Annotated in this window: 60 protein-coding genes and 1 pseudogene (2 of these 61 running past the window's edge); 43 read left to right on the top strand and 18 right to left on the bottom strand. The window is 41.7% G+C overall.

Translation table 11 applies throughout. The features are described from left to right. Positions 1-251: the 5' portion of a carboxymuconolactone decarboxylase family protein gene (locus AAGA51_RS19740; protein WP_042485784.1), read on the bottom strand. Its footprint begins 211 nt before the window's first position; the window shows 251 of its 462 coding nt (coding positions 1-251); its start codon is at positions 249-251; its stop codon lies beyond the left edge, outside the window. Between the two features lie 266 nt (positions 252-517). Between AAGA51_RS19740 and AAGA51_RS19735 the strand changes: the two genes are divergently transcribed. Continuing rightward, entirely contained in the window at positions 518-931 is a 414-nt protein-coding gene (locus AAGA51_RS19735) for a VF530 family DNA-binding protein (protein WP_042485787.1), read from the top strand. A gap of 149 nt (positions 932-1,080) precedes the next feature. Here the strand turns inward: AAGA51_RS19735 and AAGA51_RS19730 are convergent, their stop codons facing one another. After that, positions 1,081-2,331 carry a DEAD/DEAH box helicase gene (locus AAGA51_RS19730; protein ID WP_042485790.1) on the bottom strand — a complete coding sequence of 417 codons (1,251 nt, stop codon included), beginning with the start codon at positions 2,329-2,331 and terminating at the stop codon, positions 1,081-1,083. A gap of 662 nt (positions 2,332-2,993) precedes the next feature. Here AAGA51_RS19730 and AAGA51_RS19725 point away from each other — a divergent pair. The 6 genes from AAGA51_RS19725 to AAGA51_RS19700 all read left to right on the top strand — a co-directional run bounded on the left by AAGA51_RS19725 (position 2,994) and on the right by AAGA51_RS19700 (position 8,726). After that, positions 2,994-3,611 carry a LysE family translocator gene (locus AAGA51_RS19725; protein ID WP_042485793.1) on the top strand — a complete coding sequence of 206 codons (618 nt, stop codon included), beginning with the start codon at positions 2,994-2,996 and terminating at the stop codon, positions 3,609-3,611. Positions 3,612-4,075: 464 nt separating this feature from the next. Beyond that, a complete protein-coding gene (locus AAGA51_RS19720) occupies positions 4,076-6,100 on the top strand; it encodes a PHP domain-containing protein (protein WP_042485796.1) in 2,025 nt (674 codons plus the stop codon). Then, positions 6,081-6,380, top strand: coding sequence for a hypothetical protein (locus AAGA51_RS19715; RefSeq protein ID WP_042485800.1), 300 nt, complete (start codon positions 6,081-6,083; stop codon positions 6,378-6,380). The genes AAGA51_RS19720 and AAGA51_RS19715 overlap by 20 nt, the downstream gene beginning before the upstream one ends. A 531-nt stretch (positions 6,381-6,911) precedes the next feature. Then, positions 6,912-7,901, top strand: a complete 990-nt coding sequence (locus AAGA51_RS19710; protein WP_042485802.1) for a 2-hydroxyacid dehydrogenase — start codon at positions 6,912-6,914, stop codon at positions 7,899-7,901. A 241-nt stretch (positions 7,902-8,142) separates the two neighbouring features. Next, a complete protein-coding gene (locus AAGA51_RS19705; RefSeq protein ID WP_042485976.1) occupies positions 8,143-8,418 on the top strand; it encodes a putative quinol monooxygenase in 276 nt (91 codons plus the stop codon). Between the two features lie 89 nt (positions 8,419-8,507). Beyond that, positions 8,508-8,726 carry a VF530 family DNA-binding protein gene (locus tag AAGA51_RS19700; protein WP_042485806.1) on the top strand — a complete coding sequence of 73 codons (219 nt, stop codon included), beginning with the start codon at positions 8,508-8,510 and terminating at the stop codon, positions 8,724-8,726. Between the two features lie 39 nt (positions 8,727-8,765). On the opposite strand, the gene AAGA51_RS19695 is transcribed toward AAGA51_RS19700, so the two are convergent. Beyond that, positions 8,766-8,963 carry a hypothetical protein gene (locus tag AAGA51_RS19695; protein WP_342291577.1) on the bottom strand — a complete coding sequence of 66 codons (198 nt, stop codon included), beginning with the start codon at positions 8,961-8,963 and terminating at the stop codon, positions 8,766-8,768. Positions 8,964-9,119: 156 nt separating this feature from the next. Between AAGA51_RS19695 and AAGA51_RS19690 the strand changes: the two genes are divergently transcribed. From AAGA51_RS19690 to AAGA51_RS19655, 8 genes are all read left to right on the top strand, one after another. Then, positions 9,120-9,614: a GNAT family N-acetyltransferase gene (locus AAGA51_RS19690; protein ID WP_042485812.1), complete on the top strand. Its 495-nt coding sequence runs from the start codon at positions 9,120-9,122 to the stop codon at positions 9,612-9,614. Between the two features lie 130 nt (positions 9,615-9,744). Next, positions 9,745-9,993, top strand: coding sequence for a DUF3297 family protein (locus tag AAGA51_RS19685; protein WP_042485816.1), 249 nt, complete (start codon positions 9,745-9,747; stop codon positions 9,991-9,993). Between the two features lie 395 nt (positions 9,994-10,388). Further along, a complete protein-coding gene (locus AAGA51_RS19680) occupies positions 10,389-10,754 on the top strand; it encodes a VOC family protein (protein WP_042485818.1) in 366 nt (121 codons plus the stop codon). Positions 10,755-10,994: 240 nt separating this feature from the next. After that, positions 10,995-11,465, top strand: a complete 471-nt coding sequence (locus tag AAGA51_RS19675; RefSeq protein WP_042485821.1) for a GNAT family N-acetyltransferase — start codon at positions 10,995-10,997, stop codon at positions 11,463-11,465. A gap of 47 nt (positions 11,466-11,512) precedes the next feature. Further along, positions 11,513-12,307 (top strand): PhzF family phenazine biosynthesis protein, encoded by a 795-nt coding sequence (locus AAGA51_RS19670; RefSeq protein WP_042485823.1) that lies wholly within the window; start codon positions 11,513-11,515, stop codon positions 12,305-12,307. 38 nt (positions 12,308-12,345) lie between these two features. Continuing rightward, a complete protein-coding gene (locus tag AAGA51_RS19665) occupies positions 12,346-12,549 on the top strand; it encodes a DUF1289 domain-containing protein (RefSeq protein ID WP_042485825.1) in 204 nt (67 codons plus the stop codon). A gap of 23 nt (positions 12,550-12,572) precedes the next feature. After that, positions 12,573-13,064 carry a GNAT family N-acetyltransferase gene (locus AAGA51_RS19660; RefSeq protein ID WP_042485826.1) on the top strand — a complete coding sequence of 164 codons (492 nt, stop codon included), beginning with the start codon at positions 12,573-12,575 and terminating at the stop codon, positions 13,062-13,064. Between the two features lie 15 nt (positions 13,065-13,079). Beyond that, positions 13,080-13,514: a GNAT family N-acetyltransferase gene (locus AAGA51_RS19655; protein WP_042485828.1), complete on the top strand. Its 435-nt coding sequence runs from the start codon at positions 13,080-13,082 to the stop codon at positions 13,512-13,514. 82 nt (positions 13,515-13,596) lie between these two features. Here AAGA51_RS19655 and AAGA51_RS19650 read toward each other — a convergent pair whose 3' ends face one another. After that, complete coding sequence (locus tag AAGA51_RS19650) at positions 13,597-14,118, bottom strand: DUF2058 domain-containing protein (RefSeq protein ID WP_042485978.1); 522 nt, start codon at positions 14,116-14,118, stop codon at positions 13,597-13,599. Positions 14,119-14,348: 230 nt separating this feature from the next. Between AAGA51_RS19650 and AAGA51_RS19645 the strand changes: the two genes are divergently transcribed. Then, positions 14,349-14,849 (top strand): GNAT family N-acetyltransferase, encoded by a 501-nt coding sequence (locus tag AAGA51_RS19645; RefSeq protein ID WP_042485830.1) that lies wholly within the window; start codon positions 14,349-14,351, stop codon positions 14,847-14,849. Between the two features lie 38 nt (positions 14,850-14,887). On the opposite strand, the gene AAGA51_RS19640 is transcribed toward AAGA51_RS19645, so the two are convergent. Together AAGA51_RS19640 and AAGA51_RS19635 are read right to left on the bottom strand one after the other, a co-directional pair. Beyond that, positions 14,888-15,589 (bottom strand): tRNA (adenine(22)-N(1))-methyltransferase, encoded by a 702-nt coding sequence (locus AAGA51_RS19640; RefSeq protein WP_042485832.1) that lies wholly within the window; start codon positions 15,587-15,589, stop codon positions 14,888-14,890. A 154-nt stretch (positions 15,590-15,743) separates the two neighbouring features. After that, positions 15,744-16,418, bottom strand: a complete 675-nt coding sequence (locus AAGA51_RS19635) for an SDR family oxidoreductase (protein ID WP_042485834.1) — start codon at positions 16,416-16,418, stop codon at positions 15,744-15,746. Between the two features lie 306 nt (positions 16,419-16,724). Between AAGA51_RS19635 and AAGA51_RS19630 the strand changes: the two genes are divergently transcribed. From AAGA51_RS19630 to AAGA51_RS19620, 3 genes are all read left to right on the top strand, one after another. Next, positions 16,725-17,192 carry an HAD family hydrolase gene (locus AAGA51_RS19630; protein ID WP_042485837.1) on the top strand — a complete coding sequence of 156 codons (468 nt, stop codon included), beginning with the start codon at positions 16,725-16,727 and terminating at the stop codon, positions 17,190-17,192. Between the two features lie 25 nt (positions 17,193-17,217). Next, positions 17,218-17,913: an aspartate/glutamate racemase family protein gene (locus AAGA51_RS19625; protein ID WP_042485840.1), complete on the top strand. Its 696-nt coding sequence runs from the start codon at positions 17,218-17,220 to the stop codon at positions 17,911-17,913. Positions 17,914-17,992: 79 nt separating this feature from the next. Further along, positions 17,993-19,036: an AbrB family transcriptional regulator gene (locus tag AAGA51_RS19620; protein WP_042485843.1), complete on the top strand. Its 1,044-nt coding sequence runs from the start codon at positions 17,993-17,995 to the stop codon at positions 19,034-19,036. Between the two features lie 86 nt (positions 19,037-19,122). Here AAGA51_RS19620 and AAGA51_RS19615 read toward each other — a convergent pair whose 3' ends face one another. Continuing rightward, positions 19,123-19,560 carry a DUF3069 domain-containing protein gene (locus AAGA51_RS19615; protein ID WP_042485846.1) on the bottom strand — a complete coding sequence of 146 codons (438 nt, stop codon included), beginning with the start codon at positions 19,558-19,560 and terminating at the stop codon, positions 19,123-19,125. Positions 19,561-19,700: 140 nt separating this feature from the next. On the opposite strand from AAGA51_RS19615, the gene AAGA51_RS19610 reads away from it, so the two are divergent. After that, entirely contained in the window at positions 19,701-20,663 is a 963-nt protein-coding gene (locus AAGA51_RS19610; RefSeq protein WP_042485849.1) for a GGDEF domain-containing response regulator, read from the top strand. 3 nt (positions 20,664-20,666) lie between these two features. On the opposite strand, the gene AAGA51_RS19605 is transcribed toward AAGA51_RS19610, so the two are convergent. Further along, positions 20,667-21,437 (bottom strand): LysR family transcriptional regulator, encoded by a 771-nt coding sequence (locus AAGA51_RS19605; RefSeq protein ID WP_052404595.1) that lies wholly within the window; start codon positions 21,435-21,437, stop codon positions 20,667-20,669. On the opposite strand from AAGA51_RS19605, the gene AAGA51_RS19600 reads away from it, so the two are divergent. From AAGA51_RS19600 to AAGA51_RS19555, 10 genes and pseudogenes are all read left to right on the top strand, one after another. Further along, positions 21,427-22,896 (top strand): arylsulfatase, encoded by a 1,470-nt coding sequence (locus AAGA51_RS19600; protein ID WP_255209382.1) that lies wholly within the window; start codon positions 21,427-21,429, stop codon positions 22,894-22,896. The two genes, AAGA51_RS19605 and AAGA51_RS19600, sit on opposite strands and share 11 nt — an antisense overlap. Before the next feature lie 66 nt (positions 22,897-22,962). Further along, positions 22,963-24,260, top strand: a pseudogene (locus tag AAGA51_RS19595) (anaerobic sulfatase maturase). Positions 24,261-24,326: 66 nt separating this feature from the next. Continuing rightward, positions 24,327-25,310 (top strand): AAA family ATPase, encoded by a 984-nt coding sequence (locus AAGA51_RS19590; RefSeq protein ID WP_042485983.1) that lies wholly within the window; start codon positions 24,327-24,329, stop codon positions 25,308-25,310. Positions 25,311-25,315: 5 nt separating this feature from the next. Then, positions 25,316-26,266 (top strand): DUF58 domain-containing protein, encoded by a 951-nt coding sequence (locus AAGA51_RS19585; RefSeq protein WP_042485855.1) that lies wholly within the window; start codon positions 25,316-25,318, stop codon positions 26,264-26,266. Then, positions 26,263-26,790, top strand: coding sequence for a DUF4381 domain-containing protein (locus AAGA51_RS19580; RefSeq protein WP_042485858.1), 528 nt, complete (start codon positions 26,263-26,265; stop codon positions 26,788-26,790). Before AAGA51_RS19585 ends, AAGA51_RS19580 begins: the two co-directional genes overlap by 4 nt. Then, positions 26,783-27,778 (top strand): VWA domain-containing protein, encoded by a 996-nt coding sequence (locus AAGA51_RS19575; RefSeq protein ID WP_042485860.1) that lies wholly within the window; start codon positions 26,783-26,785, stop codon positions 27,776-27,778. The genes AAGA51_RS19580 and AAGA51_RS19575 overlap by 8 nt, the downstream gene beginning before the upstream one ends. After that, positions 27,771-29,480: a VWA domain-containing protein gene (locus AAGA51_RS19570; RefSeq protein WP_042485864.1), complete on the top strand. Its 1,710-nt coding sequence runs from the start codon at positions 27,771-27,773 to the stop codon at positions 29,478-29,480. The genes AAGA51_RS19575 and AAGA51_RS19570 overlap by 8 nt, the downstream gene beginning before the upstream one ends. Further along, on the top strand, positions 29,473-30,729 hold the full coding sequence (locus AAGA51_RS19565) for a BatD family protein (protein ID WP_042485867.1): 1,257 nt from the start codon (positions 29,473-29,475) through the stop codon (positions 30,727-30,729). The genes AAGA51_RS19570 and AAGA51_RS19565 overlap by 8 nt, the downstream gene beginning before the upstream one ends. Before the next feature lie 255 nt (positions 30,730-30,984). Continuing rightward, the gene (locus AAGA51_RS19560; RefSeq protein WP_042485870.1) at positions 30,985-33,489 is read left to right on the top strand and encodes a bifunctional diguanylate cyclase/phosphodiesterase; all 2,505 of its coding nucleotides are present in this window, start codon (positions 30,985-30,987) and stop codon (positions 33,487-33,489) included. Between the two features lie 103 nt (positions 33,490-33,592). After that, positions 33,593-34,594 (top strand): HAD family hydrolase, encoded by a 1,002-nt coding sequence (locus tag AAGA51_RS19555; RefSeq protein ID WP_174435418.1) that lies wholly within the window; start codon positions 33,593-33,595, stop codon positions 34,592-34,594. A gap of 62 nt (positions 34,595-34,656) precedes the next feature. On the opposite strand, the gene AAGA51_RS19550 is transcribed toward AAGA51_RS19555, so the two are convergent. The 3 genes from AAGA51_RS19550 to AAGA51_RS19540 are packed head-to-tail and all read right to left on the bottom strand — an operon-like array spanning position 34,657 to position 37,690. Then, positions 34,657-35,412: a DeoR/GlpR family DNA-binding transcription regulator gene (locus AAGA51_RS19550; protein WP_042485873.1), complete on the bottom strand. Its 756-nt coding sequence runs from the start codon at positions 35,410-35,412 to the stop codon at positions 34,657-34,659. Then, positions 35,409-36,395: a 4-hydroxythreonine-4-phosphate dehydrogenase PdxA gene (gene pdxA, locus AAGA51_RS19545; RefSeq protein WP_042485876.1), complete on the bottom strand. Its 987-nt coding sequence runs from the start codon at positions 36,393-36,395 to the stop codon at positions 35,409-35,411. Before pdxA ends, AAGA51_RS19550 begins: the two co-directional genes overlap by 4 nt. Next, positions 36,392-37,690, bottom strand: coding sequence for a four-carbon acid sugar kinase family protein (locus AAGA51_RS19540; protein WP_042485879.1), 1,299 nt, complete (start codon positions 37,688-37,690; stop codon positions 36,392-36,394). Before AAGA51_RS19540 ends, pdxA begins: the two co-directional genes overlap by 4 nt. A gap of 200 nt (positions 37,691-37,890) precedes the next feature. On the opposite strand from AAGA51_RS19540, the gene AAGA51_RS19535 reads away from it, so the two are divergent. From AAGA51_RS19535 to AAGA51_RS19515, 5 genes are all read left to right on the top strand, one after another. Further along, positions 37,891-39,027 (top strand): iron-containing alcohol dehydrogenase, encoded by a 1,137-nt coding sequence (locus AAGA51_RS19535; RefSeq protein ID WP_042485882.1) that lies wholly within the window; start codon positions 37,891-37,893, stop codon positions 39,025-39,027. A 9-nt stretch (positions 39,028-39,036) separates the two neighbouring features. Then, on the top strand, positions 39,037-39,912 hold the full coding sequence (locus AAGA51_RS19530) for a dihydrodipicolinate synthase family protein (RefSeq protein WP_042485884.1): 876 nt from the start codon (positions 39,037-39,039) through the stop codon (positions 39,910-39,912). 38 nt (positions 39,913-39,950) lie between these two features. After that, the gene (locus tag AAGA51_RS19525; RefSeq protein ID WP_052404596.1) at positions 39,951-40,952 is read left to right on the top strand and encodes a TAXI family TRAP transporter solute-binding subunit; all 1,002 of its coding nucleotides are present in this window, start codon (positions 39,951-39,953) and stop codon (positions 40,950-40,952) included. A 62-nt stretch (positions 40,953-41,014) separates the two neighbouring features. Then, positions 41,015-42,892 carry a TRAP transporter permease gene (locus AAGA51_RS19520; protein WP_042485888.1) on the top strand — a complete coding sequence of 626 codons (1,878 nt, stop codon included), beginning with the start codon at positions 41,015-41,017 and terminating at the stop codon, positions 42,890-42,892. Positions 42,893-42,914: 22 nt separating this feature from the next. Further along, complete coding sequence (locus AAGA51_RS19515; RefSeq protein ID WP_052404597.1) at positions 42,915-43,385, top strand: YhcH/YjgK/YiaL family protein; 471 nt, start codon at positions 42,915-42,917, stop codon at positions 43,383-43,385. A 74-nt stretch (positions 43,386-43,459) separates the two neighbouring features. Here the strand turns inward: AAGA51_RS19515 and AAGA51_RS19510 are convergent, their stop codons facing one another. Continuing rightward, positions 43,460-44,080, bottom strand: coding sequence for a response regulator transcription factor (locus AAGA51_RS19510; protein ID WP_042485891.1), 621 nt, complete (start codon positions 44,078-44,080; stop codon positions 43,460-43,462). Between the two features lie 487 nt (positions 44,081-44,567). On the opposite strand from AAGA51_RS19510, the gene AAGA51_RS19505 reads away from it, so the two are divergent. The 4 genes from AAGA51_RS19505 to AAGA51_RS19490 are packed head-to-tail and all read left to right on the top strand — an operon-like array spanning position 44,568 to position 46,782. Beyond that, entirely contained in the window at positions 44,568-45,176 is a 609-nt protein-coding gene (locus tag AAGA51_RS19505) for a hypothetical protein (RefSeq protein ID WP_052404598.1), read from the top strand. 25 nt (positions 45,177-45,201) lie between these two features. Further along, positions 45,202-45,528: a hypothetical protein gene (locus AAGA51_RS19500; RefSeq protein WP_042485895.1), complete on the top strand. Its 327-nt coding sequence runs from the start codon at positions 45,202-45,204 to the stop codon at positions 45,526-45,528. Position 45,529: 1 nt separating this feature from the next. Beyond that, complete coding sequence (locus AAGA51_RS19495) at positions 45,530-46,207, top strand: C39 family peptidase (protein WP_042485899.1); 678 nt, start codon at positions 45,530-45,532, stop codon at positions 46,205-46,207. A 17-nt stretch (positions 46,208-46,224) separates the two neighbouring features. Beyond that, on the top strand, positions 46,225-46,782 hold the full coding sequence (locus AAGA51_RS19490; protein WP_052404599.1) for a hypothetical protein: 558 nt from the start codon (positions 46,225-46,227) through the stop codon (positions 46,780-46,782). A 37-nt stretch (positions 46,783-46,819) separates the two neighbouring features. On the opposite strand, the gene AAGA51_RS19485 is transcribed toward AAGA51_RS19490, so the two are convergent. After that, positions 46,820-47,815 carry a transporter gene (locus AAGA51_RS19485; RefSeq protein WP_042485903.1) on the bottom strand — a complete coding sequence of 332 codons (996 nt, stop codon included), beginning with the start codon at positions 47,813-47,815 and terminating at the stop codon, positions 46,820-46,822. Positions 47,816-48,388: 573 nt separating this feature from the next. On the opposite strand from AAGA51_RS19485, the gene AAGA51_RS19480 reads away from it, so the two are divergent. The 4 genes from AAGA51_RS19480 to AAGA51_RS19465 all read left to right on the top strand — a co-directional run bounded on the left by AAGA51_RS19480 (position 48,389) and on the right by AAGA51_RS19465 (position 52,301). After that, the gene (locus AAGA51_RS19480) at positions 48,389-49,762 is read left to right on the top strand and encodes an L-cystine transporter (protein ID WP_042485906.1); all 1,374 of its coding nucleotides are present in this window, start codon (positions 48,389-48,391) and stop codon (positions 49,760-49,762) included. Between the two features lie 235 nt (positions 49,763-49,997). Beyond that, the gene (locus AAGA51_RS19475) at positions 49,998-50,360 is read left to right on the top strand and encodes a hypothetical protein (RefSeq protein WP_042485911.1); all 363 of its coding nucleotides are present in this window, start codon (positions 49,998-50,000) and stop codon (positions 50,358-50,360) included. A 135-nt stretch (positions 50,361-50,495) separates the two neighbouring features. Then, a complete protein-coding gene (locus AAGA51_RS19470; RefSeq protein ID WP_042485999.1) occupies positions 50,496-50,948 on the top strand; it encodes a DUF2127 domain-containing protein in 453 nt (150 codons plus the stop codon). A gap of 384 nt (positions 50,949-51,332) precedes the next feature. Continuing rightward, positions 51,333-52,301, top strand: coding sequence for a calcium/sodium antiporter (locus tag AAGA51_RS19465; protein ID WP_042485914.1), 969 nt, complete (start codon positions 51,333-51,335; stop codon positions 52,299-52,301). 316 nt (positions 52,302-52,617) lie between these two features. Here AAGA51_RS19465 and AAGA51_RS19460 read toward each other — a convergent pair whose 3' ends face one another. The 5 genes from AAGA51_RS19460 to AAGA51_RS19440 all read right to left on the bottom strand — a co-directional run. Then, the gene (locus AAGA51_RS19460) at positions 52,618-53,337 is read right to left on the bottom strand and encodes a helix-turn-helix domain-containing protein (RefSeq protein ID WP_042485916.1); all 720 of its coding nucleotides are present in this window, start codon (positions 53,335-53,337) and stop codon (positions 52,618-52,620) included. Between the two features lie 118 nt (positions 53,338-53,455). Beyond that, the gene (locus AAGA51_RS19455) at positions 53,456-53,932 is read right to left on the bottom strand and encodes a hypothetical protein (protein ID WP_174435419.1); all 477 of its coding nucleotides are present in this window, start codon (positions 53,930-53,932) and stop codon (positions 53,456-53,458) included. A 144-nt stretch (positions 53,933-54,076) separates the two neighbouring features. After that, entirely contained in the window at positions 54,077-55,438 is a 1,362-nt protein-coding gene (locus AAGA51_RS19450; RefSeq protein ID WP_052404600.1) for an MFS transporter, read from the bottom strand. Positions 55,439-55,447: 9 nt separating this feature from the next. Beyond that, positions 55,448-56,365 carry a hypothetical protein gene (locus AAGA51_RS19445; RefSeq protein ID WP_042485922.1) on the bottom strand — a complete coding sequence of 306 codons (918 nt, stop codon included), beginning with the start codon at positions 56,363-56,365 and terminating at the stop codon, positions 55,448-55,450. A 39-nt stretch (positions 56,366-56,404) separates the two neighbouring features. After that, a protein-coding gene (locus AAGA51_RS19440) for a TauD/TfdA family dioxygenase (protein WP_042485924.1) crosses the window boundary here: on the bottom strand, positions 56,405-56,729 show its 3' portion. 578 nt of this gene lie beyond the right edge of the window; the window shows 325 of its 903 coding nt (coding positions 579-903); its start codon lies beyond the right edge, outside the window; it ends in the stop codon at positions 56,405-56,407.

Genomic DNA, 56,729 nt, shown 5'->3' with positions numbered 1-56,729 from the left:
GGCATGTCTTTCCATGCACTGAGTCCCCATATACGTTCAGGCTTTTCACCCAGTTTAAGAGCGTCTTTACTATGCATATCGATACAAAATGCACACTGATTGATTTGCGAAACACGCAGTTTAACCAGTTCCCATATCGTCATGTTCATGGTGTCTGACTGGTGAAATTGCTCATGGAAGTAAGCTTCCTGAGCATACAAAATGTTGATTGCCTTTGGTGCTATGTCAATGTAGTTGAGCCGTTTTTGCATGGTCTTTCTCCCTTGTTTTTCTCAGGATAAAAAACGCGTTTAGCAAAAGATTGAAGATTTTCGACATATGCTTGAGCAAGCTAGATGCGCGGCTGAGATGTGTTCTCAGCCAACCGACGTAGTAGGAGCAAATGAATAAGCTGGAGCAGTTGACCTAGCTCGCTTGCGGGCCAGCCTTTTTATTCAAGCTATCGCGGCCTAACTATAGATATCTCTGTACTCTATACTTTGTTAAACTCCGCCCTTTGATGAGCAAGGTCCCTAAAATGATGACTGACGAAGAGAGAATCGAACTGCAACAAAACAACCCTTTGCACGGGTTAAAGCTAGAGACTATGTTGCAAGAGTTGGTGGATTTTTATGGCTGGGACATTCTAGATACAGCCATGCGTTTTAATTGCTTTAATACCAAACCTTCGATTGCAAGTAGTGTGAAGTATTTAAAGAAAACCGACTGGGCGAGAGAAAAGTTAGAAAACTTTTACCTTTATCGCTTTAAACGCATGCCACGCGCGAGTGAAGAAGAATACAATTTGCCACCAAGAGCTCGTACTTTCCCTCATGGTCTTGAACCTAAAGAGCCGATGCCGCTAACTGTTGACTCTATTCTCAACTCACAAGCGAAAGCAGCATCTGAATTTAAAAAACGCTCACCTCGCGGACGTCCGACACGTCGCTAGTACACTACCTTGGAAAGCAATAGAGCCCTACTGATGCAACCAGCAAGGCTCTATTGTTCTTTAAATGGGTCAACGGCAGCGAGAAACCAATTTGGTTTATCTGCGCCCAAGAAACTTTCGCAATGAAACTAACTTGTGGTTTAAGTCTTCTACTGATTGCGCGTTTTCTTGTTTTTACCCGTACCTGCTGGCTTTGCCCGTGGCTTCATTGGTAAAAAGTATGCTTCACTTTGATCGTCATTCACTTCAAAGCCCTCGACCTGTTCGCGTTCAAGCTGGAACTTATTTTTCTTTTCTATCACTTTAAAATGGTGGTAGTCATCATAATCGATAAGAGATAGGCCCAGACCCACTTCGCCCGCTCGGCCACTACGCCCGATTCGATGCATATAGTCAGCAGGACTACGCGGAAGATCGAAGTTAATCACCACTGGCAGTTTTTCAATATCAAGACCGCGAGCAGCGATATCAGTAGCAATTAGTACTTGAATCTCACCAGACTTGAAACCCTCAAGGACACGAGTACGCGCACCTTGTCCTTTATCACCATGGAAAACTTCCGCAGTGATGCCTCGTTTTGACAGTTTTTGCGCTAAGTGGTTACAGGCATTCTTAGCATTAACAAAGATTAAAGTTTGTCGCCATTGATGCTGTTTGATTAGATGGGCGAGTACCGCAGTTTTCTCACCTTTATTCACACTAAACACGCGTTGTACCAACGTGCTAGCTTCGGCACTCTGCAGCTGAACTTCAACAGGATCGTTAAGTAAGTGCTGAGCCAAAGCTGTGACTTTGTCAGGGAAAGTGGCAGAAAATAGCAGTGTCTGTTTCTTCTTTGGTAGTAAGGCAAGAATCTTATTGAGTTCTTCTGTAAATCCCAAGCTCAACATACGGTCGGCTTCATCGAGCACGAGCGTTTTTACTTGGTCTAACTTAATCGCGTTACTCGATACCAGATCAAGTAGTCGTCCTGGCGTTGCAACAACGATGTCACTACCACCACGCAGTGCTAGCATTTGAGGGTTCACTGATACGCCACCAAATACGGCAACCGTTTTGATTTTATCTCTAAGATGATATGAGTAGGATTTGACACTGTATGCTACCTGCGATGCCAGTTCACGAGTAGGAACCAAAATTAAATGAGAAACGAAGTTGCCACGACGATCATTTGATTCACCTTGCTGAAGAATTTTCTGCAGAATTGGCAGCGAGAAAGCGGCAGTTTTACCTGAGCCTGTATTGGCCCCACCTATCATATCCCGCCCGGCAAGAACATGAGGGATTGCATGAGATTGAATAGGTGTGGGTTGGTTATATTCTAATGCTTCTAGTCTCTCGACTAAGGTAGGAATCAGGCCAAGATCGGCGAATGTCGCTTGCTGTGTTTTGTCTGTCATTACGAAGAGTGGCTCAGTACTGGGTAAAGGCCGTGTATTTTATGCTATTTAACACGAGGGTGTTAGCGATAATAAACCAACTAGATTATTGACTGTCGCAACAGAACGCTGGTAATCCCTACCAGAAATAACCTAGCTATCGCTAGTGGCAGATCGCGTAATACCTCTGCGCGGAATCTCCCATTAACACGCGTTGTACAACAAACTACGTTTGACCATGTAGTTAAAATAGACGGAGACTGTTTAGGGATGTTTGGAACATTCCACTACTTAAGAAAGTAATCAAAGGGCTATTTAAAAATGGTTAACCCGCAAGAAAAAACTATCTCAATAGACTTTGCTTATATAGGTGGAAAAACGGGTGGTATGTGCAAATTGATGGTATCGCGTATATAGGGAATTGAACTTGAGAGTGTCTATCTTCGTTTCAGCCAGTTCGGGCTGAAGCATTTCTGCCTCATTCCGCGTTAACGAAGATATCTCCTTAATCTGGGCGTAAGGCTATTTTGAGTAAATTTAGCTAATCCATGGTAAAGGCTGCTACTTACTAACACTCTGACTAAAAATTGAAGTGACTAAATAAACGAGGCATGATGGTTACAATCTAACCGGTTCGTTTTGTAACGTTCCAGAAAAATGCTTAGATTTATGGAGATTAAATAATGGACTATTTGTTATTTGTACTGATATGCATTGTAGCCACATTTACGCCCGGCCCAGCAGTTTTTCTAGCTGTAAAGAATACCGCTATCTACGGATTAAAAAAGGCACTTTCGGGTATGTTTGGCAACGTGTTGGCTATGTTGAGTATGGCTGCATTATCGGCTGCGGGATTGAGTACGGTGATTCTCACTTCCGAATATCTGTATTTGGCTATAAAAATACTAGGTGGTTCGTATCTTATTTATCTTGGAATTCAGTATTGGATTTCTGATAAAAGTAAAGTTATTACCGATGGAATTTATACTACTAATAAAAGCAACCTTCGCTTATTTTTAGAGTCCTACCTTGTAGGAGTAACAAATCCCAAAGCAATCGCATTTTACACAGCTTTATTTCCTCAGTTTTTAGACGTAGAACAACCAATTATGCAGCAATTTTTTGCGCTTTCGCTGACGTTTGCTTGTTTTTCTTTCTCAGCTCTTTTTTCTTATGCTCTTGTTACCTCTAAATTTTCAAGTTTGTTCTCCAGAAGTCATTTGAGCAGATTAATTAACAGGGCTGCGGGTACAATATTTATTGGCTTTGGTATCTCATTGCTATCGAGCAACAAAGCATAGCTAGGCATTTAAATCACGTTTTTCTCGTTTGAGAAAGTCCAGTATTACCGCTAAGCGTTTTTTAACTCATAGATGTTTAACGCTGAGCCAGTTGATCAGGCTAGCTCATATTTGCCCCTTTGTACGCTAGACCTTTTACTCATTCACATGCTGTGAATGTGTGTTTGCTTTACCAAAACTTATCCATTCTTATAGCGCTGTTCACTGCTAACCCTACGGGGGTAAATCTCACCATGGTTATAGGGTTTGATACAAAGCAAGCCACAGCTAATGCAATAAAGTTATTATGCAATTAGTTTAATTACTGATAATGTGGATAGTGGTTCAATGTTAGCCAATGTACAGAGCGTTATGTCGTTTTTTGAGCATGGAAGGGCCGTTCAGCATACTCAATTTCATAACTAAATCAACATAGATAGCTATCAGTGTTGGGGTTATCTTTTCATTAATATGCGGAGTTAAACTTGAAAAAAATTGATCTCCACTTGCACACAGTTTCAACAATTAGCGATGCTGATTTTACATTTTCATTATCTAAGTTGTGTGAGTATATTTCGACGGCAAAACTGGACGCAATAGCTATCACAAATCATGATATGTTCGATTTAGAACAATTTTATCAAATTGATAGTGCTGTCGATTGCGTAGTGTTTCCAGGAATAGAAATTAATCTCGACAATGGTCACGTTCTTCTTATCTCAGAAAATCAAGACCTAGAAGACTTTCAGCTCAAGACTATGGAGGTTACTAAAAGAATCAGAAACATTGGTGATTCTATATCTACAAGTGACCTGCATGAAATCTTTGGCGATCTTAATAAATATTTGATTATTCCTCACTACGATAAAAAGCCATCTCTATCAAAGCGTAGCCTTAGTGAGCTAAGCGATTACATTTCAGTTGGAGAGGTTGATAGCCCTAAAAAGTTTATTCGTCTTTGTAAAGACGACTCTGAATTAACACCTGTTTTATTCAGTGACGTAAGGATCAAAGAAGGGTTGCGTACATTTCCTCCACGTCAAACTTATATCGATTGTGGGGAGGTTACCTTAAAGTCAATTAAATCGAGTTTGAGGGACAGAACAAAAGTTGCACTGTCAGAAGCTGATGGTAACCGACTTTTTCAAGTCTTTGACGATGGTCTGCATTTGTCTACTGGTCTTAATATCATTCTTGGAATGCGTTCTTCGGGTAAGACTGTTACGCTTAACCGAATTCACCAAGAGTGTGAGAATGTAAAATATATACCTCAATTCTCTCTCGTTCAGCGGGATGATGCTAGTTATGATAGAGAGTTTAATCAGGGACTTGCTAGAGAAAAAAGTAATTTTTCGGACAAGTATCTGAGCGCCTTTAAGGGCGTGCTGGATGATGTAATCGACATCGACATCGAGCAAAACAGACGTAAGGTATCTGACTACCTCGACAGCTTGATGAAACTAGCTGACGATGCAGGAAAACGTGATGCATTTTCAAAATCCTCTCTGTTTAATGAAAGCCTTTTTGATATCACTGATGATAAAGGTCTCAGTGATCTTATCAACTCTACTCGACTGCTCATTGATAATACAGAGTACAGAGCTGTCATTGATAAACATGTTAACTTAAATGGGCTAAAAGCACTTATTTGTGAGCTTATAAAAATATTCCGAAGCAAGAGTCTTGATAGGAAAAAGAAAGGCGCAGTCAACGATATAGTGAGAGATGTAAAGAATAAACTTCAACTTCGCTCATCATCAACACAAATTAAAGATGTTGATTTATACAAAGTAATTTCGGAACACCAAAAGGTTAAAAGATTTAATGAGATCACAAAGCTCTTGCAAGAAGATAAAGTAATTCAAAAAGAGTATGTGCAAAATTTTACAGTTATTTGTAAGCAACGTCCTTTTAATGGTGCTGGTGAAGTAAAAAACGTTAGTGGAGTGAAAACCGCTTTTAAAGATGCGTTTGACCAATATCTATCACCATATAACTATTTAGTTGAGTTGAGAAATAACGAGGCTTTGACTCCATCTGAATTATATAAATATTTTACGTGTATAGAGTATGAAATCCTAAACAAAGATGGCTTTGCGGTTTCTGGAGGTGAAAGATCTGAATTTAGATTACTTCAAGAAATTAAAGATGCACAGAATTTCGACTATTTGCTGATAGATGAACCCGAATCATCTTTTGATAACCTATTCTTAAAAGGTGAGGTAAATCAGATTCTTAAAGATCTTTCTAAGACAATGCCTGTTGTTGTCGTAACCCACAACAATACTGTAGGAGCCTCTATAAAACCTGATTATATAGTTTATACATCTAAGGAAATTGAAGATGGAAAAATCATATACCGCAGGTATTCTGGGCATCCATCAAATGTCCACCTAAGTTCTGTTGATGGGAAATCAATAGACAATTTTGACATAACAATGAATTCTCTAGAAGCTGGCGAGAATTCTTATAATGAACGAAGAGGCGGATATGCAAGCATTAAAAATTGATAATAACCAAGGTTACTTCTTAAAAGATGACGATACTTATGAAGTTATTGATAAGCTTGATAAGACAGCCTTGCTTCATTTGGTAAACCTATCTTTGGAAGATAATTTTTCAATTGAAGATTACGATGAGGCCAAAATTAGAAATCAGGCTCATGCGATTATTTATAAAAGTGTAAGCGAAAAGTTGTTAGATTTATTTGAAAAACGTCAACAGTTTAAAGATGAATCCGAAGGCCTCTATAGGGAGGAATATGAAAAATATAGTGTTGAGAGCCTATAATAATCTTCTAAGTTTTACTTAATCAGACAGAGCTTTTAGCTAGCGCAAGTTTACTGCTTGCGTTGGCTCTCATACCTATTTTTCATACCCATGGTTATTCATGGTTTGCTAAATAAGTAATGTCACTGACACGGAAATGTCCAAAAATGTGACAAAACAAAAAGGTTGGTTGTGTGTGATCACCGAGCGATTCTGTCGGCCAAAAGGTAGTCTGTAACATTCAGCAGCAGAAAAGTTCTAATTTTTAATGTCACAGTTTTAAACTTTACTATCAGAGTTCCGGTCTTAGTTGCCCAACGACAAAAATTCCCTATGGTAAATCGAGTTATCTCGACAAGGTATTGTGGCAAAACCTATGATGGGCAATCATGTTTGACGATTTTAAGGGACAGAGAAGAGTAAAAGTGGTTTCGTATAATGGCTTAGCTATGATATTGATGCGTATAGACTAGGCTTAGCTGAAACGCTAAATCAGAAACTTTAACCTCATTCACCATTATGGCTTATGAGAATGAGCTGGAAGGAAACCTTATGATTAATATTGCTTTTTTTAGTACGAAGTCTTACGACCAAGTGAGTTTTGAGCAAGTAAAAAACCGTGAAGATATATCCTATCATTTTCATGATTTTTTACTCACCAGCAAAACCGCACAAATTGCACAGGGTTGCGAGGTGGTGTGTGCTTTCGTTAATGACGATTTGTCCCGCGAGGTTATCGAGCAATTGGCGAGTTATGGCGTGAAAATGATTGCCATGCGCTGTGCGGGTTTTAACAACGTCGATTTAGAAGCTGCTAAAGAGTTCAATATTGCAGTTGCACGCGTACCAGCCTATTCACCAGAGGCGATCGCTGAGCATGCTGTTGGGCTAATGATGACCTTAAACCGACGTTTTCATAAGGCCTATCAACGTACAAGAGAAGCAAATTTTTCGCTAGAAGGTCTCGTTGGTTTTAATTTTCATGGTAGGACAGCGGGCATTATTGGTACTGGAAAAATTGGCTTAGCCACGATAAGAATCTTAAAAGGCCTTGGAATGAATGTGTTGTGCTACGACCCTTTCCCAAGCGACGTTGCTCGAGAACTTGGTGCCAGTTATTGCAGCTTGAATGATTTAATTGAACAGTCTGATGTCATTTCACTTCACTGCCCAATGACACCAGATAATTACCACCTTCTAGATAAAGCAGCCTTTGATAATATGAAGCATGGCGTGATGATCATCAATACTAGTCGTGGAGAGTTATTAGATTCCTCTGCGGCAATTGAATCGCTTAAAGAAGGACACATCGGGGCACTTGGTCTTGATGTCTATGAAGCTGAAAAAGATCTATTCTTCCAAGATAAATCGAATGATGTCATCGTGGATGATGTATTCCGCAGGCTGTCAGCCTGCCACAACGTTATTTTCACCGGGCATCAAGCTTTTCTAACCTCCGATGCACTAGATAATATTGCTGTAACCACATTAAATAATATTGACGCATTCATCCATTCAAAACCGAGCTCAAATTTTTTGTAGACAGGTTTTTTATTTTACGGGTCACTTTAATTGTTTAAATACACTGAATAAATCATTTCACCTAGATACCGGTTTAATGGGCTCGGCGCTGTTTTTAGATGATTAAGGCTCTATATAGCACGTAACTCAAATGGTCCATTACTGTGCAACTCGACCATCGGATAAAAGTGGTGGTCGGTCCGTTTTGGAATATCTGAAGTTATCCGAAGGCTTGATTATGCGAGATACTCCCAACACTTTTTTGTCTAAAGTCGTTTTAAAAGGTTTTATACTTGTTCCTGAAGCGGATTTGGATGCCGTTAAACAAGAATTGATCAATCACAAAAGGCTAACGTTGCAAGAACAAGGGTGTTTAGTCTTTGAAGTGGTTGAAAATGCCTTTAACCCTTTAAGGTTTGATGTTTATGAAGAGTTTTTAGACAAAGCTTCGTTTGAACAACATCAGCAGCGTGTTAAAGCGTCTTATTGGGGGGAAGTCACGCGAAATGTCGAGCGTTACTATGAGATTGTTGAATAATTTCCCGGGGAATTCTGAGATAGATAAGGTCTTGTTTGACCTTTCTGTTAAACTGCCCCTCCAATTTTTCTGTTACTGAGAAGCACCAAATGAGCCAACCGCAAGCTAACAATCCATTACACGGTCTAACCCTAGAGAAAATTCTCACTCAGTTGGTCGAACACTATGGCTGGGAAGGTTTAGATGCTGAAATTCATTTGAATTGTTTTTATAACGATCCTTCAATCAAATCATCGCTGAAGTTTTTACGCCGCACTCAATGGGCGAGAGACAAGGTAGAAGCTCTTTATATTCGAACCTTCAGTTAAGACATCTGCTAATGGACTTAATGTGATTGGGTAATGTACCTATATGACTTCGTCAATGGGTTTTGATGCAGGTAAGCGCGGGTCTTGATTCCTTCTACGTTCATAATTCACGGCATGCTTCTTACCTTGACGTCGTTCAATGACGATCCTGCGCTCAGCTTGATATACACCATCAACCAAGACGGTTTCCGTGATGTAAGGCACCTTCAGTTTTTCCACCATAAAATCAGTCCTCATTACTTATGAGATCACAAGCATAGTTGAGGTTAAGGTCTTTGTTGAACCAACAGCCGAAAATACTATGTCAAATAAGTAAGATTTGTTTTAAATTGAGCAAATATTGTTTATCAGTTGAAGCGCAGATCAACAACAAGATGACGTCATGGAGGACGTATGCTCATTCGTAAAGTATCGAGTTCAGATATTGATTCAATGGCTCGGATCTATAATCACTATATTGCTACCACCACCATATCTTTCGAAGAATTGCCTGTAAGCACAGAAGAAATGACCAACCGCGTTGAAAACGTGTTGAGTCTGGGGCTGCCTTGGATCGTCCTAGAGCAAGACGGTGAGGTGAGAGGTTATGCTTACGCTAACCAGTGGAAAGCCCGCAGCGCATACCGCTATACCGTTGAACCTTCTATATACGTTGCCCATGAAATGAAAGGCAAAGGTATCGGTCGTTTACTTTATGGCGAGCTATTGGAGATATTGAAAAGTGCGGGTTTCAAAAATGCTGTTGGTTCTATCGCTCTTCCTAACCCTTCAAGCGTGGCTTTGCATGAGCGCATGGGGTTTAAGAAAGTTGGTGAGTTTAACAATATAGGATTTAAATTTGATCAACAGATCTCAGTAGGTTACTGGCAGCTAGAATTTAACAGCTAGAGCGACAATCACGTTAGTGAAGATAAGATTGCTGATCCTATTAACCACAGTATTATGCTAGGTGTTATTTGTTGAGCCTGTGGCTCGCTTTGTTTAAAATGGCCTACTTTTTTTATATCAGGTCATAAAAATGAGCGAAAACAACTCTAAACCAGCTTTACCAGATCATCTATCAGGCAATCCACGCAGCCCACATTTCGTTGCTGAGTGTTTTGAACACCATATTGGTATTCGTCTTAACGGTAAAGAGCGTACTGATGTTGAAGAATACTGCATCAGTGAAGGTTGGGTAAAAATTCCTTCACCAAAAGCGAAAGATCGTTGGGGTAACCCAATGCTAATCACTCTAAAAGGTGAAGTAGAAGCTTTCTACAAGTAAGCCGCTCTTCTCTTTGGCGAATATTCACTATTCGCCACTTGAATTCGATACATGGGGTGCAAGCTCTATGTATCTTTCTTCTCAGTTTTCATTTCCTATATAACCTCCTAGTACGAAACCCGCCTCTGTTGTGAATAGCTATCGTGACATTGTCACTTGCTGTTTGTGTTACCTTCGAATGATCGACGTGTTTGTTTTTTCAACTGACTAAAGCAATCCCAACAATTATTTATATCACTGATATTAAACTGTAATTTCTCAAGAGTTTCGCTTGCTGAAACTTCCCGAAATCCAATAGAGTGCTAGGCTTAAATAAAGTGTGGAATCAAGTTGTTGCCAACTGTTGTTTGAGAATATGTTTTGATAACAATCACTTATTGAAGGAAGGGAAAACAATGAAACAACATGAAAAAATCAATTACGTTGAATATGCCGCGAAAGATTTAGTTGCCACTAAGACTTTTTTCTCTATGGTTTTCGGCTGGGAGTTTATTGATTACGGACCAGACTACGCTGCGTTTTCCGACCAAGGGATTGATGGTGGCTTTTACAAAGCAGACGCTTGCAGCCTAAGCGCCAACGGCGGTGCACTACTGATCTTCTACAGTGCTAACATCGAGGAGACATTAGAAAAAGTGCTGCTCAATGGGGGAGAGATCGTGCGTCCTATCTTTGAGTTTCCTGGAGGTTGCCGTTTTCACTTTACAGAACCTAGTGGCAATGAGTTTGCTGTTTGGTCCGAAGGTTTAGGCGAACAATAACGGCTAAACGCTGGTAGTGAAGTCATGCACAAATGATTGGTTTTACAAAATCAGGTCCAAGCAACTGGGCAGAAAACTATCTCTTCGACTTTTAATGAATGACGGTAAATCAACAGGTTAATTTATTTTCTTGTTGAATCTTTGTTGCATAACTATTACGTTCAGTAAACGATGATGTTCTCCCTATAAAGAGAGAACATCTGTCTCGCTTACAAAAAGTAAAAAGGGTCAGGGATAGTTGTGGTAACGATTGAAAAATACAGCCCAATTAGGGAAGAAGAAGCCAGCCTATTGAGTGTTCTAAGCGACCAAGCTCAGTTTACGGTCAGTAATGTTCCCAAAGTGGTTGAACAGTTAAAAGAGACCGAACATCCCCACCTTATTATTTTTGAAGATAAAGCAGTCGGCTTCTTTTTGATCGATCTGGATTACTCTGAGAAATATCAGTTTGGACAGCATAGGGCGATAGGCGTAAGAGCTTTGTTGGTCGACCAAAAATATCAAGGCAAAGGTATTGCGACCCAAGCCATTAAAGCGTTACCAAGCTATGTGACGAAGCACTATCCCGATTATGAAGTCATGCAGTTAACGGTAAATTGTCGCAACAAGGCCGCTTATGCGTGTTATTTAAAATGTGGTTTTGTGGATAGCGGTGAGTTGTATATGGGGGGACCTGTCGGCCCACAACACATCATGCAGTTCAGTTTATAGATAAAAGCGTTAAGTATCGTGTTTAATAAATCGTTGGAGCCAATCAGATGGAATTAAAAGTCTTTGTGGTGGATGCATTCACTGATAAGAAGTTTCAGGGAAATTCAGCCGCAGTCGTGCCCGTAGCTGAATGGCTTTCTAGCGAACTTATGCAAAATATCGCGGCGGAGAACAATCTATCAGAGACGGCATTTATCAAAGCTCTGGCACCCAATAGATACCAAATACGTTGGTTTTCGCCACTGACGGAAATTGATTTCTGTGGGCACGCAACGCTAGCCGCATCTTATGTTCTTTTCCAATTTTTAGGCTGTGAAGGACAGATTGAGTTTGTTACCTCACAAGTTGGTGAACTTCAGGTTAACCAACGGGATGACGGACGAATTGAAATGAGCTTTCCGAATCAGCTCCCACAAATCATTGAAGATATCCCAGCTGCATTGCTGGAGGGTTTATCGATTAAGCCAGTAAAAGTGCTCAGAAACAGGCAAGCGTATTTCGCTGTTTTGCCGAGCGAGCAAGATGTGCGAAATGTCGAATATTACAGCGAACAACTTAAGTTATTAGCACCCTATGATGCCGTGGTGACGGCTCAATCGGAAGGCGAGTTCGATTTCATTTCACGATATTTTTGGCCAGCAAACGGCGGAGATGAAGACCCTGTTACCGGTTCGATTCACTCAGGGCTTGCTCCTTACTGGGCTGAGCAACTCGGAAAGCGTGAACTTGTCGCCTATCAGGCATCAAAACGTGGTGGAGTGCTTTATTGCCAAGTGACTGATGAGCGAGTGCTCGTGTCCGGATTTGGTGTGCTTTACTCTCGTGGAACTATTTACATTTAGCTCTCAGAGAAATACGTGGCAGAGCTAGGAAGAGAAAGATGAATTCGAAAGCAGACAAAGTGGCGGGGAGTTCCCCAGCATCACCTTGTATTCGTCAATGTTGTTTGGATGAACAAGATATTTGTGTTGGGTGTTTTCGAACGATAGAAGAAATCATTCATTGGAGTGCGTCTTCTGACGCAGAAAAAACTCAGATTATAGAGCGATGTAAACAGAGAAAAGTGCAACGCAAACGTTGTTAATTAAAGAGAGTGTTGGAGTATTTATGACCGTTGAAATTCGAAGGGCTGAGCCATCAGATGCAAGAGCCATCAAACAAATTTATGAATGTAAAAATGCCTATTCGAGTACACTCCAACTCCCTCATCCATCGCTGACTTTGTGGGAAAAGCGTACGACGGATGTGCCAGATAACGTGTTTGTCTATGTTGCGTTAGTGGATGGAGAAATTGTTGGCAACTTGGGTTTTGAAGTTTGCACCAGCCCACGCAGGCGTCATGTGGCTTCTCTGGGTATGGGAGTGAAAGACGATGTTCAAGGCCGTGGCGTTGGTAGCGCGTTGCTTGCCACTGTGATTGATCTGGCGGACAACTGGCTGAATCTAAAACGGATTGAGCTGACGGTATACAGTGACAATGATCGGGCGATTAACTTATATAAAAAGTTTGGGTTTGCTGTTGAAGGTGAATCGAAGGCGTACGCATTTCGTAATGGTGAATACGTCTCTGCCTACCATATGGCGCGGGTATTGGATTGATTGTGAGGATGTATGATGATCACCATACGAGAAATGGATATTTCTGATTATCAAGCCGTAATTGAGTTATGGGGACAAACCGATAATTTGTCACTCAGAGACGCCGATTCTGAGCAAAACATCGCGGCGTATTTAGAGCGAAATCCTGCACTCAGCTTTGTCGCTCTTGATGGCGATACCATTGTTGGTGCGGTGCTTGTGGGCACAGATGGACGCCGCGGATATTTACAACACCTAGCGGTTGATGATCGCTATCGTGGGCAGAGAATAGGGCAGAGGTTGGTTGATCAATCCATTCGCGCATTGGCGGAGCTCGGTATTTCGAAAACCCATTTATTTGTTTTGAATGATAACCATAGTGCCAAAGGGTTCTACGACAAACTGGGTTGGCATCCGCGCAATGAGATAACTATGTATTCGTTTAATAGTTCAGACAACTTAAACGTCTAGCCAATATCTGCTCAAACTGAAATAGAAACGGCGCTAGTAGCGCCGTTTTTTAATGCTTTCGAACTTAATACAATTGTCGTGATTACCACATCAAGTCATCAGGTACGACGAAATCTGCGTACGGATCATCTTCTGCTGGAATATCCGCTTCAAGTGCTTTTTGTTCGATGACAGTGTTGTCATCACGCATGGCGATTTTATTTGCCACGCCACTTGGAATCACTGCGTAAGTCTCTTCATAACGAGCAATCGCGACAATACCTTTGATCAGTTGATCGCGGATCAGTGATGTTACATACAGAGACTTCACAAGCGTTCCGTCAGTGAAGTTGTACTTGATATCGCCATCAGCAATATCAATTTTGTTCATTTCTACTAACTGCTTAATTTGAGCGCTGATTTCTTTGCTTAGACGCTGCTCTTTTTGTTGCAGACTCAGTTCTTTATCACGTTCTAATTGAGCGCGTTTGTTCTCTTCAACCGCCGCTTTAACTTCACGCGCCTGTACACGAGATTTCTTCGAACCTTTTTTTGCTTTTTTTAATTTTTTCTCATTAACCAAGCCTGCTTTTAGCATCTGTTCTTGGAGAGTTAGCTTTGCCATCGATATGTCCAGTTCCTCAAATTTGTGCCATTTTAGCGGCTCAGGCCAAGCAAATAAAGCATCGACTGACATTGTTATCTTTTAGCGTCAACTGAGTGAATGGCGTCACCTCCCAATACCGCATCTTATTGTTCGAGATGTGATATTTATGCATTGCGAGTCCATGCACTGGACGTTATATTCAAATTTTGGCTCGTACCATTTAATAAATTTCCACGTGGATCTGAGATATGGAATTAGAGTTATTAGAAGAAAAACATTTCCAATCACTTTTTGAGTTTGAGAAGAACAACCGTGACTGGTTTGAGCAATTTGTGCCTCCAAGGCCACCAAGTTATGAGAGTTTTGCTAGCTTTCGCGATATCACGAACAGTTTGATTGAACAGCATGAGGAAGGCACCGGATACTTCTACGTGGTTGTTGAAGACGGCGAGGTGATTGCCCGCGCAAATATCATTGATGTAACGGATGACGAATGCGAAATCGGTTATCGGGTTTGCCAAAAGTGGAGCGGTAAAGGTGTTGCCAGCTTTGCTGTGAAACAACTGATTGAAATTGCTCGTGATGAGTTGGATCTTAGATTGCTAACGGCAAAAGCCGCTACCAATAACCCCGCCTCTATGCGTGTGCTTGAAAAAGCGGAATTTGTTCGCGTAGGACAAGAGAAGAATGCGTTTGTGCTTAATGGCAAAACGTTGACTCTTGCCTGCTATGAGAAAACCCTAAATTAATCAACTTAATTCGTCTCAACATGGTGGCTGTTTAGGAGTTATTCAGCCACTTGACCATGAGAGTATTCCAACTTCACTTCTGAATAAGCATCGATGATGTGCTGCACATCTGCAGAGTTACCACTTTGGATGCGTCGATAATGGTTTAATGTAGCCCTCAGGTATTTGTCTGCTGAAGCGGCTTGCTGTTCACTGTTGCAATGCCAAATACGGCTGCCCGTTATCGCGACGGGTATTCTTTCTTCCGCATTGGTTGAAACGTATATGATTTCGTAGAAACGGCTATTCTCTTCAAGCAGTGCTTCATCTATCAGTCCGAAATCGAGCTCAATCAGTTTTTGCCGTAAGGCGAATTGGTGATGGACTGGGCACAGTAAGAAGTCGATTGTTAGATTTGAATACTGACGGCGTATTTCACTGATGAAGTGCATCATTAAATCACCACCCACACCGGCAATAATTATAAGATGTTTACCTGAGTATTGTTCTAGAGGCAATTTGGCAACATCTAAGCAGTGGGTATGCCATTTAGACGATGAATGAGCATAAAAGCGCTGTAGTTTACTTTCTACCTCTGCCATTAGGCTTGGAACAATATCAACAAAATGGATATTGGCTGCTGCTTGTCTGTTTAGTAAGGAAGCGCCAAGAAAACCGTGGTCACAACAGCAGTCCCAAATATGGTCATAAGATGCTGTGATCATCTGGTCAATTTGTTTGAGTCGTTTGCTGAGTTTCAACTAATGTACCTAAAACCTATTTCAACGGGCGCATTCTAGAGGTTTTTTACACGTTAGAAAACAGATAACAAGGTGGCGAGTTCAGAGGCGATATGTGGTGAGAGGATGAAGATCATTCGGGGCATCTGTTTGCCCCGAATTCTGTCTTTGAAGGTTATTCGAGTTCGACTGGTGGACGGAAGACCATCTCATGCATCACCACATCTTCTGGAAGTTCTAAGATCTGGTTGATGGTGTAGGCAGCACTCTTCGCACTCATATATTGAGGGCGTTCTACTTCGCGGAAGTTAGTGTCCGTACCGCCCGGAAATAACGTCGTTACTTTAATGCCATGTGGCTGCGCTTCTTTCATGAGTATTGAGCTGAAACCCGCAAAGCCTTGTTTCATCGCTGTGTAGACGCTCATGGTTTCGTTGGCGCGTTTTGCCACTGTGCTGACGACATTAATAATGAACCCCTTCTTCAACGGTTTCATTACGGTCAACGCTTCTCGGCTCAACAGAGCAGGAGCACGCAGATTCACAGCATACTGGTGATCAAATTCTTCCAGAGTGAACTCTTCAATGGCACATTTTCTCGAGTTCATGCCAGCGTTGTTGATTAACACATCCAGTTTGCCTAGCTGATGATAGGCTTTGTTAAACATCTCGACCGTTTGAGTGGCACAACTTAAATCTGCCTCAATGGTGAAGCATTGAGTCGCCGCTTGTAACTCGGCAAGTTTGTCGGTGTTTCTGCCAGTCGCAACAATGTTATGGCCTTTCGAAGCCAGTAATTTTGTGAGTTCATAGCCGATGCCGCTAGTCGCTCCGGTGATTAGGATATTCATAGCTATTCGCTTTTATAGACAAGGTGAGTGATGTATAGATAGTGTCAGTATCCGGCTTCTTCGTAAAGGAGATACGTACCGTAACAAAGTGATTATGGTGTGAAATTAAGGGTACTGCGCGGAAATGTATATGGTTGAAGTCCTGTTTAGTAAGGAATACGATGGTTGAGTTCTCAACTCAATGATTTGATGAATGATTAACTCTACGGGCTATCTTGTCTCTTCACTTCTCGCTACTTGATTGAAGGCAAATCCATACTTGAGTAATCAGTACAGGTTTGTTTAGCAACAACATAAGGAAATGAAATGTCTTCGATTTATCTTTTCGATTGGGGCGATACGCTGATGGTCGATTTTGTCGACGTACCAGGCAAGATGTGTGATTGGCCGATCGTTAAAGCGGTTGATGGCGCATTAGAAACACTGGAGATACTTTCTCGCAAACATGAAATCTACGTTGCAACAAACGCAGCGGATTCTCGTGAACAGGATATAAAAGCCGCTTTCCAACGGGTAGGGTTAGCACCATTCATCAAAGGTTATTTTTGCTTTGAAAATATAGGGTTAAACAAACAAGACCCTAACTTCTATATAAACATTGCCAACAAGCTAGGTGTACCTCCAGAGAGCATCACTATGGTTGGTGATAACGAAGTCAATGATGTTGCAACAGCAGTTAAAGCGGGCTTGAATGCAGTTTGGCTCAGTCATTCGGGCGCTAAGCATTCATCCTATAGAACGATTACCTCGTTAACCGAGTTAACTCGTATTTAAGCCGTAACAATAAAAGGAGCACATAGTGAAAACCATTGGAATGTTGGGTGGAATGTCGTGGGAATCTACGGTGAGTTACTACAAAGCGATTAATGAAGGTGTCAAGCAGGCGTTGGGTGGTTTGCACTCTGCGAAGATAGCGCTTTACAGTGTGAATTTCGATGAAATTGAGCAATTACAACGAGTTGGCGATTGGGATCAAGCGGGTGTTATTTTAGGTGACGCGGCTAAATCCATACAGGCGGGTGGAGCAGATTTTTTGCTGATCTGCACCAATACTATGCACAAGGTTCTCCCGCAAATTGAAGAGCAAATCGATATTCCTGTTCTTCATATTGCTGACGCAACGGCAAACAAGCTCATTGAAGATGGCATTTCAAAAGTAGGATTGCTTGGTACGGCTTTCACTATGGAACAGGATTTCTACAAACGTAGGATCAGCGAAAAATTTGGTATTGAGGTGATCGTACCTGAGCATGAAGAGCGTGAAGTCGTACACCGAGTGATTTATGATGAGTTGTGTCAGGGACAGATCCTTTCCGAATCCAGAGAACACTACATTACCATTATTGATAATTTACGCCGAGCAGGTGCCGAAGCGGTGATTCTGGGCTGTACGGAAATCGCCCTGTTGGTTGAACAACAACACACACAAGTAAAGCTTTACGACACGACAAAAATACACGCTGAAGAAGCCGTAAAGCTAGCGCTTTCCAACTAAAGAATCCCCCATCTAAGAAGCCGCCAGTACAATGTGCATCTTGGAGTGGCTTGCTAAAAGAGGATGTAAATACAAAGCTATGTTTGAAGGTTCTTCTAGGTATAGTCTGCCTATCATGGTCATCATTGCATTGATGTCGGCGTCGATTGGGCTGGTGTCTTCTATACCTCTCGCTGAGCTTTTTATCTCAGCAGCGGCAATTATTGTTTTAAGAAAGCGCTTTAATGTGCAAATCGTCATTCCCAATTCGCTTCTGATGTTTATCCAAGTGATATTAGGTATCAGTGTTGGCGCAACGATCTCATTAGGCGAACTTTCCCATACCTTGAATCCTGCGGTGATTCTTGGTTTAGTGATTTGCCTAATATTGCAAACAAGCTGTAGCTATTGGTGGCTTCACCACAAAGAAAAATGGAATCCGTTTGAATCCTTACTTGGCGCTGTCCCCGGTGCCATGGCTGCCATCTTGGTCATTAGTGAATCGGGAAATAAACCGTCGCCAAGAGTGGTGTATTCTCACTCGGTTCGTTTGATCATACTGATTGTTTTAGCGGGCTTTATTTCAAACACTACAGCTGACGTAGCGATTGAGCATACGATGATTGGTTGGCAACAGTGGGCGTTACTTATGGGCGTCATTGCCGTGAGTATGATTTGCGGTAAGCTCTCGCTACGATTCGGTATACCAGCACCGTATATGATTGCATCGCTAGTGATTGCTGCTTTTTGTAACAGCTATATCACGACGATAGATTTATCTGTGCCGTCGTTCATTGTCATTTTTGCCACTGGTCTGCTCGGCTCATTGATTGGCGCTCGTTTAGCTGAAACCACTTTGCGTGAGGCGATGTCCTATTCAAAGGCGGGTGTATTTGTCACTGCCATTGGTCTGCTTGTTGCAGCAGTGACGTCTTATGTTGCATCTCATTTATTAGGCTTAAGCTGGGTCGTTGTGCTGTTGGCCTGGGTGCCGGGAAGTGTGGAAGCAATGACGGCCGTTGCTCTGCTGCTTGGATTGGAACCTGCGTTCGTCATGGTAAATCATGCGATTCGACTGTTACTGCTTTACACCTTGCCTGTTGTGTTGAAAAACCGATTGGAGCAGTTGAGAGAACAGCAGTAGTGTTTTGAACATTATTGTGGGACTTAAAAGCTCAGTTGTAAAAAAGCCCGCTATTGCTAGCGGGCTTTTGCCTGTATGACGCTAAATTATTTAGCGAATACGTCTTTAAAATCACGCTTCAGGATTGGGTCACGACGAGCTTTCTTAAGCTGTTTCGCCATATCTTTCACACAATCGTAAAGAACTTTGTCAAGCAACTGAGCGCGGTACTGTTCTTTGTCTTCTTCTGTCATATCTTTTGGTAGTTGAATGCTTGGAAACTCTTCCATCACATTGATACCTGCAAACGCTTGGCTAACAGAAATAAGTGCATGAAACTGCTCAAAATTATCCAAAATGTTTTGCGCACTCGCTGGAAGTTCATCCCAAGCTTCACGAACCGCTTCTTCAGAAACTTCGTGGATAGATGTCACCATTTGGTACATCTCTTCTGGTACTTGGTCGAATTCGATTACTTGGCGTAACTCTGGAGAGATGGCTTCTAAGTCCACTGTCGTTACTTCGTTTTGAGTTGTCTCAGACATGAAAAAATTCTCGGTAAGAAAAACTGTAATGCTAGAAATTTTGGGTGAAATGTCAACATAAGCTTTTCATTATTAAGCGGTGAAAGGCAGTGAAAGTTATGCTATACGTAACTATATGATTGTAATAAAACGAGATTAGCATGGTAGCTTCCGGTTCCTCGATGCGAATTTTGTTAGTTGATGATGTGCAACTAGACAGAATGCAGCTTGCGATTCGCTTAAAACAACTTGGTCATAATGTCGAAGCTGTTTCCAGTGGACGCGAAGCTTTATTGCTTTACCCGCAGTTTGATCCCGAGCTTGTGCTGTTAGATATATCAATGCCTGACATGGATGGTTTTCAACTGTCACAGGCAATACGCTCAAGTTATCCTAATGACTGGATTCCAATTATTTTTCTCAGTGGGCATGATGAACCCGCTATCATCGCGCAAGCGATAGAGGCTGGTGGCGATGATTACCTGACTAAGCCCGTTGATAAGCTGGTTCTTAACTCAAAACTTCTTGCTATGCAGCGCATTGCCAATATGAGAAGGGAACTGAAACGCACCAGTGCGAAGTTAGAAGAGCTCAACAGAGTGTTGCAGCATCAAGCCAATGAAGATGGTTTGACTCAGGTGTTTAACCGTCGTTTTATGGATGAGAAGCTCAAAGAGATGATCTCTTGGCATGGTCGCCATGGTGGGGCTTTTACGGTCATCCTGTTTGATGTCGACCAATTTAAGCCGTATAACGACAACTATGGTCATATAGAAGGCGATCGTTGCTTGTACACTATAGCGCAAGTTGCCAATAGACTGTTTTGTCGCAGCGGTGAATATGTTGGTCGTTATGGTGGTGAAGAGTTTGTGGTCATGCTTTCTCATAACGAAGAGTGTGAGACTGCTGCGGAACGAATTCAAATGGCAATTCATGAACTGTGTTACCCACACGCCTTTAGCACTATTTCCAATTTTGTCACGGTTTCCCAAGGGGTAGCTTCCGTTACTCCAACGGGAAGAGAAACGTTATCAAATATCTATGAAGTGGTAGATAAAGCCTTGTATCAAGCAAAAATACAAGGCCGAGATCGTTATGTGATCAAGCAAATTGACTACAACTGAGAGCTAGGACTTATAGTTTGCTAGTTTTTGTTTGATATTTTCTCGCAAAGCTTTGTGGGCTGGGTTCTTCAGCTCTCTTTTGTGATAGACCAAGTGATAAGGCGCTAGGTCTGTTTTTATTGGGCACTCTAAAACTTGCAGATCCAATTTGTCCGCCCACTTTTGTGCAAAAGACTGATTCACAAATGCCAGTGCGTCGCTTTGTGAAGCATGAAGGATAAGCCCTGCGATAGACCCACTAATGATATTGGTTTTTCTTTCTTCAATGGGCTCTTGAGTAATTTGTTCAAATCCGCGCAGATTTTCCCACATAGCGGAATTAAGCACGTGAAGTTCCTGATAGTACTCCTGCTTGGTTATAGAACCTCTGATTCGTGGATGATTTTTTCGGCAAACCACCACGAGAGGTTCCCGATGTACTTCTTCTATCACGAATGAACTGTCTTTCATCAAAATCGTCTCGATGATTAGATCGGCTTTTTGCTGACGCATGTGTTCGAACAAGACATTTTTATCTTGTGGAGATTCAGTAAAAGTAATGTTATCCATTGGCCAAAGGCAGTGAAGTATCGCTTCATTACAGTAGACACTAAAGTGTTCTCGCATGTGCATCGCATTTTCGATAATGTCTAAAGCCTGACGGAAAAACGGTATCAGTTGATAACCTTTTGTCGTTAATTCTATTCCCCGTCCATTTTTAACGAACAAAGTTTGTCCGTATTCTTTTTCTAATCGCTTTATTGCAGAACTGACAGCAGGTTGGGTGAGGTTCATTTGTTCAGCTGCTTCCGCAACCGCCTACGCGGCAGAAAAGCCAAACATTTTAGTTATCTTTGGTGACGATGTTGGTTACTGGAACTTAAGTACTTACAACCAAGGTATGTTGGGCTACACAACTCCGAACATCGACAGCATTGCAAAAGATGGTGCGAAGTTCACTAACTTCTATGCTCAGCAAAGTTCTACTGCTGGCCGTAGTGCTTTCATTACAGGTCAAATGCCAAAACGTACAGGCTTAAGTAAAGTAGGTTTGCCTGGGGCAAAAGAAGGTATTTCTGAGAAAGATCCAACGATTGCTACTATCTTGAGAGACATGGGTTATGCAACCGGTCAATTCGGTAAAAACCACCTAGGTGACCGAGATGAACACTTGCCAACTAACCACGGCTTTGATGAGTTCTTTGGTAACCTTTACCACTTGAACGCTGAAGAAGAACCAGAAAATGTGGACTACCCACAAGATCCTGAGTTTAAGAAGAAGTTCGGTCCTCGTGGTGTGATTCACTCATACGCTGACGGTAAAATTGAAGATACTGGTGCTTTGACCCGTAAGCGTATGGAAAACGTGGATGGTGAGTTCCTTGAAGCTGCTGAAGGCTTTATGGAGAAACAGGTAAAAGCGAAGAAACCGTTCTTTACATGGTTTAACACCACTCGTATGCACAACTTTACTCACCTTCCAGATGAGTACAAAGGTGCTACTGGCCATGGCTTCTATGCTGATGGTGTGAAACAGCATGATGACCAAATTGGTCAAATTCTGCAGAAAGTTAAAGATCTAGGCATCGAAGACAACACTATCATCGTGTATACCACTGATAACGGCCCTATGATCAACCTATGGCCAGAAGCAGGTATGAGCCCATTCCGTAGTGAGAAAAATACGGGTTGGGAAGGCGGCTTCCATGTTCCAATGATGATTAAATGGCCTGGCCACATTGAAGCAGGTCAGACTCTAAATGGTATTACTTCCCTAGAAGATTTCTTCCCTACATTAGTTGCTGCGGCTGGTAACGACAAAGTGAAAGACGAGCTTCTAAAAGGTAAGAAAGCGGACGGCAAGTCATACAAGGTTCACCTAGATGGCTATAACCAACTGTCTTACTGGACTGGTAAATCTGAAGAGTCAGCACGTAATGAGTTCTTCTACTGGAGTGATGACGGTGACTTATTTGCTTTGCGTCAAGGCAAGATGAAGTTCCACTTCAATATCCAAGAGAACGAAACTGGTCTGGCAATCTGGCAGAAACCGCTGACTAAACTGCGTGTTCCAATGATGTATGATTTAAGTATCGACCCATTTGAACGTGGTGATACAGGTATTGGTTACGGCCAATGGCAGTACGAGCGTTCATACTTTATGGCTCCTGCTGTGGCTAAAGTGGCAGAGATGATGGAAACGTTTAAAGAGTTCCCACCACGTATGGAAGCGGGTTCTTTCGTTCCAAAATAAGCCAATTGGTTGTAATTTAATGGTGGCGCTCTACGGAGCGCCCTATTTTGAAATAAGGACGTATAAATGACAAAAACCTCAATGCGCGCTTCAACAATGCTGGATGTGGTGGCGTTAAAGTCAGCGTATAAAGATTTAAGTGACAAACCTCAATACCAACGTCGTTTTCACGTGATGGCAAAACCGGGTGGCGCGAAATGTAACATTGACTGCCAATATTGCTTTTACTTGCATAAAGAAGATCTGCTTCATCAGCCAAAACAACCCAAAATGGATGATGAAACCTTAGAAGCCTTTGTGAAGAGCTATATTGAGAGTCAAGATGGCGAAGAAGTTGTCTTTTCTTGGCAGGGTGGGGAGCCGACTTTACTTGGTCTGGACTATTTCCGCCAAATCGTATCTTTGCAAAAGAAATATCAACCGAAAGGTGTTCGTATTGAGAACGACCTGCAAACCAACGGCATTTTGCTGAATGATGAATGGTGTGAGTTTCTTGCGCAGAACAACTTCCTTGTCGGTCTTTCAATCGATGGTCCGGAAGATATCCACAATAAATATCGCGTCACACGCAGCGGTAAACCAACCTTCCATTTGGTGATGAACGCCGTTGAGAAAATGAAACAGCATGGTGTACGTTTCAATGCGTTGGTTACCGTGAACAATCACAACGTCAAATATCCGCTTGAAGTGTATCGCTTTTTAACTCAAGAACTCGGAGTTACCTACATTCAGTACAATCCCGTTGTTGAACCAAGCGATTTCAAAACCACGGCGCCACAATTCTGGAATGAGAGCATGATTCCAGCGGTAGGCAGTGAACTTGCTAAACCGGGACACTCTATGTCGGTGGTAACGGACTGGTCTGTAGATGCTGACGACTGGGGGCAGTTCCTGATTGCGACGTTTGAAGACTGGGTGAACAACGATCTTGGTCGAGTGTTGGTTAACCTGTTTGAAACGGCTGTTGCTCAAGTGATGGGTAAACCTTCCCAGTTATGTATTACGCAGAATTCTGTGGTAAGGGGCTGGCTATTGAACACAATGGTGATGTGTTTAGCTGTGACCACTATGTTTACCCAGAATACAAACTCGCCAATGTTAAGGAACGCCCGTTGAATGAGATGGCTTTCTCTGTTCGACAACAAGCCTTTGGCACCGCAAAACGTGACTCTTTGCCTAAATATTGTAAAGAGTGTCCATACCTGAAATTGTGTTGGGGTGAATGTCCGAAAAACCGTCTGCTAAAAACGCCTGACGGCGAAGAGGGACTAAACTATCTTTGCCCGGGCATTAAGGCATTCTTTGACTACTCGTTACCGATCTTAACGGGCATTTCTGTCTTACTTGGGCAAAATAACAAATAGATTGAACAACATATTGGCTTGGACAAAACGACTTAGTAGGAAACAACAATGGCAGCAACTGACGATATGACTAATCAAGCCCACTCTGATGTGGTGACATTATTAAACTATTTAGATTCACAAGTTGTTGGTCAGAAATCGGTCGTCAAAGGAATTCTGCTTGGTCTATTGAGTAGCGGGCACGTTCTGCTGGAAGGTTTACCGGGAACCGCGAAAACTCGTTCCGTTAAAGCGCTGGCGAATGCCCTGTCTATTTCATTTGGTCGAATCCAGTTCACACCCGATTTGCTGCCTTCTGACGTAACAGGCACTGAGGTGCTGCAGGAATCAGAAGGTAAATCGTCACTGCATTTCCAACCGGGGCCAGTGTTTAACCAGATTGTTCTGGCGGATGAAATTAACCGTGCTCCAGCTAAAGTTCAGGCAGCACTGCTTGAAGCAATGGCAGAAGGCACCATTACGGTTGCAGGTGAGACCCACTCCTTACCCGAGTTGTTTATGGTTCTGGCTACGCAAAACCCAATAGAGCAAGAAGGTACTTATCCTCTGCCTGAAGCTCAGATGGACCGTTTCCTGCTCAAAGTGTGTGTCGATTACCCAACCCATAGTGCTGAACGCGATATTATCCGATTAGTACGTCAAGAAGAGACGGGGGAGTGGTTTTCTTCAGGCATTGAACGAGTCTCTATTGATCCTGCTTGTATTACTCAGGCTCGAAAAGAAATTACAAAAATTGAGCTGTCCGAGCTGGTGGAAACCTATATCGTCAATTTGGTGATGGCGACACGTGAGCCGGAGCAGTATCCAGAGTCGAAGTTGTCTAACTGGCTTGCCATTGGTGCAAGCCCGCGTGCTTCGATTGCTTTAGACAAGTGTTCACGAGCACTCGCTTGGTTAGAAGGTCGTGACCATGTGATTGTTGACGACGTACGAGCCGTGGCACCGATGGTAATGGGACACAGATTGAGCTTGTCTTATGAAGCACTCGCCGATGGTATCAGTCAGCAAGATTTGGTCATGGAACTACTGGACGTCGTCAATATTGGGTAATTGATATGGATGATAAGCAAGATCGCTTAGACCCACGGATTTACGTTGACATCAAACAGCTCAATCGTACGCAAAGCCACGTATCCAGCATTAATTTATTAGGTGCTCGTTACTCTCGCGCACAAATGTCAGGGCGCTATCATTCCCATGCTCGCGGTCGAGGTCTGAATTTTGAAGAGTTACGTCACTACCAAAAAGGTGACGATATTCGTCAGATGGACTGGAAAGTGACCCAACGAACGGGAAAACCGCACGTCCGTAGTTATACCGAAGAGAAAGATCGTCAAATTATCCTCTGTGTTGATCAACGCAGCGCTATGTACTTTGGTTCGGTAAGTCATATGAAGTCTGTGGTGGCAGCTGAAATTGCAGCACTGATGGGTTGGATGGCGTTAGCACAGAATGACCGTGTGGGTTTTCTAATTTGTGACCATCAACGATTTCATTGGCGTTCTGCAAAACGAGGCGGTAAATCGTATCTACTCGGTCTGAATGAGTTGGTAGAAGCTAACCATAAGCTTAATGTCGACGTGCAAAACTCTGCCACTGTCGGTATGAGCCACTGGCTCAAAGCACTACAGGCGAAAAAATTAAAATCAGCCACTTTCATCATCATCAGCGACTTTACTGATGCCGATGACCAGACGCTTCGCCAACTGCAATATTTGCATCAACACAACGATGTAATCAGTGTCTTTGTCTCTGATCCTTTAGAATCGTCTATGCCTACTCATAACTCGGGTTCACCTTGGGTTATCGGAGATGGAGAATATCAGTTTGCTTTGGAACAAGGAAAACAAAGCGAAAAGGCTTACGAAACCTTGCAACAACGTCATGAAGAAAAACGTGCACAACTGAAAAAGCTGATGGCCGCTCAAAAACTGCCTTGTATAGAAATTGGTACTCATGGTGATCACTTTGTTGAGCTCGCCAAATATCTGGAGGTGATGAAATGATTCTTAAACCGCCAGACAGCTACATGCTAAGAAATATTCGCGATGTTGAGTTGCCAGAAGTATTCAGTTGGTTTCCTCAGACGATAGGCTGGAAAATCGTCTTTACCTTGATTGCGTTGTACACTGCTTATCGCATCTATCGCTATGCAAAGCACTGGTGGCACAACCGTTATCGTCAAGAAGCGATAGATGCACTTTTGTCTCTCACTCCTGATGACGCCAATTGGCCCTATCAAATGGTTAAGATAGTGAAAGCTGTAATTGTGTATCTGGACAAAGGAAACGCGGCTTTGTATGGGGTGAAACTACTGGCTCAAATGGATTACTTATCTACAGATAGCTCATCTGAAAAACACAGTTCTGCTGGAACACAAACGGGTTTTCAACATGATGATATATGTCTTCAATGGTTGGCTTGTGTCGAAAATTCCAAGTTGGAGAAGCCGAGTTTTGACCGTTTGCGCAGTGACTTAGTTGTTTGGCTCAAAACGCATCAAGTGAAACCGGAAGGTGAGCATGAGTAGTATTGAAATTGCACACCCTTGGTATTTTTTATTATTGCCACTTCCTTTGCTGGTGTACTGGCTACTACCTGCTTATCACAGTCGTGAAAGCGCAATTAAAGTGCCTTTCTTTTCTCAGGTCCTTGAAGCGTTAAACGAATCACCGAGAGAAGCCGCAGGTTTGCTTACTTCCCAATGGTGGCAAAAAGCCACGCTGTTTATTTCATGGTTATTGATCGTAACTGCTTTGGTACACCCAAGTATTTTGGGAGAAGTTCAAACCAGAGAAGAGTTTGGCCGTGATGTCATGGTGGTGGTCGACTTGTCCGGTTCGATGGCAGAACAAGATTTTACAACAGACGGAAAAAGCTTAACGCGTTTGCAAGCGGCAAAACAGGTATTGAAAGAATTTGTGGCTAACCGAGAAGGTGACCGTTTTGGTTTGATTTTGTTTGGAGATTCCGCATTTGTACAAACGCCATTTACCGCAGACCGATCCGTGTGGCTGAGTTTACTCAACGAATCCGATGTCGCCATGGCAGGACAAAGCACTAACCTTGGTGATGCAATGGGGCTTGGTATTAAAGTGTTTGAGCAGAATCGCGATCCAGAACAGCAAAAAGTAATGATTGTACTGACTGACGGCAATGATACAGGCAGCTTCGTTGAACCTATTGATGCAGCCAAAATCGCAGCTGCTAAAGGCATTAAAATTTACATGATTGCAATGGGGGACCCTGAAACAGTCGGTGAACAACCGCTGGATATGGACGTGATAGAACGGGTATCCACTCTGACAAAAGCACGCTCGTTTACCGCAATTGATCAACAAGCATTAAGTGATGCCTACAAGCTGATTGATGAGCTGGAACCGCAAACTTACAGCATGGCGACCTATCGTCCTAAAATCAGTCTTCATCATTATTTGATTATTGCTTTAGTCGTCATGCATCTGTTGGTGTTTGGCGCCCTCACCATCAAACGTATTCGAGAGGTGCCAAATGAGTGATTGGCAGCTTGAATGGCAATATCTTTTGCAGTTTCATTTTTTACGCCCTTGGTGGTTACTGGCATTGATACCATTGGCAGTGATTTTCTATCTACGCTGGAAAGTGAGTTCTGACGAAAATCGCTTTGCTTTTTTTCCTCCTCATCTGCGTAATGCGTTAACCGTGCAACGTTCCGGCTGGACAAATCAACTGCCGCTTAAAATGCTTATGCTGTTGCTTGTCCTGTCTGTTTTGATCTGTGCTGGCCCTGCATGGCAAAGACAAGCTTCTCCATTTGGTGAAGATTCAGCATCGCTGATGATTCTGCTTGATAATAGCGAAAGTATGCAGCAGAAAGATGTCGCACCGAGTCGACTTGAGCGAGCAAAACACAAGATCTCTGATTTAACAGAGTTGCGTGCTGGTGGTAAGACAGGACTAATGGTGTATGCGGGCAGTTCCCATGTTGCGATGCCGCTTACCAAAGATAATCAGGTGATATATCCATATTTGTCGGCGCTAAACCCAGGCATCATGCCACTTGCAGGGAAAGCTCCTCAAACCGCGTTACCTTTGTTGTCTAAGCAGATTGAAGCTAACAAAGGCAACTCAATCCTATTAGTGACGGATGGTGTTGATGCCAACTCGGTCAACGAATTTGAACGCTATTTTGAAACTCAGCCTTATCAGCTACTCATTCTCGCAATCGGTAATCCGGATATTACCGTAGATTCACCAATGGATTTGGCATCTTTGCGCACGTTGGCAGCAAAGACCAATGGTAAGCTGATTGAAATGAGCATTGATAATGCCGACGTTAATCAGCTTAACAGCCAAGTTGAGCGTTTTATGCTGATTAACAGTGATTCATCCATGCCTTGGCAAGATGAAGGTTATCGCCTGTTATATCCATTAATATTGCTGATGTTGCTATGGTTCCGTAAAGGCTGGCTAGTGAAGTGGAGCTTGGTGTTGGTAGTGAGTATGCCCTTGCTTATGCCAACCGCTGCGAACGCTGCGGGTATGGTATCGAGCAAAACAGAATCGACAATTGCCACAGAGCACGCGACGTTATGGGACAAAACCGAACAGTGGTGGATGGATTTATGGCTAACGCCTGATCAACAAGCCCAGCGATTGTTTAATCGTGGTGATTACAAGCAAGCGGCCGCTCACTATCAAAAGCCTCTGAATAAAGGCATTGCTTACTACTACGCGGGTGAATTCAAACTGGCTAATTCTGCCTTTATGCAAGATAACACCCCGCAAGGGCTTTATTACGCAGCCAGTGCACTAGCCAGACAGCGCGAGTATGTAGCCGCTCGTGCTCTGTTAAGGCAATTGAACGAGTTACCCGATCTCGATAGCGTTTTGCAACAGAATATCGCTCACAATCTTAAAGCTATCAGTGCAATTATTGATGAAATCAACATCATGAGTGAATCTCAGGCTAACAGCATGGATATGGATCAGGAAGTTTCCATTGAACTGCCTGATGATCAACCTCAAACTGCTGACGGTGCTGACGAGAATACTACGCAGGAAAATATGATTCAGCAAAAGCTCAGTGCAGACGATATCTTAGGTGATCCAAAGCTTGCGGAAGTATGGCTGAAGCGTGTAGAAGCCGATCCAAGCCGCTTCTTACAGTCTAAGTTTCAGATTCAGTACAATCAAGCGGGTTCTGAAGTGAATAGAGCAGAGGAAACGGGAAATGATTAAGTGGACTCAGCAACGCTTTTCGGAACTTATGCGCGCAATGATATTAGTGTTGTTGCTGATTTTGAGCGGAGTAACATTCGCTGACGAGTCTCAGTCTACACAAGTGACAGTGAAAACCTGGCTTGGTAGCAAACCGACAGATGAACTGCAAGTGTTTGCACCTACTCAACAAATCATCCTCAATATCGAAGTGTCTACTAACACTTGGTATACCGCAGGTACAAAAATTTCATCGTTAGAAATACCCGATGTATTGGTCAAACGCCGCAACCCTTTTGCTGTGAACTCTACGCAGCGCGAGAAAGGACAAACATGGTCTCGTCAGTTGTGGGAAGTAGTTCTCTATCCGCAGAAAAGTGGCGACTTTATTGTTCCGCCAGTCTCTCTTGAGGTACAAGTTGCTGGTTCTAACGGCGACAAGCAAAAAGTTACTTTAGAGACAACGCCTCAGCAATTCAGAGTGGAACTTCCGAATGCTGAACTGGGGGGGACTAAAAGTTGGTTTGCTGCCAGCGATGTAAAGGTTAAACAAGATTGGCAAACTTCTTCAGACGAACCTAAAGTTGGCGACACGATTACTCGTGTGATTGAAGTTCAGGCGCAAGATTCGCTATCAGTGTTACTGCCGAATTTAATGACTAACTCAGTCAATGACGCATGGCAGGGGTACCCGAATCCACCTGAACTAACGGATACTCAAAGCCGTGATGGTTACTTATCAAAACGTAAAGATAGTCTCACTTATGTTTTGCAGCAGGGTGGGGACATTACTTGGCCGAGTTATGAAATTTGGTGGTGGAATTCGGAAAAGCAAAGCTTGGAGAAAATTACGATAGAAGGGTACAAGGTGCATGTTAAGCACACGTTAGCCTCATGGCTAAAAGCTTATCGTTATATGATTCTTGGTGCCGCTTTGGTTCTATTTACGCTGGTAATGGTCATGCTTACTGCCCGCCGTTATTACCGTACGCATCCATCTCCTGCATGGGTGAAGTATTACTTATCTGTGTTTAAAAGACAGTGGCCGCTTGCGCGCGCTTTGCTATACAAAAAAGTACGTAAGGCTTATGGCAGCTTAGAAATTTCCTATGCAATACCAGAACATTTACAACCAAAGTCTTTGCAAGTTCAAACTGATGACATTAATCGTGTTGTTATGTCGAAGTTATGGCAGAACATAAAACGCAAAGTGAAACGCAGAAGAATGATACCAAAAGCGTTGCCGGAGTTGGATTGCATTAAGAAATAGACAATTTTCTAAGAGATTAACGTCCTGTAATAGGTATGATAGAAGTATATATTTTTCATATATAAAATTAATAAGAAATAAATATTAGAGAGATGGTATGTAGGTTAATTCTTCATTTTTCTAAATTTAGGTTTTTTTACATTCATGGATAAGAATCTAGATTAATATGTAATTCTTAATTCTTAATTCTAATCAGTCTCTCGTATTTTATTTGTGTGAAAAATGAACAATGTTTTCATGCGTTAAGAAAGTTGTATGAAAAGAAGTTTAAAGTCAGCAATACTTATTCCGTTTATTGTCGTGTTTTTTATAACGTTTATCGGGATAACCTCGATTCAGATATATAAGTTTGAACAACAAAGTCGAATGTTGGGTGAGAAGAAAATATTATCTATCACAAACAACATAAAGACGAAATTGGATAACTTCCTTAAAGAAACGATGCATTTTGGAATGGTGATTGGCAATGTAATCGCTTCCAATGAATATAATAAAGGTCATGACATTTCTAATGTCCAAGACTATCTCCACTCCACAGTGACAGATGTTTATCACCTTCTTCCACAAGTTGAAGTGGTTGGGTTTGGTTCAAGTTCAGCAGACTATGTGGGATTTAGAAAAGGTGAAAATGGCGATAACCAATTGATACTAAAAGATAGCCGAACCAAAGGTCGTTTAACTTTCTATTCTGGAGATTCTATTTCTAGCGATGCATTGATGACAGTGAACAACTATGACCCAAGAAATAGGCCTTGGTATCTCTCTGTACTAGAAGCTAAAAATCCAATCTGGTCTACGCTATATACAAGTATTGATGTCTACAATAAAACGAATTCAACGATTTCTGCGTCTATCCCTATTAATAATAAATCAGGTGATATAGATGGCGTTGTTTCATTAGATATTAATATCGAACAGTTAATAAACTTCATGCTCAAATTGAAAAGTGAATATGATGCGACGGTTTATATTTTCAATGATAACGGTGAGCTGATTTCAAATACTGGTTCAGACAATATAAGTAATGTGAATTATTCAAGAGGTGGTATTACTTTAGACCCCATTATTATTAAAAGTTTGCAACATATTTCAGATTTTAAAAATCATACTTTTGACAAAGTAGTTAAATACAAAACACATGTTGGTGACGAAGAGTTTTACAACAGCATTACCCCTTATGCCGCAGAAGGAACAGAAGACTTTCGTTGGTATATCGGTGTTTCCATTTCACAAAGCTCACTGTTAGATGTGTCGGTTGAAAATCGGATCTTAAGTTGGCTGATAGGTTTAGGTATCTGCGCTGTTGGCTTATGGGTCGTCGCTTATCACATTAATAAAATCATATACCCGATTGAACTAACCATCGAAGCGGCAGACATGCTGGCTTCAGGACATAGAATTGGCAGAATCAAAACTAACGGCGAAATTAAGGAAATTCGAAAGTTAGTAAGCAGTTTTAACAGGATGTCACTAAAAATTGAGAGGACAATAGATAAGTTAAAGAATCAGGCTTTTAGTGACGCGCTTACAAAGCTAAGCAGTAAGGCTGGGCTTATTGATGACTACAAGAAAAGTAAGGCGCATAAAGGCACTCTCTTTGTGTTCAGTATTAATACATTCAAAAATATCAATGACTCCCTCGGTTATGAAAAAGGCGATTTAGTATTAAAAGAAGTGGCAAATCGTTTAACGAAATTTTCCGAAGAAGGCAGTCTGATTGCCAGAATTGATGGCGGTAAGTTTGCTTTACTGTCTCCAAGAGAACTGGATTTTAGGCAATCAAAGACCTATGCCAAAAGCATTAAGCAATTCTTAACAGAACGCTTTATTATCGATGGTGTAGAAGTTGCTTTCAGAATATCAGTAGGAGTTGTTACCGATATCCAAGATTATTCAGGCATAGAACAGTGCCTGAGAAATGCCAGTGTTGCATTGTCTAACGGTCAGAAAGGCCAAGGCAGAATTTTCCACTTTAGTCGTGAAATGCTGGAGAAAATCGAGCACAAAACTCAGATGTGTGCTGATATTAAGCATGGGATAGAGAATCATGAATTCACTCCGTTTTACCAACCTATTGTAGAGTTGAAAACTGGCGAAGTCGTTGGTGCAGAGGCTCTTGCGCGCTGGATTTCACCTAAGCTTGGCATGGTGCCGCCGGATAGGTTTATTCCTATCGCTGAAGAAAGTGGTTTTATTGACCAATTGGGAGAGTTGATCCTACTTCAGGCTTGTTCAGATATAACGAATGGGATTGCTGAAGGTAAATGGACTGACGATTTCAAAATGCATGTCAATATTTCAGTATTACAGCTTTCTCGCTCTTCGTTTTTGACAAGCTTGCAAGACATCATGAATAGCACTCAAGTGAATCCAAATAATCTGTCTTTGGAGATCACGGAGTCTGGGCTTACGGAAAACAAAGGTATTTTTAATCGTAACCTAGAAGCAATTATCGCAATGGGAATTCATGTTTCAATTGACGACTTTGGCACCGGGTACAGCTCTTTATCCTATTTGCAAGAACTGGATTTTGACTGTTTGAAAATTGACCGTGCTTTTATCAGTACCTTAACTGAAGATAATTTTGATTCATCATTAACGGCAATGATTTTGAATATCTCAAAGACGATTGATACCTATGTGGTTGCGGAAGGTATAGAGACAGAAACTCAAGCTAAGCTATTAAACCGTTTAGATTGCCAATTTGGGCAGGGGTATTTCTTTGGTAAGCCTGCACCTTATGAATGCTGGAACTATTAAATTGACAGAAACAAAAGCAATTGGTTGTATATGTATCGTGTCTTTTGGTGCTATGTTGTTATTTGTTGGTCGTGTAAGTACTAGTAGCTAGTAAAGAATAATTATGAACAAGGAGAACGTCGTGAAGTTGGCTCATTTAAAAAAATATGCCTTAGCAATTTTGTTTAGCTTAGCTTCTCTAAACTTTGCTTGGGCTGCTGAAGACCCTCTTCCGTCATGGAACTCTGGTCCTTCAAAAACAGCGATCATTAAGTTTGTTCAGTCAGTAACGAATGCGGACTCTCCAGACTTTGTGCCAGTTGCTGAACGCATTGCCACGTTTGATAACGATGGAACTTTGTGGTCTGAGCAACCTATGTATTTCCAGATCCAGTTTGCGCTTGATCGAGTTAAAGCATTAGCCCCTTCGCACCCTAATTGGCAGACTGAAGAACCGTTTGCCAGTGTACTGAAAGGTGATTTGAAGAACCTGCATACAGAAGATTTGATGAAGGTGTTGTATGTCACTCACACTGGCATGAACAGTGACGAATTTGATGCGATTGCGAAAGAGTGGATTGCGACGGCGAAGCACCCAGTTACGGGTAAGAAATACACTGAGATGGTATTCCAACCAATGTTGGAACTGCTTGATTACTTACGCGCAAACGATTTCAAAACATTCATTGTTTCGGGCGGTGGTACTGGATTTATGCGAGCGTGGGTTGAGTCTGTATACGATATTCCGCCAGAGCAAGTGGTAGGCACAACCTTTAAAACTGAGTTTGTTATGAATAACGGCGTACCAGAGATCAAACGTTTACCTGAAATCTTGGTGAACGACGATAAAGAGATGAAAGCTCTGGAAATTTACGAGCGTATTGGTCGTCGTCCTATTGCTGCGTTTGGTAACTCAGACGGTGATTTGGCGATGCTGCAATGGACTTACGCAGGTAAAGGCTTACGTTTCCCTATGTACATTCATCACACGGACGAGAAACGCGAATACAAATACGATCGCGAATCCCACATCGGTCGTTTAGACAAAGGCCTAGATGAAGCAAAAGCGAAAGGTTGGACTGTGGTGGACATGGCAAAAGAGTGGAAAACTATCTATCCAAATTAACCGCAATCGTTAAGAGCAACATGTTCTGAAAGAAGCCGCAATTTAAAAGATTGCGGCTTTTTTTATACGGTGATTAACTCGATATTTTTTGAACGAATCTTTGATTGAATTTCGTCATCGAGGTTGATGTCTGTGATTATTTGGGTGGTATCAACCAAATCACATGCCTTATACAGAGAATAAGCACCGTATTTCGAGCTGTCCGCAATCAGGACTTTCTTGTTGGCGTTAAGAATAATGTCGCGCTTTAACGCTGCTTTTTCGTCTGTCGGTGTAGTTACGCCTTTTTCTAAACTCCAGCTATTGCAGGTTAAAAATGCGATGTCTGGGTTGATTGAGCGTAACAATTGTCTTCCGTGCTCGCCAATGGTGGATTGGCTGCTGTGGTCGACAGTACCGCCTGTAACAATGACTTCAATCTGCTTAAATTCAGACAAGAACAGCGCAATATGCAGGTCAACCGTAATCACTCTGATCGGTAAATGAATAAGGTGCTTAACCAGTGCCATTGAGGTTGTACCCGCATCGAGTACCACTGAGTCTCCAGCCTGAACTAATGCTGCTGCCGTTTCTGCAATGTTTTGTTTTTCACGCATACTGCGCAGCATTTTTTCATTGGTGGTTGGCTGATTCGCTACGAATCGGTTTAATGAAACACCGCCATGAGTTCGAGTGATGACACCTTGTTCATCAAGTTTGATCAAGTCGCGGCGAATAGTGGCGGGAGATGCCGCCACAACTTTCACTAAGTCATCGACTGTCACCAAGTTATGGTGTTTAAGGTATTCAATTATCTGCTCAACGCGGTGATTTTTCATACATTGCTCAATTTGACCGCCAACTCGACGGATTTAACCATACTTTCTGGGTTCGCCTTACCTAACCATGCAATGTCAAACGCAGTGCCATGGTCTGCCGAGGTACGGAAAAACGGTAACCCGGCCGTGATGTTAACACCATCGTAAAAGCCCATCAATTTCAACGGGATGTGACCTTGGTCGTGGTACATAGCGACAACGATATCGTACTGACCTTGAGAGGCCTGTAAGAACACGGTATCTGGCGGACAAGGGCCATAAACATCCAAACCTTCTTGCTTCATGGTTTCGATACAAGGGTTTAAAGTTTCGATCTCTTCATGGCCAAATAGACCATTTTCGCCAGCATGTGGGTTCACGCCTGCAACAGCAATTTTTGGTTTAGCAAAACCTGCTTTTTTCATGAACTCGTCGGCGATTTTAATAACAGTATTTACTCGAGTTTTATTGAGTGTCTGTAAAAATTTAAGTAATGCGATGTGAGTCGTAACGTGGATTACACGCAGAGTGTCCGTGTAAAGAACCATAGCGTAATCTTTGGTGTCAGTAAGTTTTGCTAGTAACTCAGTATGACCAGGGTAGTGATGCCCCGCCAAATGCAGCGCTTCTTTGTTCAATGGAGCAGTTGCAATAGCACTAATTTCGCCTTTTAATGCCAGCGCAGTCGCCGTTTCTATACAGCGGTATGCAAGATCACCCGCTTGCGCTTGTACTTTACCGAACTCAAAATTGTCTAGATCCGCTAAAGGCGTATCAAGAACGTTCACGATTCCTGATTCAAACTGAGCTTCGCTAACTTTGTTGATGATGTTGATTTTTTGTGGCTTAGCCAATTTTTTATCGATCACCATTTGAAGAATTTCTGCACTGCCAATCACAACGCAATTGGTTCCGGACAGAGAATCTGTTTCGAGTGCTTTAAGAATGATTTCAGGCCCTATCCCTGCAGGATCGCCCATTGTGATACCAATGACACCTTTCATTGTCTGACCTCTTTATGTAATTGTTGAATAACTTGGGAAAAAGTAGCGGGTTCGCCAAAGCCACCAGCTTTCGTAAAAATAGGGAACGGAGTGAAAGTGCTGTTCAATGTTCCCCAAGGGACACAACCTGCAACTCTGCCTCCTATCTGATAAGAGGAAGCTCCTAAGTGTTGAGCGGTTGCGATAGCAATATCGCCACCACATAGAATCATTCCACCGATATATGCGTTCGATGTTCTGATAATTTGAGAAGCAAAGGAGGCAAGGCATTCACGAACATGTTCTGCAAGCTGTTTTTGGCTAAGTCCATGTTGCTCAGCAATGGCTTTTAACTCATGTCTCAGTTCGGCATTCTTGCAGCTGCGAACCACACAGTTCGAACCTTGCTTTAATACTTCAATGGCTTGGTCAGACTTTGTCTCAAGATAGCTTGTCCAATCAGGTGATAGCAGTTTCTCAAGATCTAGGTCGATGACTTCGGCGTCTTTGTTATCAAGCAAATATTGAGACTGCTTTAACGTCATTTCACTCATCGAACCAATCACGGCCAGTACTGGTGCAGGGTTACGTCTAAGCTCTGTCAGAGGAGAAGATTCCTGAGCGACAAGTGAATAAGTTAACTCACCGGTAGTCACGAATACCGTAGGAACATTGAGTTGACTTGCAGCATGGTAGAGATCAAAGAGATCGGTATGAGATTGCGCATCACATACGATAATTTTGGCACCTGAATCATAAAGTTGAGCAAAATTTTGTGCATGTTGCTCACTATTGACGTCTGCTAGCAGATATTCGACCGTAGCAGCGTTAGTTTGAAGCTCAATGATATCTTTGATTCTTGAAGAGCGAATCGGTGATTTAGGATCGGATGCAAACTCTGTTTCAGACAGTGGAACATCGTTGACGTAGCATAGCCCACCAACGGTCTTTCTTTTCGCATAGGGAGCGGCAATCGCAACAATCGATAGTGCATAACCTGTTGCCAATAGCGCTTGAATTTCGCTTCCGATGTTTCCACGTAGCGTTGAGTCAACTTTCTTTATTAATAAAGGTTGTTTCTGTGCAAGCTGAAGATTGATGGACGTGTTGGCTAATTTATCTTTAGCTTCGTTGCTTGCCAAATCTCGGGAATTGGTACAGATGACACCAACACTTGAGTTGTTGTCATGACTGCTCTCATCCGTAAGTAATACCTGCGTAACAATACGAGATGACGCAAGTGCGACACCTATATCGTTTGCCCCTGTAAAATCATCGGCGACTATATAGTGAGGTATGTTAATTCCTTCCTTCATAGCGACATCTGTACTCCAAGATTTATCGACTTCAGTTATTCTAATCAAAAAATCATTAAAATAAAGCAATATTTGATTAAATTTAATCATTATGATTATTTGTGAGCTAAATCCCGCATTTGAATCTGGCTTTTATGTATAAATATGATTGTTTAATGACGATGATGATTGAAATTAATCAATCAAAGTAGGGGAAAGGAATGAACATCTTTACAACAGTGATTAGTGGCGGCATCGAACAGATGTACCAAGTTTTGTCTAATGAGCAGCACTTATTGATTATGACTGATAGCAATGTCATCAAGCTCGATAAGGTTCAGTCACTTGTTTCATCACTGGAAAAGCAAGGTTATCAATATACGCTAATCAGCGATTTGCCTGCAGAGCCAACCAACCATGATGTGGAAAACTTGATTGATAAGTTACCGGCTGAGGTTGGCGTCGTTGTCGGGATTGGTGGCGGAAGTGTATTGGATATATCAAAACTCATCTCAGTACTTTACGCTTCAAACACTGATTACTTAGATAATTTCAATCGTCTATTAGAAGGTGAAAAGCCTGCTGCAAGAATTCCTCTTGTTCTTGTTCCAACAACCGCAGGGACAGGCGCTGAAGCAACACCGAACTCAATTATCGCGCTTCCAGAAAAAGCCACTAAAGTTGGCATTATTTCCCCTGTGATGTTGCCGGACTACGTAGTTTTAGCCCCAGAATTGACGACATCAATGCCGCCGCATATTACGGCTTCTACTGGAATTGACGCACTTTGCCATCTCATCGAATGTTATACAGCAAGTGTTGCGAATCCTGTTGGGGATAATTATGCCTTGATTGGTATGCAGAAATTCTTCTCAAACATTGAGCAAGTGATTGAGAAACCACATGACTTAATGGTGCGTTTAAACCTACTGTGGGCTTCGTACTACGGTGGCGCTTCAATCTCTCACTCTGGAACGCACTTGGTGCATGCGCTCTCTTATCCGTTGGGTGGCAAATATAAAATCCCACATGGTTTAGCGAACTCATTACTGCTTGTACCAGTAATGAAGCATATCTACAGCCACTGTGAAGAAAAATTAGCCAATGTTTATCGCTTACTTCCTGCTGCTGACCACTCACTATCAGAATCTGCCATGGCAGCTGAACTGGTTAAATATCTTGAGCTGCTAGTAATGAAGCTCGGCTTACCGACGCGTTTAAATGCAATTGGTATTGAGAAACATCAGCTTCCTGAGCTGGCAGAAAGTGCGATGCAAGTAACACGATTACTCAACCATTCTCCGGTAAAAGTTTCACAGCAAGATGTGTTGGAACTTTATCAAAGTATTACAGATTAAGGACAAGCTATGACAACCCCAATTACAGGTCCACATGTTGCGATTGTTACGCCATTTGACGCTCAAGGATCGCTAGATGAAGAAGCACTAAGATTTCAAGTTCGTCGCCAAATATCAAACGGAAACAAAGTGTTCTGTAACGGAACCAATGGTGAGTTCTTTGTCTTGAGTGATGAAGAAAAGCGTCGAGTAACCGAAATATGTCTGGATGAAGCTAAGAGCAGCGATTTAGTCGTTACACATATCGGCGAGACACATTTGGCGCAAACTATTGCTCACGGTAAAGACGTTGCCGCAATGGGAATTAAAGCGGTATCTGTTATTACACCTTGGTTTTCAGCATTGCGAGCAAATGAGTTAGTACGTTATTACCAACAAGTCGCTGATGCAGTTCCTGTTCCTGTTTATCTCTATAACATTCCCGCTCGTACAGGTAATACGATCACGCCTGAAGTCGCTGCTGAGTTAGCAAAGCACCCGAATATATACGGTATTAAAGACAGTGCGGGCTCACTAGAAAGCTTACAAGGATTTTTGAGAGTGAGCCAAGAAGCCGACAGCTTCGATGTTTTGACTGGGCCAGACTCGCTCATTTTAACTGGCTATCAGCTAGGTTGTGTGGGGTGTATTTCTGGACTAGCCAACTTAGTACCGGAGCTTGTATCTGCGGTATACAAAGGTTTCCAAGCGGATGACTTGTCAGCCGCTCAAAAAGCGCAAGATCGTATTAACTATCTTCGCCAACACCTATTTTCTATTGGATTCGGACCTGCTGTCGTTAAGCAGGCACTAAATCTGATGGGGAACTCTGTCGGACAAAGTCGATATCCGGTTTTGTTCTCAGAATCTGAAGTAGAACAAATAAAAGCAATTGTAAATCCATAATAACAACCACGTGAAACAGAAGGATCTAGGAGTTAATAATGTCGATATTATCCTCACGATTATTGAACAACGCTGCCAAAGCAATGGTACTGGGTACTTTACTAGTATCAGGCGCTACCTACGCGAAAACAGTTAAGGTTATTGCAGAAGAACCGGGCGGTGGCTGGTACACCTATGGAACAACTTTCTCAAAAATTATCTCTGAAAATACAGATGGTGCTTATACCGTTGACCTAATCCCTCGTGGAGGCGGTATGACAAACCCAGTTGCTGTGAATAACCATAAAGCAGATTTTGGTTTTGCAACATCGAACGCTTCAGCTTGGGCGAAAGACGGTCTTACTGACATTTATAAAGGCCGAAAAAATGAAAACTTACGCAGTATGCTTAATGGTTTGCAAGAAGCGTACACCATGGTTGCTGCTCGTAAGGAGTGGGTTGAAAAAACAGGTAACGATACTCTAGAAAAAATCATGGCGGCGGACGATGTTGTCATTGCTACTTCACCAACTGGTTCTCAGGTGCCAATCATTGCTGACTTCATGTTTAAAGCACTAGGTAGTGACCTTAAAAAAATGCGTGATTCAGGCAAACTGATTCAAATTGGTGGCGGTCAAATGTCACAGATGCTTCGTGATAAAACTATCGACGTATTTATTGAGAACGTGCCAGCTAACCATCCATCAGTTACTGAAATGACACTGACAACAGATGTTGTATATATCCCATTTCCGACGGCAGTTCTTAACGCTCTGTCTGACGTAGGCCTTCCAACTGGTGTGATGAAAAATGGCACTTACAAAGGTCAAACTGAAGACTACATCAACCCTGTTAGTGCTTCAGTATTCACAACTAGTAAAGATGTGGATGACGAAACGGTATATAGAGTGACTAAAGCGTTAGTTGAAGGTCAAGAAGCGATTAAAGCTGCTCACGCACCATTACGTGTATGGAATCCAGAGAAAACGGCAATGCAAAGTACTCTTCCTTTACACCCAGGTGCGCAAAAATACTACGCAGAAAGAGGCTGGTTGAAATAAGTCGCTGTCGCGATGAACTCCCATCTATCTAGTACAGATAGGTGGGAGACAAGGAGTGTTGTATGAATGTCAAAGTTATCCCTTCATTAAAAGTACTGATTTCGTTCCTATATCTTTTCTTTTTACTGAAGCAATTTTTCTACCCTGATCCACCGCTATATGCAGCGACAGTGCATGTGTTTTTAGCTACGTCGCTAGTGTTCTGTTTTAAACCTCTAGAATGGGGCAAAGCTAAGCTTGGTGCATTCGTTCTAGATATCGTTCTTATTGCAGCTGCGTTGTACTTATGTTGGCACTTTATTACTGAGATGGAACGCCTGCAAACCCGTTTAGAAATGATTGACGATGTGTTTATGAAAGACAAAGTCGCTTTCTTACTCGCAATGGGCTTAGTGTTTGAAGGTGTAAGACGCTCGGTTGGTTTTTCATTACTCAGCGTAATATTGATTTTTGTTTTCTATGCTTGGTTTGGACCTTATTTCCCAAGTTGGACAGAGTTCCCAGGATTCACTCTGACTGAACTTTCTGAAATCATCACAATGAAAACAGACGGTTTGTTTGGGGTTACAGCAAGTACAGCAGTGAACTTCGTATTCTTCTTTGTTATGTTCGGCTGTATTTTTACTCTGACAGGTGGCGGTAGTATCTTCATTGATATCGCAATGCTTGCAACTGCCAAACTGACTGGTGGTGCCGCTAAAATGTCGCTGTTAGGTTCGGCGCTATTTGGCATGGTGAGTGGCTCGGCGGTTGCTAATACGACGTCAACAGGCGTACTTACTATTCCAATCATGCATCGATCTGGTTACAGCAAAGAGCAAGCTGCAGCGACAGAAGCTATTGCATCAACCGGTGGGCAGCTAATGCCACCAATTATGGGTGTTGCGGCATTCGTAATGGCGGACATGTTAGGTGTACCTTATACCGAGATTGCAGCAGCAGGCCTAATTCCCGCACTGGCATTCTATTTTGCATTGTTCATTATGATTGATTTGCGTGCACGTAAAACTGGCGTGGGCAATATCAACGCAGAAGATCTAAAAATCGAGCCTATCAAGCCACGTCTACATCTATTAGCTTCACCAGTGTTGCTAGTCGGATTCTTGATTGCAGGTTATTCAGCTCCATTCGCAGCTTTCGTTGGATCTGTGGTCTCTTTATTAGTGCCTTTTGCAAGGAAGAATACACGTTATCCGCTGAAGAACTTATACGACTTAGTGTTAGATATCGCAAAACAGATGGCTTGGGTATCAGTACCTTTGGCGTCGGTCGGTATCATCATGGTGATTGCCACTCAGTCAAACCTTGCGTTTAAGTTCGTAGCGTTACTAACCGCGGTAGGTGCAAACAACCTTTACCTATCATTAGTGATGGTCATCGTGGGTTGTATCATCATGGGTATGGGCTTACCAACAGTTGCTGCTTATATCATTGGTTCAATCATCTTTGTTCCTGCGCTTGCAGATATGGGCGTTAGCACATTAGCCGCAAACATGTTTGTAATGTACTACTGTGTATTGTCAATGGTGACACCACCCGTAGCACTTTGCTCTTACGCAGCTGCCGCGTTAGCCAAAAGTGATTCTACAAAAACAGGTTTAGTTGCGTTCTCGTATGCACTAGTGATTTTCCTTGTGCCTTTTAGCTTTGTTAGTGATCCAGCGGTACTTTGGCAAGGTACGGCATTTGAGATTATGCTGGCTTGCGCTGGGATGATGTTGGCAACATTCTCATGGTCAGTGTTCTTGCAGGGTTGGTTGAAGAAAGATTTGTCTATCATTGAAAGAATTGTGTTTTTGGCTGCAAGTGTCTGTCTGATTATCGAGAAATCAGGTACGCCTCTATGGATGGCGATGTTTGCAGTGAACATTCTGATTGTTGGTTGGTGTTTTTACACAGCGAAACAGGCAGCAAAGTCTGATTCGGCAGTAATAAACTGATTTTAAAGAAGGTATAGCACATATGATTTTTGGTAACTTTGACAATTTGAATAACAGTGGTGTCCCTGCTGTTATTCAAACCTTAATTCAAAATCACAACTTATCTGTCGAAAGATTTAGCGAAATGGAAGAGGGGCTTTATTCACTGGAAGACTCTGGTATTACGTATTTGGTAAAGGCTTTTACTACCGACTTTAAAGATCATCGCCCTGCTGAGTTCCATCAGCAATTTGTAGATTTACAACTGGTAATTAAAGGCTGTGAAACTATTTATTTTGATCACAGTAACGAAGCTTATCGAACAGTCGCAAATCCAAAGCCTGATGTCTATTTGGTTGACCCAACGGGTATGAGCAATCAAGTGGAACTGAGAGAAGGGGATTTCGCGATATTTTTGACCCATGAGCCTCATCAAGCATTATGCAGCGAGCTAGGTCAACAAGCGGTTAAGAAAGTGGTGTTTAAAATTCCCAAACAGCTGTTGAACAGTTAAATCCATCGACACAACCTTGTCCAAAAGGGAGTCGTCACTCCCTTTTTTGCATTTCGTTCTTAAGCGGTTGATGTCTAAGCCCGTACCAGCTTCATCAGTTTCACAGCATCTCTCCGCTTATGCACATCTAGCTTTTTGTAAATCTTATAGATATGCGTTTTTACTGTGCTTTCAGCAAGAAATAGTGTTTTGGCGATTTCACAGTTAGAGCTGCCGCTAGACATCAAATTCAGTATCTGCCTTTCCCTGTTAGTGAGTTGCTCTAAGCATTGATGGCTTGAGCAGCCTGGAATGCGGTATATATTGATCATTCTTTCTAAACAGTCGCGAGGAAGCCATAATCCTCCGTTTAAAATGCATTCAACGCTTTCTGGTAAGTGCTCTATTTTTGCTTCTTCTAGCAGTAGCCCTTTGAGCGATTTCCAGCGTATACACATATCATTTTGTTTGTGTTCGGGAACATTGAAAACCAGCACACCTAAATTAAGTACATCAAAATCAGGCAGTTGTTCTGACTGTTCAAGTTCTTTGCATGCATTGAAGTCAATGATGACTAAATCGATATTGTTCTGCTTCGATAATTCGGATACTTCACTTGTCTCAATTTTAATATTCTCAATTTTGTTTAATTGATTTTTTATTAAATTATTTTGTAAGGCGTTCTCTGAAATTATCAACAAGTTTTTGATGTTCATAGAAAAACCTAGTGGTTGGTTCGTATGGGTAATAATTACTTATTTGGTTTGATTAATAGGTTAGCAATGAGTTGAACAATTGGCTAATTTTTAGGAGATAATAATTAAAAAGACGATCATAAATAAACTTTAGTACTATTTTATATTTTTTTACTTATAAAGTTATATTAAATAAATGCTTGAAATTGTTGTAATCAAGCTTTTAAGGTTATTTTGGTTTTTTTTGTGATTGATTAGTTATTAAAAAGTATCTTTTTAGTCTGTTTAAATATTTTTTAAAAACATACTTCCATACTACTTGTTAAATCATTGTTTGTAATGGTTTGATTTGAATTGAGTTTATTTGCTGTACGTTTGGTTAATTATCTTTTTATTGATGATTATTATTTTTCACTTAATTCCATATTGGGAATACTACCTATAATGAATTTGCCAATCGGCATCTTAAGCAGTAATTAATACACTTAATTCACATGGAGTGGATATTATGAATATATGTAAAACAGGTATCGCTATCGCTGTCAGTTCATTAATGGCTAGTGGTTCTGCTTGGGCATTAGTAGACAATAATGATGTGTTGAGTAATAACACAACGTATGTTGATGCGAGTGACACAACGACAACAACAACCAATACTGATCTGAGTGATAACAATAGCTTCAACGATACAAACAGCAACAACAGCAGTACGGACGTTGACCTATTGAGCAACAATGATACAGAAACCAACACGCTAACCAGCAATGATAATGATACAGATGTCGATCTGCTCAGCAACAACACCGACAACAGCGTGAATAACAGCGGTAACTCTTCAAACTCAGCAAGTTGGACAGATAACAGCAGCTCGCAAAGTTATGAGTTGAGTATTGACTCTGAAGTTGTGGTGGCGAATGCCTCTCTCAGCGGCAATGTATCTGGTGTCGGCGTCAGCTATGGCGGTGGTTTTGTAAGTGCGGGTGTCAGTGTTAACAATATGAACTCATTAGATGGTATGAGCGGTGCAGCGGGTATTGTCACTGTGTCTCAAAACTCTGGTGCAAACTCTTTGACACAACAAGCGGTGACTACTAACGCATCATTGTTTACGGATTAATTTAATATCTAAGCAGGAGAAAGCGATGCGCTTAGCAATAATCGCCTTGAGTGCGATGGCTTCGCTATCCGCTAGTGCCGATGATATTAATTTGACTGAACAAGAACTGTCTACAGAAGTCATGGAGAGTTCACGAGGTGGTCAATATTACATCGACATTGAGAGTATAACGGCATCGTCTGAACTCAATGGTGTCAATGCAGGTAACACGGTGAATGACTCTGTGACAGGCAACAATATTATGTCATCAGGCGCATTAGCCAATAGTTCCGGTATTAACAGCGTTATTCAGAATAGTGGTAACAACGTGCTGATACAAAACTCAACGGTCGTAAACCTGACACTCAAATAACATGAACGTTTATCGTTTTTTAATCGTGGCGGTGCTTTTCGTATCAGCACCGTCATACTCATTAAATATACTGCCTAGTCGTGGCCAATATTCTGTGCCAGTAAAGAGCTACAGTGAAGTTGTATTTGGTAATGTATTACGCCAAAAATACGATTTCAGTTGTGGTTCGGCTGCTTTGGCATCCTTACTTTCCTTTCATTACGATATGCCTTCTGAAGAACAAGATATTTTCCAAAAAATGTTTGATAGCGGCGATAAAGAACTCATTGAACAGCAGGGTTTTTCATTGCTTGATATGAAAAAGTACTTGGAATCTGTTGGTCTTAAATCAGACGGTTTTAAACTCAATTTAGACAAGATTCGAGAGCTTGGTGTACCAGGGATTACTCTGGTTGACTTCGATGGTTATCTACATTTTGTCGTGATTAAAGGAATGAACGATGGATTCGTCATCCTTGGCGATCCTTCGAGAGGGACCATGAAAATGAAGTACGAAAGATTTGCAGAACACTATCAGGGAATTGTTTTACTTATTCGTAACCGCGCTGAAGTTGGAAGAACCACGTTTGTTACGGATAACGATTTCTCTGTGTACGCAACGTCTCCCATTCAGCAAGGTATCATGAGAGACAGTTCCGGAAATCTCGGTATTCTTCGACCGAACGTAGGGCAGTATTGAACGCTATGGAGGGATGTATGAAATATCGTTACCTATTTGGAGTCATGATAGCTTTAAATATTCCGGTAGGAGAGGTGGTGGCGAACCCAAATACTAACGCTAACGCACTGTTAATCGTGAGCAATGTGAATCCTCTGGATGACCAGCAACTAGCCAGTTATCGAGGTGGGTTTAAATTTCAGAATGACTATATTGTGAATATTGGTTTGAGCATTAAGACAGCAATAGATGGGAATGTGATGCTCAATTCGAGAATTGCCAATTTAGTGATACAGAATGGGAATTTGAAAAATCTTGCGGTGAGTAGTAGTGAGCAAAACCAGCAAGAGGTAGGGCTAGTCAATGTCATTCAGAATGGTGGTGGAAATAATATTTCTGTGGATGAGATCTCTTCCTCATACCGTCCTGAAGTTGTCAGTGCTTCTTCCATCACTAATATTGTTCAAAATACGCTGGATAACAGTGTGATTGGTTTGAGCACGATTGTTGATGTCGACGCACAAGTCGGTTCCGCTTTGCAGCAAGTTCGAGTAGCAAAACAGCTTGAAGAAGCCGTCATGGCTCGCTTCTATTAAAACCTCATATCCTTTCTACTTAGGTAGAAAGGATATTTTAAAACGTTACGGGTACTCTTACTGAAAGCTGAAAGTCTGGCGTATCTTCAGTTAATCCCGCTTGAGCACTAATCCCAAGAGATGTTTTCTTACTAATCGCATAGTTGATCCCAAAGTTAAGAGAGTCCAGTTGGAGCAACTTCGCATCATCATTCTCCACGCCGTTAACTTTGCTTTTAAGTATGGTTTTATGGCTAAGCCCAACGGAAAAAGAAAAGTCAGGGTTAATAGCAAAACCAAAACCACCACTGAGTGAAATGGTGTCTCCTAAATCAACTTCGACCTGCTGATTACTGATTTCCACATCGTCTTTAAAGTTGTAGATGTAGCTAAGACTCGCATAGATGACGGCAGGATCGGAAGGGAAGATCATCGAAATTGAAGGCTCTACGCTCCAAAAACCGGATCCGGTAGGGACATCTAAAAACGTATTAGTACTGGAATCTACCTCAACATCGTAGGGAGACTTACCAGTATCCGATTTCACAATGAAACCCGCCACCCAATATGGGGTGGTGTTAAAGTTGAGTTGCTGTCGAAGCGCAAACTCAATATCCCCAAGCCCTCCACCGTCTAAAGTGGTATTGATGGTATTCGCTTCTGCTCCATCTTGAATTGGCCGGGTAGAGACTTGATCGTTGCGGTAAACATAGGGCAAACGGAGCTCCAACTCAGTACTTCGGGTTAATCCGTAACGCATTGTCAGCCCCGTGGTAATAGTTGTTCGATCAGAGTCGGAAACCTCTATTCGACCCACAAGAAGGGTTGGTAAAATCGTGTAACCAACGACGGAAACTTTATTCGATGAGTTTTGCGTGTAACTTATCGAAGTATCGACAGCGAATTTCCCTTTCGGTGTTAAAACCCCTGGTCTTTCAATTATGTCACTGACGGATTGTGGTCGTTTCGCCTCGTCCTTATCCTCAGCCAATACGGGTTGGAATAGACTCAATATGACTGGAATAAAGGCAACCGATTTATATTTTATTAGCATGTAATTTTTCTATTTAGTTAGGTTCTATTTAACTTAGGTAAATAGTCGAGAAAAATCTTTTTAATGGTTGCTGGAATATGGTTCTTTATTGCTTGTTGGAATTATAAGTTTTGTTGCTTTGTAAGTGGGATGTTGTGTGTAAAATTTAAATGAAGTTGTAAATATAATAGTAAAGTTTATGGATGTTTTTATGTGTCCTACTTTCATAATACTAATTGTTAAAATATCTGAAATTAAATTTATCTCTCCTATTTTTGATTAGGAGAGTTGACCTGATAACCGAGCTTCTCGATATCGCTTTAACCTTTTAACTTTGCCTCGTGAGTGCCGCTTTCTTCTAATTAATCGATTCTACGATGAATGACTTTTATTTTTTGACCTATGAGTAAGGTTGAACGGATTCGTTAATCAGCGATTCTGCTGACGGTTTGTTGTTAGTTATGAACAATTAAGAACAATTTTGCATATCCAAGAACAAATGTGCATTGGATAAATGCAGGATAAACAACTACTTTACACTCCTTTATTAGAATTATATCTAAAACCCATTTTCCAACGTCTGAGGAATGCAGTATGTCAGTTGCGGTTATCGCTGCTTTAGCAGTATTTACCGGTATTCTCTTCTTGTTGTTTAAACAGCAGCAGAAAAAACACTCACTTTCACGTCTAGTTCTTTTAGGCTTAGTGTCAGGCAGCTTGTTTGGCCTTGGTCTGCAACTCATTTTTGGTGAAGGTAACCCAGTAGTTAGCCAGACTCTTGACTGGGTAAAAGTGGTCGGCAGTGGCTATGTCGGTTTACTGAAAATGGTCATTATGCCGCTAGTGCTTGTTTCAATGATTTCTGCGGTTGTAAAACTGGAGAAAGGCGGCTCACTGGGCAAAATTTCTGGATTAACCATCGGTGTGCTTCTTTTCACTACTGCAATCTCTGCGATTATCGGTATTGGTATTGCTCATGTATTCGGTCTGAGTGCGGAAGGTTTAACAGAAGGTGCGCGTGAAACTGCGCGTATTGCAGTGTTAGAAAGCCGTTCTGCTAGCGTAAGCGATTTGACTATTCCTCAAATGCTCATCAGCTTTATTCCAACAAACCCGTTTGCTGACTTAACTGGTGCACGTTCAACATCGATCATTGCCGTGGTTATTTTCGGTGTTCTTACAGGTATTGCTGCACGCAAAGTGATGATTGAAAAAGAAGAGTCAGCTTCGTCTATCCGTAGCTTTGTCGAGAACGCTCAGTTTGTAGTAATGCGCCTTGTGAAAATGATCATGGCTCTAACTCCATACGGTGTTGCTGCTTTGATGGCGAAAGTGGTTGCGACTTCTAGTGCGTCAGACATTCTGAATCTACTAAGCTTCATCGTGGCTTCTTATGTAGCTATCGCTTTGATGTTTGTGGTGCACGGTGTGTTGGTTTCGTTTGTTGGTGTAAGCCCGAAAGAATACTTCACGAAAATTCTGCCTGTACTGACGTTTGCATTTACTTCTCGTAGCTCTGCGGCAACGATTCCGCTAAACGTAGAAGCGCAAATCGAGAAATTACGTGTACCGCCAGCGATTGCAAACCTATCAGCTTCATTCGGTGCAACAATCGGTCAGAACGGTTGTGCGGGTATCTACCCAGCAATGCTGGCTGTAATGGTTGCGCCTAGTGTCGGTATTGACCCACTAAGCATTCATTTCATTGTTTCTCTGGTTGCGATGATCACGATTAGCTCATTTGGTATTGCTGGTGTGGGTGGTGGCGCGACATTTGCGGCATTGATTGTTCTACCAGCAATGGGCTTGCCTGTAACTATTGCAGCGTTACTTATCTCGATTGAACCACTAATCGATATGGCACGTACGGCGCTAAACGTTTCTGGTGCAATGACAGCAGGAACGATCACTAGCCGAATTTTGGGTGAAACAGTTTCAGACGAAGAGCTGCAAACTCAGAAAGCGTAAGCGAATCAGTTCTATGAATTCGATAAAGGCAGGTATGAAACCTGCCTTTATTTTTGCCTCAAGTATCCACCACACATTCTATTTACTAGTAAAGGGTGAATAGAACTTCGGAATAGTCTGCTTTATAAGCCATACCTTCCATGTGATATCACTCGAAACACAAATGCATTAAGTTGCTTATTATTCGGTCTCGCCACTAATGATCAGAATCGAAGATGAAAAAGGAGCGATTTAAATGCTAGAGAAAGTCGAAAGCGTGATGGAAATGAATGGTCTTGAATATGCGCGCAGCACGTACAGTTTGACTGCGAAGTTTAGCTACGGGATTGGTAGCGTAAAAATCAGATACGATCCTGCGACCAATACTTATCTGTATAGCGGTTGTGAAAAAGTGATATGGGTCGGATGTTTTATCTTATTCTGTGTTTCTTTTAACATGATGCTCCATCCATCTGACTATATTCTCGCGGGATATTTAGCGGGGATGATGTTCGCATCGGCAATGTTGAGCTTTTTTCAGCAGGTACTTCTACATATTCAGATGTTGGACATCAAAGCACAGCTTAGAGCTGAAGGCATTTATCTTAAGTTTGGTTGATTGCAGAGATGATTTAAATAGTCCCAACTCGGACTGTAAAGTGGAAAAGTGACAGAAGGTAACCAAAGATCATAGGAACTAATATTGAAGGCTGTCGTCTGATTGCTATTGTATCTTGAGTTCCCTGAGGTGGGTATGACATCTTCTCATAAAGGTTTAAAAGCCATTGCCGCTTTAGAAGCTTTTAAAGGTCTTCTTTCTCTTATCGTTGCCTTTGGGCTGCACGTTTTGGCTGGGCAGAATCTTCAGCGAGTGGCAGAAACCATCGTCAGCCATGCTCATTTGAATCCTGCTGGTCGTATACCTAGCTTATTTATCCACGATATGAGCACATTGCCCGAAGGTAAAATAGTGATTCTATCTGCGATGATCCGTTTTATGGAGGCGTATGGGCTTTGGCGAGGTTTTGTTTGGATTGAGTGGTTTGCCCTGATAAGCGGTGGTGTTTACTTACCTTTCGAAATTTATGAAATGTATACCCATATTAGTGCTATCGGCGTTGGTATTTTTTTGGTGAACGTCGCAGTCGTCTGGTACATGGCGCGTATTCTGTTGAGCAAACGAAAAGAGAGGAGGGTTACATCCTAGGAAGTTTGAGCCGATACTTATCTGTCTCTTTCGCATTTATTTCAAAAATAAATGTTTGAAGCGTGTCATATTCATCCGGTACAATCCACCCCTGTTTAAGGGAGTAGCCTTCTTCTAATTTAGAAGAGTGAATGTCAACAGTCTCCAAGCTTTGCGCTTGTGGTATTCACGTCCTATCTGGTTCTGGCAAGACTTAAGCAATATAAAGGTTCGGGTCGGATCTTTACTATTGCTTAATCGTTAGCCGCCCCCATTTGTGAAAGGGTATTTTCTTAAGATGACAGCTATTTTCTTTTATACGTGTTTATCCATTTTTATGGTTGAACCGCTTCTCAGCTCTAACTTTCCTGCATGTAAAATCCATTCTCTTTCAGGAGATCAACTATGTTGCTAGCCATGCTTGCTATTGTTGTTGGTTTTGCATTACTTGTTTGGAGTGCAGACAGATTTGTTGACGGCGCAGCTGCGAGTGCAAATCATGCCGGTATGCCACCTTTGCTTGTAGGTATGCTGGTGGTTGGATTTGGTACATCTGCGCCAGAAATGGTGGTATCCATGATGGCTGCGATGGACGGTAACTCGCCGCTAGCATTAGGTAATGCGCTGGGTTCTAACATCGTTAACATCACTTTGATTCTTGGTATGACAGCCATCATCGCACCCATTGCTGTTCACTCGAATATCATTCGTAAAGAGTTGCCGATTCTTTTGATCATTACTCTTGTTGTTGGCTTAATGCTTTGGAACCACGACATCAGCACAATCGAAGCCTGGCTATTACTCGGTGGTTTCCTGTTCCTGATTTGTTGGTCAATTTGGCAGGTTATCAAGGGTAAAAATGATTCTCTAGACAAAGAGTTTAGTGAAGAAATTTCTCAGCAAAACATGCCATTAAAGCGCGCGATTTTCTGGCTAGTGCTTGGACTACTATTGCTGATTGCCAGCTCAAGAGTATTGGTTTGGGGGGCGGTTGAAATCGCGACACAATTAGGTGTAAGTGATTTACTCATCGGTCTAACGATCGTTGCTTTAGGTACTTCTCTGCCTGAATTAGCGGCGTCAATCGCAGCGGCACGAAAAGGTGAACACGACATAGCGGTAGGTAATGTTGTTGGTTCAAATATGTTTAACTCCTTGGCTGTGATTGGTATTGCAGGAACGATTGAACCCATAAGTAACATTGGCGCAGAAGTATTTTGGCGCGACTGGACATCAATGCTGATTGCCACTCTTATCTTGTTGTTCACCGCGTTGTTCTGGGGAAAAAACAAAACCATTACTCGCGGGGAAGGCGTGATACTTCTGCTGTGTTATGTCACTTACAACGCTTATCTTATCTATGACGCGCTATGAGCCGGATTCATTTAAATAGGCTTTGTTGTACTGCTTCCAGTTGGTTGTTTTATAAAGAGGTTTAGGCATTAGGCTACGACGATTAATGGATGTAGCCGATCAGGTCGGTGCTTCTTGATTTAGTTCGATTGATTTAAGCTACAAAGCCGATGCAAATGCAAAAAGTAACCAAGTAGGAAAGTCAGTAAACTAAATTAGCATTAATGCACAAAGATTATTACAAGAGTCATATTTAATACATGGCTCTTTTTTTTGCCTTCACGCCAAAAGAGGCTTTTCCAAATCTTCTTACCTAGCGGCCATTCATTAGTTACAGTCACAGACCTTTTCTCATGTTTCTCGGTGAACAATTAAATTCCTTTTGAAACCAGTGGCTGAATGAATCACCAGAGGCAAAACCAAGTTTTAGGGACAATTCTTCATTCGTTAAACCATCTCTTAAACCTGTTAACGCTTTATTATGCTTGAGTCTATTAATCCAACACTTATAGGATAACCCTGTTTCCTTTATAAAAAGTCTTGATAGCGTGCGTTCACATGCACCTACTTTTTGTGCCCATTCATTAAGGCTTATTTTTATAGATGGATTTCTTATAGTACTTTGAGTTATCTGTACCAGTCGCCTGTCTGTCGGTAACGGCAATATGTTGTTACTGGGTTTACTCTCTATCAATTCCTCAAGTAAAAAATCTAACAAGCTGGTGGCTTTGATTGGTTCAACCTCATCATTAGTAAACTTATCGATAATGCCAATGGCTAACTTACTTGCATCAATAAGCATAATTTTATCTGGCCAGGTTTCGGCTATTTCAGGTGGTAAATACATAGCGATAAGATTTGCATCGTATTTACACTCTGCATGATGCGATACGTTAGGCGGGATCCAGACCAACATACCTTTTTGAATTAGCCATTGGTTATGTTCTGCCTGACCGACGCAAAAGCCTTGCTTCATATAAATTAACTGGCCAGTATCGTGTTTGTGAACAGGCTCAATCATTACTTTGTTAATATGCCGTTCGACGGTAAAAAGCATAATGAACTGTTTCCCTGTTTTTTGAGCTATTACGAGTGGTAATACTTTGTTTATACCTTAACATGTTGATAGGGCAACATTACCAAAATAATCGTTATAAGGTACTTACAATTAATCTTTACAAGAACAACTGTATTTCCAACAGATTTAGAGACAATTGGCTGTGTAATAACATTGTTACAAAGATAAGTGCAGTACATATCATTTGAGCTAAAACCGCTTTGTGTAGTCGTCTCGACTCTTGAAACCAGAGTTCATCAACAGGGTCAATATTCGTTAATATCTCGGTTGCAGGATCGCGCCATATTTTTTCCGCAATCGAATCAATGATGAACAAAGCCACACTTAGAACGAACCAGGTTTGAAAGATGCGGTGCCAATCTTGCAGATAGAACATAACAATACCACTTAACATCACAATCCAGCCTGCAATGTTATAGTATCGGTCTGTAAACTCTAGCCCTTTTAATAACAGTGTCTTATTGGTTGATTTAGCATCCCTTAGTTTGTATGACATCCAGGGAGCTAATAACAGAGATCCTGTAGCGCCTACAGCTCCTAGTGCATGTAGTATTTTGATTAGGTCATAATTCATTATCCAATTTCCTTTTCAATCGTGTTGCTGAATAAATTATCATTGGTTCAACATGTCTTAAATGTTCTGAACTGACCAAAATCAGAACAAAACAGACATGTTGAAATATAATTTGTTAACTAGAAGCTTGATTGACCAAAAGGATTATTGATACGACTTTGGCAGTACAAAAGAGAATAGAGTCCCAACGAAGATCACTCCCGCAAGAATGTAAAAACTTAACTGGTATCCATTATCCTGACTAAGTTGAATCGTAGTGAATAGGCTAATACCAATAGCTGAGCCTAAATTACGCAAGAACTGTACAGTTGACGTCCAGCTGCCTAATTGTTCTTTGGGTGCAGAATTCTGCACATAAACTAGTGTAGTGGTGGAAACAAATCCCATTCCAAGACCTATCAATGCAAGGCATGCTGCGATTAGGGGTACAAAAGTAGTGTTAATCGCGGAGACAATTCCAAGCGTACCCATAAATAGGAGTACAGTCCCAATAAACGAGAGATTTCTAAATCCGAATTTAGCAAGTTTACTACCGCAAATTGCCGCCCCAAACACCCAACCCAAAGCAGCCATAGTGATTAACACACTTAATGACATGGTTGTTTGCCCGAGTTCGGAAAGGGTTACTGGTATTATTGTGACAGCTGAATAAAGAGTCGCACTCGATACCAATATCAATACAACGGTCGCTATTAAAGACATACGCTTGAAAAACACTGTTGGTATAGGACTCGCGTTTGAATCTATTAAAACCCTAGCAGTGAGTAAAATAAACGCACCAAGAGCCATAAATGCAAGTATGTAGTTGTTAAGCCATTCTATATGATTTGTACTAACCAACAGCATTACCGCTAAGCTTATGATTACAAATGCTATTTGAGCTAAGAAATCAATTTTTAGTTTGCTTTGATTCTTACCAATGTCCAAAGACTTAACTTTAAGTAACATTGCCAGAGCAATTAAGCCAATAGGTATATTTATAAGAAATATCGACTCCCAACCAAACATTGATGAAAGAGAACCACCAAGAATCGGACCGAGAATGGCTGATATTCCCCATACACCACTTAACATACCTTGCATTTTTGCCCGTTCGTTAACTGGAAATACGGCGGCGAGTAGGGCATAACACAAGACTATAATTGAGCCGGCACCAATACCTTGTAAAACGCGGGCCAGAATTAACATTTGCATCGTTGATGCATTCGCCGCAAGTACAGACGCAATCATAAACACCATGATACTAACGGTAAGTGTTGGTTTTATTCCTACTCTGTCACCGACTGCCCCAACGAACGGGGCAATTAGTGCAACTGGTAACAGAAAACCCGACATAACCCAAGGGTATAGAGATGGTTGGCCTAATGAATTTGTAATTTCTGGTAAAACAGTACTTACAATTGTTCCATCAACTGCGGCCATAAATAGTGATAGGACAATTGCAAATGTGGCAACCGAACTTTTATTGGTGTTACAGTGTACTTCCTGACTCATTTCAGACTGCATAAAGCCTCCTTAACCGAATATGTGAATTTTCTTCGAATGGGAAAATCCATTAACGATATCCGCAGTATCATCATCAATATGTTCATCAATATTCTTGATGAATTCACCAGACTGAATGATTTCTCTAAATCGGAGCGTCATGTCTAACTGGGTTTTTGCAGCGAGGTTATTCTCGGTGTAATCGAGGTCAAACTCTGATTTGATAACTTCTTGGGTTGTTAGAGCTAGTTGTGTGTTTAGCTCTTCTTGGCAGTTGATCATTTCATGCATTCGCTTACGTTCACTTGAAGTAAGAGAAGGAATTATGTGCTCAAAAACAAAATGGTCAAATTCAATATGTCGTGCTTCATCTAGGCCATGAAAGTGCAGTAATTGAGTGAGAAACATTTTGTGCATTGGGTCGAGCACTTTCATTCTACGCTCAAACACTGTGATTATAGATTCACCTACGTAAGCTGTTGAACATAGTACTGCGAGTTTTACCAGCGGATTCTCATTGCCTTCATAAAGCGCTAACCTATCTTTTGCATAGTTTTGTTTCAGCTTTATATCTTTACCTGATAGGTGCCTTACATATTGATAAAAGCTATTTGAATGTTGCACCTCTTCTGACGCAAAACATGAGACAGAATGGAATAGCCCGGTATTAGAAATAAGGTGAGTATTCTCTTGTTGTAATTCACATAAAACACGGCTCATTACGGAGGCTACATGCATTTCAATTTCAGCTAATTGAGCTAATTCTTTATGTAAGTAAGCAACCGCTTTATCTTGTTGTCCATCTTGTCCAACAAGACTCTTAGAAAGAAAATCTAGCTCTTTATCTGAACGGGCTTTTTCCCACTCCATCCGATTGGGGTGCAGATAATTAATATGGGAGTATTTGTTAACATCAAAAATTTGAGCTGATAGTTGTTCTGAATTCATTTGTATATTTCCTGTATTTAGGTCTGACTATTTATTTGATTAGATGTAGGAAAGTGCATTGAAAATAAGTCGTTCAGTGTCTTCGATCTTTCGACGTCCATGCATTACGCGAGTGTTGTCTATTAGGAGTATGTCCCCTTGCTCCCAGTCGATGTTACATGTAAGCCTTTCACAAAGACTTTCCATACGATCCAATTGTTCACTAGGGATAGAGTTGCCATTGCTGTAAGTGATTACTGGTGAAGCGTAGTGATTAGATGGCCCAAAAATGCTGTTAGCAAAATTATTGGTTAATGCTTTATTTACGGCGCTACTTCTGACGGGGTTAGTTTTGAAAATGTATTCAATTGACCCATCATCGAGT

Origin of the sequence: Vibrio diazotrophicus, from assembly GCF_038452265.1 — a bacterium.
GTDB classification, from domain to species: Bacteria; Pseudomonadota; Gammaproteobacteria; order Enterobacterales; family Vibrionaceae; genus Vibrio; species Vibrio diazotrophicus.
Note: the sequence above shows the minus strand (reverse complement) of the source record. Positions and strands in the feature narration are given on the sequence as shown.

Excerpts from the sequence above, each read along its gene's own strand:
- AAGA51_RS19670 (WP_042485823.1), top strand. The coding sequence starts at position 11,513 with ATGGAATTAAAAGTCTTTGTGGTGGATGCATTCACTGATAAGAAGTTT.
- AAGA51_RS19570 (WP_042485864.1), top strand. The coding sequence starts at position 27,771 with ATGAGTGATTGGCAGCTTGAATGGCAATATCTTTTGCAGTTTCATTTT.
- AAGA51_RS19620 (WP_042485843.1), top strand. The coding sequence starts at position 17,993 with ATGTTTGAAGGTTCTTCTAGGTATAGTCTGCCTATCATGGTCATCATT.
- AAGA51_RS19490 (WP_052404599.1), top strand. The coding sequence starts at position 46,225 with ATGAAATATCGTTACCTATTTGGAGTCATGATAGCTTTAAATATTCCG.
- AAGA51_RS19470 (WP_042485999.1), top strand. The coding sequence starts at position 50,496 with ATGACATCTTCTCATAAAGGTTTAAAAGCCATTGCCGCTTTAGAAGCT.
- AAGA51_RS19590 (WP_042485983.1), top strand. The coding sequence starts at position 24,327 with ATGACTAATCAAGCCCACTCTGATGTGGTGACATTATTAAACTATTTA.
- AAGA51_RS19480 (WP_042485906.1), top strand. The coding sequence starts at position 48,389 with ATGTCAGTTGCGGTTATCGCTGCTTTAGCAGTATTTACCGGTATTCTC.
- AAGA51_RS19700 (WP_042485806.1), top strand. The coding sequence starts at position 8,508 with ATGAGCCAACCGCAAGCTAACAATCCATTACACGGTCTAACCCTAGAG.
- AAGA51_RS19710 (WP_042485802.1), top strand. The coding sequence starts at position 6,912 with ATGATTAATATTGCTTTTTTTAGTACGAAGTCTTACGACCAAGTGAGT.
- AAGA51_RS19560 (WP_042485870.1), top strand. The coding sequence starts at position 30,985 with ATGAAAAGAAGTTTAAAGTCAGCAATACTTATTCCGTTTATTGTCGTG.
- AAGA51_RS19500 (WP_042485895.1), top strand. The coding sequence starts at position 45,202 with ATGCGCTTAGCAATAATCGCCTTGAGTGCGATGGCTTCGCTATCCGCT.
- AAGA51_RS19455 (WP_174435419.1), bottom strand. The coding sequence starts at position 53,932 with ATGAATTATGACCTAATCAAAATACTACATGCACTAGGAGCTGTAGGC.
- AAGA51_RS19715 (WP_042485800.1), top strand. The coding sequence starts at position 6,081 with ATGCAAGCATTAAAAATTGATAATAACCAAGGTTACTTCTTAAAAGAT.
- AAGA51_RS19540 (WP_042485879.1), bottom strand. The coding sequence starts at position 37,690 with ATGAAGGAAGGAATTAACATACCTCACTATATAGTCGCCGATGATTTT.
- AAGA51_RS19555 (WP_174435418.1), top strand. The coding sequence starts at position 33,593 with ATGAACAAGGAGAACGTCGTGAAGTTGGCTCATTTAAAAAAATATGCC.
- AAGA51_RS19645 (WP_042485830.1), top strand. The coding sequence starts at position 14,349 with ATGGAATTAGAGTTATTAGAAGAAAAACATTTCCAATCACTTTTTGAG.
- AAGA51_RS19575 (WP_042485860.1), top strand. The coding sequence starts at position 26,783 with ATGAGTAGTATTGAAATTGCACACCCTTGGTATTTTTTATTATTGCCA.
- AAGA51_RS19615 (WP_042485846.1), bottom strand. The coding sequence starts at position 19,560 with ATGTCTGAGACAACTCAAAACGAAGTAACGACAGTGGACTTAGAAGCC.
- AAGA51_RS19735 (WP_042485787.1), top strand. The coding sequence starts at position 518 with ATGATGACTGACGAAGAGAGAATCGAACTGCAACAAAACAACCCTTTG.
- AAGA51_RS19460 (WP_042485916.1), bottom strand. The coding sequence starts at position 53,337 with ATGCTTTTTACCGTCGAACGGCATATTAACAAAGTAATGATTGAGCCT.
- AAGA51_RS19450 (WP_052404600.1), bottom strand. The coding sequence starts at position 55,438 with ATGCAGTCTGAAATGAGTCAGGAAGTACACTGTAACACCAATAAAAGT.
- AAGA51_RS19665 (WP_042485825.1), top strand. The coding sequence starts at position 12,346 with ATGAATTCGAAAGCAGACAAAGTGGCGGGGAGTTCCCCAGCATCACCT.
- AAGA51_RS19680 (WP_042485818.1), top strand. The coding sequence starts at position 10,389 with ATGAAACAACATGAAAAAATCAATTACGTTGAATATGCCGCGAAAGAT.
- AAGA51_RS19630 (WP_042485837.1), top strand. The coding sequence starts at position 16,725 with ATGTCTTCGATTTATCTTTTCGATTGGGGCGATACGCTGATGGTCGAT.
- AAGA51_RS19565 (WP_042485867.1), top strand. The coding sequence starts at position 29,473 with ATGATTAAGTGGACTCAGCAACGCTTTTCGGAACTTATGCGCGCAATG.
- AAGA51_RS19525 (WP_052404596.1), top strand. The coding sequence starts at position 39,951 with ATGTCGATATTATCCTCACGATTATTGAACAACGCTGCCAAAGCAATG.
- AAGA51_RS19485 (WP_042485903.1), bottom strand. The coding sequence starts at position 47,815 with ATGCTAATAAAATATAAATCGGTTGCCTTTATTCCAGTCATATTGAGT.
- AAGA51_RS19660 (WP_042485826.1), top strand. The coding sequence starts at position 12,573 with ATGACCGTTGAAATTCGAAGGGCTGAGCCATCAGATGCAAGAGCCATC.
- AAGA51_RS19650 (WP_042485978.1), bottom strand. The coding sequence starts at position 14,118 with ATGGCAAAGCTAACTCTCCAAGAACAGATGCTAAAAGCAGGCTTGGTT.
- AAGA51_RS19495 (WP_042485899.1), top strand. The coding sequence starts at position 45,530 with ATGAACGTTTATCGTTTTTTAATCGTGGCGGTGCTTTTCGTATCAGCA.
- AAGA51_RS19655 (WP_042485828.1), top strand. The coding sequence starts at position 13,080 with ATGATCACCATACGAGAAATGGATATTTCTGATTATCAAGCCGTAATT.
- AAGA51_RS19685 (WP_042485816.1), top strand. The coding sequence starts at position 9,745 with ATGAGCGAAAACAACTCTAAACCAGCTTTACCAGATCATCTATCAGGC.
- AAGA51_RS19530 (WP_042485884.1), top strand. The coding sequence starts at position 39,037 with ATGACAACCCCAATTACAGGTCCACATGTTGCGATTGTTACGCCATTT.
- AAGA51_RS19445 (WP_042485922.1), bottom strand. The coding sequence starts at position 56,365 with ATGAATTCAGAACAACTATCAGCTCAAATTTTTGATGTTAACAAATAC.
- AAGA51_RS19635 (WP_042485834.1), bottom strand. The coding sequence starts at position 16,418 with ATGAATATCCTAATCACCGGAGCGACTAGCGGCATCGGCTATGAACTC.
- AAGA51_RS19515 (WP_052404597.1), top strand. The coding sequence starts at position 42,915 with ATGATTTTTGGTAACTTTGACAATTTGAATAACAGTGGTGTCCCTGCT.
- AAGA51_RS19690 (WP_042485812.1), top strand. The coding sequence starts at position 9,120 with ATGCTCATTCGTAAAGTATCGAGTTCAGATATTGATTCAATGGCTCGG.
- AAGA51_RS19585 (WP_042485855.1), top strand. The coding sequence starts at position 25,316 with ATGGATGATAAGCAAGATCGCTTAGACCCACGGATTTACGTTGACATC.
- AAGA51_RS19475 (WP_042485911.1), top strand. The coding sequence starts at position 49,998 with ATGCTAGAGAAAGTCGAAAGCGTGATGGAAATGAATGGTCTTGAATAT.
- AAGA51_RS19695 (WP_342291577.1), bottom strand. The coding sequence starts at position 8,963 with ATGAGGACTGATTTTATGGTGGAAAAACTGAAGGTGCCTTACATCACG.
- AAGA51_RS19580 (WP_042485858.1), top strand. The coding sequence starts at position 26,263 with ATGATTCTTAAACCGCCAGACAGCTACATGCTAAGAAATATTCGCGAT.
- pdxA (WP_042485876.1), bottom strand. The coding sequence starts at position 36,395 with ATGAAAGGTGTCATTGGTATCACAATGGGCGATCCTGCAGGGATAGGG.
- AAGA51_RS19510 (WP_042485891.1), bottom strand. The coding sequence starts at position 44,080 with ATGAACATCAAAAACTTGTTGATAATTTCAGAGAACGCCTTACAAAAT.
- AAGA51_RS19725 (WP_042485793.1), top strand. The coding sequence starts at position 2,994 with ATGGACTATTTGTTATTTGTACTGATATGCATTGTAGCCACATTTACG.
- AAGA51_RS19535 (WP_042485882.1), top strand. The coding sequence starts at position 37,891 with ATGAACATCTTTACAACAGTGATTAGTGGCGGCATCGAACAGATGTAC.
- AAGA51_RS19465 (WP_042485914.1), top strand. The coding sequence starts at position 51,333 with ATGTTGCTAGCCATGCTTGCTATTGTTGTTGGTTTTGCATTACTTGTT.
- AAGA51_RS19730 (WP_042485790.1), bottom strand. The coding sequence starts at position 2,331 with ATGACAGACAAAACACAGCAAGCGACATTCGCCGATCTTGGCCTGATT.
- AAGA51_RS19550 (WP_042485873.1), bottom strand. The coding sequence starts at position 35,412 with ATGAAAAATCACCGCGTTGAGCAGATAATTGAATACCTTAAACACCAT.
- AAGA51_RS19520 (WP_042485888.1), top strand. The coding sequence starts at position 41,015 with ATGAATGTCAAAGTTATCCCTTCATTAAAAGTACTGATTTCGTTCCTA.
- AAGA51_RS19610 (WP_042485849.1), top strand. The coding sequence starts at position 19,701 with ATGGTAGCTTCCGGTTCCTCGATGCGAATTTTGTTAGTTGATGATGTG.
- AAGA51_RS19605 (WP_052404595.1), bottom strand. The coding sequence starts at position 21,437 with ATGAACCTCACCCAACCTGCTGTCAGTTCTGCAATAAAGCGATTAGAA.
- AAGA51_RS19505 (WP_052404598.1), top strand. The coding sequence starts at position 44,568 with ATGAATATATGTAAAACAGGTATCGCTATCGCTGTCAGTTCATTAATG.